Here is a 57,671-nt window from a genome sequence, read left to right as displayed (position 1 = left end):
CCTTGCTTGTCCACCAAGATCAAACGATACTCAGTAAAGACAATTAGGTCGCGAACCAAACTAAAGGCCATTTCAACCTGTTCCGCATCCAGAAGGATGTCTGCCAACTCCTGCTCTACCTTATCATTATTCATCTGCGAGGCATTGCCCATCAAACCTGAAAACAAACCCATGTGTTTACTCCTTTTTTGTTTTTCCTTATTTTACCGAAAAATGTGGAATAAAAAAAGCAAAAACCCCAGAAGAGTTTTTGCTACTGTCAAACTGATAGATGGACCTGCTCATCAAAGAGTGCTAAAAAACTTTCCTCCTGAGAGTGTGTCACAACAATCACCAGTTTGTCATTTATTTTCTCGAGACTATCTGCAATCAATTGTTCGCTTTGAGAATCTAAGCCTGTTGTAGGTTCATCAAATAAAAAGACCTCTGCATCACGGTAAAGGGCACGCGCCAAATCAAACCGCCGCTCCTCTCCTCCGGATAATTGCTGGGCAGAGGATAGCAGGGTGCCGAAACCATTTTCCTGCCGTTCAAACCAGTCCTCTAAACCAACTTGCCGCAAGCAAACCATTGCTTTATTCTCATCTAAAGGCGCAAACAAGGTCAAATTATCCCCGATACTAGCTGTAAATAGATTGGTTTTCTGCGGTAGGTAGTAGATTTTCCGAAAGAGGGCAAGCTGATCCAGTTCTGCCAGATTCCTCTTATTGACCAGGACTCTTCCAGCCTCTGGTTTCTGAATCCCCAGCAAGAGGCGGAGCAAGGTCGTCTTCCCACTCCCGCTCTTGCCCAAGATAGCGTATTTTTTATTGGCTTGGAAGCGATAGGAAAACCTATCAAACAGGCGGTGGTTATTTTGTTCAAAACTGATAGTATCCAAGCTGATGTTGTCAATGGTTTCAGTCAGTTTCTCTTTGGATTCATTTTCCTTGGATGTTCCCTGTAGAATTGTGGTCAAATCTGCCACAACCGTCCGACTAGAAAGATAATCCGTCAGCAAGCTTGACATGGTCTGGATAGGACCTGCTACAGTTCCCATCAGGGTTGTCATAGCAATCAAATCCGAAATGTTCAGCAGACCTTGGAAGACAAAGATCCCTCCAATAATCCAGGAACCTGAATAGACTACGCTGCTCAAACTGTAGGAAACCGCATAAGTCTGGGATTGTTTTTGGGCAAAACGGTTAGCACGCCTAGTGTATTCCTGACTGGATACCGCCAGCTTTTCTTGAAAAACTGGCGTGATGGTGCTGATGCGGATAAAAGGGAGAGCTTCTACAAACTCACTAAACAAGGCGAGATAGGCATTCTTCTCCTCCTGACTGTCCTTTGTCACACGAGCTAAAATCCCCTTATTAATCACCGGAGCCAAAAATGGAATAAAGCAGAGCGCCAACATGATCATAGCCATGGTTCCTTGAAGGTAGAGAGCCCCAATCAAGGAAAAACTAAAGACTAATATGCTTGTCACCATGGATAGAAGCGGTGTTAGATAGGTAGTTTCTAAGATGTTCAGATGATGAACCAAGACATGGACCTTATCTGCCTGACTGTCTTTTGTTGCCTCTCCTAAGTCCTCACTCGCATAGACAGTCACTAATTGATTGCGCGTCTCTTCCATTATCTGATTGATCAACTTAAATTTTAGATAGCGCGGCAGATAGTCAAAATAGCCGTCACATAAAAAGAATACCACTGCAATCACCGAACTAGTCATAAATGCCTTTTGGTCACCAGATAAGGCCGCTTCCGAAACTCGCGCATAAATAAAACCCGTTGCCGCTAAAATCAGAGCATAGACCACCGACACAGCAATATAAGTAACTATTGCCAACTTGCATTTTCTAAGGTAGTAAAACAAAGTTCAGACCTCCAATCCATTTCCATTTATATAATTACAGCATACTATAATAATACTTTTTTTGCAACGATAACAAAATTAAAAAAAGCCAGGGCTTGCCTGACTTATTATAGGATTGATTGGATTGGCTGAGGAAGAGGCTGGGCAAAAAGTCCAACCTCGCTTCTCAGGGTTCGTGTCAACATCTCAGCGCAGTGGTTGATTGGCTTTAACAGTCTGGGAGACTGTTAAAGGTAGGAGATAAGATTTGCAAAGCAAATCTCAGCAGTTCGTATTTCACACTCCAAATCTGACCATTACGACTGTTGCGAACAAAGTTCGCTCTATTTCCAACTAGAAAAAATTCACTAAACCTTAGTCAACTGTGCGGAGGTAGTGCGACGAAATCGAGTTTGCAAAGCAAACTACCGATTTCTGCACTACTCTCACATCTTCTCTTCCAACTCCACATCTGGATATTTGTCCGCAAACCAGCGGAGGGCGAAGTCGTTTTCAAAGAGGAAGACAGGTTGGTCAAAGCGGTCTTTGGCTAGGATGTTGCGGCTTGATGACATGCGTTCATCCAGGTCTTCTGGCTTGATCCAGCGGACTGTCTTTTTACCCATTGGGGCCATAACTACCTCAGCATTATACTCGCCTTCCATGCGGTGTTTAAAAACTTCAAACTGGAGCTGACCGACAGCACCCAGCATGTATTCGCCTGTCTGGTAGTTTTTGTAAAGCTGGATAGCCCCTTCCTGCACCAATTGTTCAATGCCCTTGTGGAAGGATTTTTGTTTCATGACGTTTTTAGCTGAAACTTTCATGAAAATCTCAGGCGTAAAGGTTGGCAATGGTTCAAATTCAAACTTGTTCTTGCCTACGGTCAGGGTATCTCCTACCTGGTAGGTTCCTGTATCATAAACCCCGATAATATCCCCCGCAACTGCATTTTCCACATTCTCACGGCTTTCTGCCATGAACTGGGTCACGTTGGACAACTTAGCCCCCTTGCCTGTACGAGGCAGGTTAACCGCCATACCGCGTTCAAATTCGCCCGAAACCACACGGACAAAGGCAATGCGGTCGCGGTGACGAGGGTCCATATTGGCTTGGATTTTGAAAACAAAACCTGAAAAATCTTTGTTGAGCGGGTCAATAACATCCCCTGTCGTTGTCTTGTGACCATGTGGCTCTGGAGCAAATTCCAAGAAGGTGTCAAGGAAGGTCTGCACACCAAAGTTGGTCAGGGCTGAACCGAAGAAAACAGGTGTCAAATCGCCGTCCAAAATCGCCTGCTCTGAAAATTCATTCCCAGCTTCCGCCAAAAGCTCAATATCATCCAGAACTTGAGCATAAAATGGGTTAGAGCCAAATAACTTATCACCCTCATCCAAGCTTGCAAAACGCTCATCGCTACGGTAGAGTTCCAAGCGTTTGTTATGGAGGTCATAAAGTCCCTCAAAAGATTTCCCCATACCGATGGGCCAGTTCATGGGGTAGCTGGCAATGCCCAAGACTTCTTCCAATTCCTGCAACAAATCAAGCGGCTCACGACCATCACGGTCCAACTTGTTGATAAAGGTAAAAACAGGAATGTTGCGGTGCTTAACAACCTCAAAGAGTTTTTTGGTTTGGGCCTCGATACCTTTGGCAGAGTCCACCACCATGACAGCCGCATCCACCGCCATCAAGGTCCGATAGGTATCCTCAGAGAAGTCCTCGTGTCCTGGCGTATCCAAAATGTTAACACGCTTGCCCGCATAGTCAAACTGCATAACAGACGATGTAACAGAGATACCACGCTGTTTCTCGATATCCATCCAGTCAGACTTGGCAAAGTTACCAGTCTTTTTCCCCTTGACCGTCCCTGCCTCACGAATTTCACCACCAAAGTAGAGCAACTGCTCGGTAATGGTGGTCTTACCCGCGTCCGGGTGAGAGATAATCGCAAAGGTGCGGCGTTTCTTGATTTCTTCTTGTAGTGACATGATTGTTATTCCTTTTTTCTTTGGTCCATAGCAGAGCTGACTTCTTCTTTTGCCCACCAAATCAAAAGAGTACAAAAAAAGAGAGCCACTACTGCAACTCTCTCATTATACCGAAATTCAAGGGAATTTTCAAACTATCTGAAAATCAATGTCTAACCCAGTTCCAATCCGTTTTTTTTAGAAGATTCTGAACCAAACTATTAACTAGCAGAACAGCAAATACAAAGAGCCCGGTCTCCAATAAGAAGTTGAAGGCAACATTTTCACTGTTAATCAAGGGCGTTTTTGATAAAAATCCATAATTGCCCTTCAAAAAGAGATTGGCTAGCAACATCAAACTATGGGTCAACAGTGTCACCCGAATCACAAAGGTCCTGTCCAAATCATCCTCCTTCTGCTCAGACAGCAGATAGATAAGGCTGTTAACCGCCAAAGCGTAATGGCCGATAATAAAGCTCAAAATGGTGACGTGAGGGAAAGCAAAGGGGTCAAAAACTGGATAGACAAAGGCCACAAGAGAGCCAAAGAGTCCCAGGCAGGCAAAATACCGCTTGAGCGGACCAGGCTTGGCAAAAAGCATAAAGAGCATAGACAATCGACAATGATAGAGGGGGAGACTCTCGGACAAGGTCCAGTCTACGGCCATGTACCAGGAATAAAGGGCAATGACCTGAAGGCATTGCAAGCCCCAAAAGAATCGTCTGATCTTAGGCGAACGATGATAAACAACTGCTAAGTAAAGCAGGCCAACATAGATGAGCAAGAGCGACAGATAGGTCAAAATATCCAGCTGGGGAGCTTGACTGCGATGACTGGTAAAAAACACTTCAAACACTGGAGCCTCCTTGACAAGTATTTTAATTAGTATATCAAATATCGACAGAAGTAACAAGAGCTAATTGAATAAATAAGTCTTTCTTTACTTTTCTAATTCCTCAACCAGCTTGGCCAAATTCATAGAATTAGAGCCCTTGAGAAGGATTTGGTCGTTTGGACCTAAAACTGACTGAACCTGTTTAACCAAGTCATCAAACTGATCCTGCTCTGCATTTTTCCTAAAGAAATAGACTTTTCCAATCGGGAACATCTGACTAGCCAACTGGGCCAGACCTTCAATATCCTGACCGTAGAAAATGACGGTGTCTAGCACATCAGGCGACAGGCTCAAAATCATCTGATTGTGGAGATCAACGGACTGGCTACCCAGTTCTTTCATATCTGCTAAAACTGCGATTTTCTTGCCGCCTTCATTTGCTGGAATGCTAGAGAAGGTTTCCAAAATTAATCGCATGGCCGTTGGATTGGCATTATAGACATCGCTGAGAATGTCTGCTCCGTTTGTTGCCTTCTTCCATTCGGTACGATTGCGGGTCAAGTTCAGACTGGCTAGGGCTGACTTGATTGCCTCATCAGGCACACCTAAGGTCTTGCCCACATAGCTTGCTACCATGGCATTGGTGGCATTGTACTTACCCGTTACTGGGAGGAAAATGTCGCCGTCCATAAAATTGACGGTGAAGGTCAGGCTATCCTTTGACTCGACTAGACTGGTCACCTGCAAATCAGCCTGCTCGCCGAAGCAAACGAGGTCTACATGGCTCGGCAAGAGCTTATCCGCAATCGGATCTGCAGGGATCAAGAGTTTACTTCCTGGCTCCATTCCATCTGCAATCTGCAATTTTCCTTTAGCAATCTCTTCTCGTGAGCCGAAAAATTCCAAATGGGCTTCACCAAAAAGGGTAATGACAGACAGGCTTGGCTTGGCAATTTCAGATAGGAGATGAATGTCACCCAAGTGGTCTTGACCCATTTCCAAGACCAATTTTTCCGTATCATCGGGCATGTGAAGAACTGTGTAAGGCAGACCAATTTCGTTGTTGTAGTTGCCTTGGGTCTTATAGGTTTTATAGGTGGTGGCAAGGATGTCGTGGATCATGTCTTTGGTCGTGGTTTTTCCATTTGAACCAGTGACCGCAATGAGGTCAACACCTGTTTTTTCTAAATAGTAGGCAGCTAATTGTTGAAGCGCAGCCAAGCAGTCATCTACTAGGATGTGGGGAACATCAAGGCTGACTTCAGACAGGGTTACTGCGCAGCCATTTTCAAAAGCCACAGGAATAAAGTCATGACCGTCACGCGCACCCTTAAGGGGAACAAAGAGGTCGCCCGCTTCAATCTTGCGGCTGTCAAATTCGACTTGACGGAGCGGTGTGTCGGGGTAGTTCGTTACATCATTTTTTGCGCCCACAACTTGAGCGACTTCGTGTAAAGTTAATTTCATTTGATTTCTCCATGTATCGTCATTTAGTTTTTCTTTTATTACTTCGACGAATGAGGAAACTTTTTTTCCTTATTTCCAACCTCAAACAAGGTCATTGTTTAAGCTTATCTTGCCGTACTCTAGTACAGCCTACGACTCGTTGCCTAGTACTAAAAGCAAACTAAAAGACTATAAAAAGAGCCGATGGGCTCTTTCCATTATATCACTTTTGCCTTTATTTAGCGAACCTGGGTAAGAACGCCGTCCTTCATCTCGTAGACATTATCGCATTTTTCAATCATACGCTGGTCATGGGTCACCATGATGATAGACTTTTTCCGCTCCTTGCTCTCTTTGGCCAAAAGATTCACCACTTCAAAGGCCCGGTCACTATCTAGGCTGGCTGTCGGCTCATCTGCCAAAATCAGGGCTGGATCATTGTAGAGAGCCCGTGCGATGGCAACCCGCTGACGCTCACCGCCAGACAAATCCTTGGGAAACTTATTTTTCAAATGGTCCACACCCAATTCTACCAAGAGCTCATGGCGCTTGCTTGGATAGGCTGATTTATTGACCTTGTCCACCAATATCAACTGCTTCTCAACGGTTAAAAAAGGAATGAGATTGGAGGCCTGGAGGACAAAACCGATGTCACGGTAGCGGAGCTTGGCCCGTTTTTTCTCTGGCAAATCAGAATAATCTTCTTGGTTAATGAGAACACGGCCAGCTGTCGGTGTTTGCAGGCCACCTGCCAGGGTTAGAAAGGTAGATTTTCCCGAACCAGACGGCCCGATAATAGCCACAAATTTCCCCTCTTCAATAGAGAAATTGGTCGGCTTGAGGGCGGTGATAGTCTGACTTCCGTCCTGGAAGGTTTTACTTATATTTTCAAAAATCAATGTTTTCATATCAACCTCCTAGGATAGATTTTTCAACGGGTCGACCTTGAAGATCGAGCGAATAGAGAAACTTGCCCCCAGTAAAGCAAAGACAATCAGAGCAGCCCCAATAGTCAGATAGAAGGTCCAATTGTTTTCAAATGGCACAGCGCTTGGCAAACCTAAGGAAGACAAGTAGGTTCCAGCCAGACCAATGACTGTCCCAAAACCTGCCAGCAGGAAGGTTTGAGCTAACACAGATCTTGAAATATAGGCATTTGACAGACCTTGGATTTTCATAAGCCCGAAAATCGGAGACTTTTGGGTTGTCAACACAAAGATGAAAATACCAATGACAATGGCTGAAATCACAATCAAAAAGCCAATCATAAAGCCGAAGGTCATATTTTGCGCCTTATAGCCTGGCAAATTCTCAATAAAATCAGCGGTGGCAACATTTTCCAAATCTGCTGGAAACTTATCTGCTGCACCTCGAACAATGATCGCACTGGCCAGCTTACTAGAGACCTGCTGATCGTCTCCCTGCATGAGATCACCAAAGGCTTCCAAGTCCATATAGACCACCGGAGCTACACCGAAGTAAGCCTTGTCCGTATAGCCAACAATGGTCACTTTTTCATCCGTACCAGATAGATAAATCTCATCTCCTAGACCAAATCCCTCAACCTGAGTTAGATTTTGCTCGACAACAATCTCTCCAGCTTTTTCATAGAGACGGCCTTGGACAATATTGGGCTCTAAGAAACTATCAGCCTCAACCGCAAAGATATTGACTTTTTCCTTGTCATCCGAACTGGCATCTTCCTTGACATAGGCGACACCAGCCTGTTGGCGGATGAGAGCCTTCTGGTCTGCCTCCACTTGGTCAATCAACTGAGCATCAATTTTTGAGGCTGTTATCAGACGATTGGCTTCCGAGGATACCAAGACATAATCTGCCTGCCACTTGTCCACCGCAGTACGGTTTTCCTGCATGAGACCATAGGCCAGGCCTGTCAGGAAAAAGACCAGATAAGAAATCAAGATTAAGAGTCCTAAAATCAGGCCGTAGCGCAGCTTGTTTTGCCGCATTTCTTCAATCGCTAAAAACACTTTTATTCCACACTTTCTAAGACCACAAAGGTTGTGTTGATGGTCAAGTCCTCTCTCAAAAGAACCTTGACATTGCACTTCTTATCCACGTAGGCTAGGATAGCCGCCTGCTTTTCACTTGAGACCGCCTCAGCAATGGCGATAGTCAAGTCAAAACGGTCATTTTCTAACTGACTTTCCACCTGGACAGGCATGGTTTTATTATTTTCTTGGCTGGCATAATAACCTTGTACACACATGGTCACGCAGGCCGCCAGGGCAATATTGACCAGACTGACAGGTGTCTCGCCTTTCTCAGTCACCCCAAAGCTTGTAATAGGATTTCCGTATCCAGCCGACGTCGCTTGAAAAAGAGCATCCCCCTTGACTTTCGTTTGATACATAACTTTCCTCCATACATATACATATCATTGTAGACCATTCTGAAAGCCATTGCAAGAAAAAAGATTGGAGCATTCCAACCTTTCTCACTGCCTTAAATCAAATGGCTTTCTCGTTTGTCAAACATTTCCTTGGCTAGGCTAACCAGCTCTTCAATCAAGTCTGGATAAGCCAAGCCCATATTGTCCCAAAGCAGGGGATACATGGACCACTGGGTAAATCCTGGCATGGTATTGAGCTCATTGAGGAAAATGTCGCCTTCTTCTGTCAAGAAGAAATCACAACGGGACAGTCCGCAACCACCGATGGCACGGAAGGCCTTGGCGGCATTGTCACGCATGACATCCATGATAGCTTCGTCAATCTTAGCTGGAATTTCCATGGTAATCTTGTTATCAATGTACTTGGCATCGTAGTCGTAAAAAGCAACGTCCTTGACCACTTCACCGGGCAGGGTCGTTTTCACGTCAGCATTTCCCAAAAGACCAACCTCAATCTCACGAGCAGTCACCCCTTGCTCGATGAGAATACGGCTGTCATATTTGATTGCAAGCGCAATAGCCGAGCGGAGTTCAGCCTCGTTCTCAGCCTTGCTGATGCCGACTGAAGAGCCCATGTTGGCTGGCTTGATAAAGACCGGGAAATGCAGTTTTGTCAGGGTTTCAGCGATGGCCTCCTCCAAATCCTCACCTTCAAAGTAGGTCGTGTAGGCTACCTGGGCAATCCCTGCTGACTCCAGCACGCGCTTTGTCGTAATCTTGTCCATGGCAACGCTTGACGCCAAGATATTGGTCCCCACATAAGGCATTTTCAGAACTTCTAGGAATCCTTGAATAGAACCGTCTTCACCCATAGGGCCGTGAAGAACTGGGAAGACAACCGCATTTTCTTCATAAATGTCGCTTGGACGGATTTTTTGTTCTGCTACAATCGTGTCATTGGTCATCAATTTTTCATCCGCTGACGGCCTTGATGAAAATTCTTGAGTTTTGATAAAGTCACCTGCCTGTGTGATAAAGTAGGTCTTAACGAAAAACTTATCATAATTGATGGCCCGCATCACACTCTCAGCAGACAAAACAGACACTTCACGCTCAGCCGAACGACCACCGTAAAGCAAAACTAGCATTTCTTTTGACATAAATATTCCTTTTCTAAAACTTGATAATCCTCTACTTATTATAACATATATAAGTTGAGAAGATGATGATTCAAGGTTCCACAAGACTTTCCGTTAACCAACTTAACAATTTTTCCAGATGACAGTCTGCGACGGTTTAAGAAGAAAAACGATTTATTTTTCTTCTTAAACCTACTAGTGCAGAGCTTAGGTAGACCGCCGTAAAGCGGCTACCGTTGATTGACTAGAAACTTTAGTTTCAGTCAATTATAGCTCTGTCCTATTCTCAATAGCCCGTAGTAGGGTCACTTCATCCGCATATTCGATGTCACTACCGACTGCTAGTCCACGCGCTAAACGGGTGACTTTGATACCCGCTGGTTTGAGAACGCGCGAGATATACATGGACGTCGCCTCCCCATCTGCTGTCGCATTGGTCGCTACAATCACCTCTGTCACCTCATTTTCCATCAGGCGGGTCAGTAGAGTTTTCAAGTTAATATCGTCTGGTCCAATGCCATTCATAGGGGAAATCAATCCTTGCAAGACATGGTAGAGACCGTGGTATTCTTGGATATTTTCCAAGGCTGTCACATCTCGACTGTCTTCTACAATTAAAATGGTCGACTGGTCACGACTGGTATCTTGACAAATGCCACAAGGATCCTGGTCTGTCAAATTACCGCAAATGGAACAATAAGCTAAATCCCTCTTGGCCGCCAGGAGATTTTTAGCAAATTCGTTAACCACATCATCTTCCATACCGATGGTATAAAAGGCTAGACGTGTAGCTGTTTTAATACCGATTCCTGGTAGTTTCGAATAACTGTCAATCAATTTAGCTATGGGAGTTGGGTAGAGCATAAGCCTCCTTAATTCATTGGGTAAAGTGAATTGTATAAATTAATAATTTCTGTCACAATAGTCATGCTAGCTGTGGAATTAAAATCTGTCAGATTTGGTAGAACAACTGCTACAGCAATTTTAGGATTAGCACTTGGGGCATAAGCTACGATATTGGTATTTACAGCACTTATAACCTGACCATTTCTATCCGTCGTAAATGTCTCTGCAGTACCTGTTTTGGCACTGATAGACACAGCAGCACCATTACTGATTTGACGCCCGGTATTAAAGCTACCACTTCCATTTGCTACCTGATAAAATCCCTGTTGCAAAATTGCTAATTCCTGTTCTGAGATGGCAACTTTATTGAGTTCTGTACTTGTCTTCTTCTCAATTAACTCACCTAAACCACCTTCTGCGCTATTCCCGTAAATCCCCTCCACCAAGTGAGGAGCTACTCTAGTTCCATTATTTGCTACTGTCGCTACATATTGAGCCATCTGCATCGGTGTATAGTTATCAAACTGTCCAAATGCATTCGTAATAAAGTTTGCGGTGGAATATTCTTCTGGTAAGAAACCTGTTGATTCAAGTGGTAAGTCAATTCCTGTTGGAGCACCTAATCCATATTCCGCAAAAGTAGAACGAAGTTTTGTCATCGCATTTGTCAATGCATCTCCATCGTTCAAAAACATATTTGGCGAATAGGTTTGACCTAATAACCCCAAAGCAATTTTTACCATGTAAGCGTTTGAAGAATATTCTAACGCCTGTGTAACATCCAGATTACTACCATAAGCACCATACCAAGACGTTATTGGAGCAGAACCTGCAAAATAAATCGGTTCATCTAATAATACCTGATTTCCTGAGATAATGCCATTCTCCCAACCAGATGAAATAGTTGCACCTTTGACAATAGAACCTGGTGTAAAGACGCTTGTGATAGTTCCAAGAGCATCCTCGGTAATACTACTTGTCCCCTTTTCATGTTTATAACCCGACATGGCTAGCACTGCACCAGTAGTCGGTTCTAAAGCTACAGCATATACACCATCTGAATAGAGTGCGCTTCCGGTTGATAACTCACTTTCAAAGAATTTCTTCAATATGGCATTGACACCATCTTGGAAAGCCAAATCAATAGTCAACTTGATATTATTTCCTTTTTGACCTTCTTGGATTGTATCGATAGACTCGACATTTCCATTTCGATTGAGCTTGACTTCCTTGAGCTCTCGTTGCCCTTGTAAGACGCCTTCGTACTGCTTTTCAAGGTAGGCAGTTCCCACACGGTCGTTCAGATAGTAGCCCTTGGCCAGATAATCTTCAGCATCTTCTGCAGGGAGACCAACCTGCTCCGTCGTCACCGTTCCAATAATCGAGGAAAGCGAGGTATCTTTGACAAGACGGTCCCAATTGGTCACTGTTGTAACCCCAGGCATGTCCTGCTCATGAGAAGCAATCAAGGCAATCTGTTCTGCATTGAGGGGCTGGGTTGCTAGGCGGACGGTCTCAAAAAAGCCAGCCTTGTTCATTTGGGTAAAGAGGTAGACAACCTTCTCTTCAGCCTCCGTCAATTGTAAATCTTTGGGGTCCAAGCTTTCTACGGCATTGGCATAAATTGTTCCTTCGCTCAGGCGGTTTCCATCGATACCGAACCGCTTCTCTCTTGGGAGCTCCGCGACAATCTTTTCATAGACATCTGTATCCGCCAAGAGGTAATCTGCCTTGTCCCGCTCCGACACACGAATATCCTTAGGCAAGGACACCCAGGCTACCAATTTTTCCGCAATATCCCGAATTCCTTTGGCAGTGATTTTATTTGACCGAGTAAAGGACACCACCTGGCTTAACTTATTTTCAACTAGCGGAAGCCCTTTGGCATCATAAATCTGACCGCGGACCGAACTTCTTGACACCACTTTTTGACTGGCAGTCTCTAATTTTTGGACATAAAAATCTTTATTGATTAGCTGCATATCCACTAAACGAGCAATCAGGACGGAAAACAGGAAGACGACAATGGCAAACAGCATGTTCAACCGCCTTGGAATAATCCTATCCTCTCGCCCCACTCGCGAAAGCAATTTATTCGACACATCGGACCTCATTCTAGAAAGTTTCTACTTATTATACCACATCAGGTTTCATTTTTTCCGACGGAAGATGAATTTCAGAGCGCTTACATTTTGCGCAGATTATTATCGGAAATTTTCTATAACATCATTTCCTTTCTCTATTACATTTGCACTTTAATTCCATAATTTAAAAGAGCATTTGTAAACATTTGCCACTACTATCCCACCTTATTTCGTCAAAAAGAAAAGCAACCAGATTTACTGATTGCTCTAGATTCATACCGTCTATCGAATAATAATGATAAAGAGAACCGCCTGCCAGCGATTCTCCTCTATGTAATTGTTGACGCTATGATTGTCAAATGGAGACCAGCGGTGTCGCCGTATCGGGCGATGTATCGTAGACTTGGAAATCCACTCCTACTCCCAAATCAGCCTGGGCCAGCTGATTGACCATGGTCATGTGGGCCAGTTCTTTAATATTGTTTTCCTTGGACAAGTGACCAAGATAGATTTTCTTAGTCCGATTACCCAGGGTCCGAATCATGGCATCTGCTCCATCTTCATTGCAGAGATGCCCCTTATCCGACAAAATCCGCTGTTTCAAATTCCACGAATAAGAACCTGCACGCAGGATTTCAATATCATGATTGGACTCAATCAAATAGCCATCTGCATTGGCCACAATCCCAGCCATCCGGTCGCTGACATAACCCGTATCCGTCAGTATAACAAAGGATTTATCATCCTTCATAAAACGGTAAAACTGCGGACAGGCCGCATCGTGGCTAACACCGAAGGACTCAATATCCAGGTCACCAAAGGTCTTGGTTACCCCCAGCTCAAAAATATGCTTTTGTGCTATAGCAATCTTGCCCAACTTGCTGTCCATGGCCTGCCAGGTCTGCTCATTGGCATAAATGTCCATACCGTATTTGCGGGCCAGAACACCGATTCCATGGATATGGTCACTGTGCTCATGGGTCACCAAAATGGCATCAATATCATCTGGCTTGCGGTCGATTTCCGCCAAGAGACTGGTAATTTTCTTACCAGAGAGCCCCGCATCCACCAAAATTCGTTTCTTAGGCGTCTCCAAATAAAAACAATTGCCGCTGGAGCCAGACGCCAAAATACTATATTTAAAACTTACTTCCGTCATAACTCCTATTCTTCCTCAAGAGTGTCATCCCACTCATCCATAGCAATTTCCTTACTGTATGGCAAGACAATAGTAAAGGTCGAACCATGTCCATATTCTGACTTGGCCCAAATAAAACCTTTATGCTGTTTCACAATTTCCTTGGCAATGGCCAAGCCCAGACCTGTACCCCCTTGGGACCGCGAACGTGCCTTGTCCACCCGGTAAAATCGGTCAAAAATCTTAGGCAAATCAGCCTTGGGAATTCCCAGCCCTTGGTCAGAGATGGAGACAATCAGCTGACTGTCCGTGGTCTTCATACTGAAAGTGATTTTGCCCCCATCCGGCGAATACTTGATTGCATTATTCAGGATATTGTCCAAAACCTGGGTCATCTTGTCCGTATCAATTTCTATCCAAATCGGACTAATCTGATAGTCTCGCACAATCGAATAAATCTTCTCAGAATCTGAATTCTTCATCTGATCAAAACGGTTGAGAATAAAGGTGACAAAGGCCGTGAAGTTAATCAATTCTAGATTCAACTCACCGACTTGATTGTCAAAACGTGACAGGCTCAGGAGATCCGTAATCATCCTCATCATGCGGTTGGTCTCATCTAGAGAAACCTTGACAAAGCTTGGAGCCACCGTTTCTGTAATAGCACCCTCGTCCAAGGCTTCTAGATAAGACTTGACAGATGTTAGAGGTGTCCGCAACTCGTGGCTAACATTAGATACAAAGAGCCGCCGCTCCCGCTCTTCCTTGGCCTGCTCAGTCATATCATGCAGGACAATAACCAGACCAGAAATCAAGCCACTTTCGCTCCGAATGGTCGCAAAATTTGCCCGAAGTGTCAGAAATTCCTGGTTTTCATTGGTGTGCTCAAGCACAATTTCCGGTGTCTGAGCCAGCAATTCACGAAAACTGTATTCCTCCTGGAGGTCCAAAACATCCAAGATATCTGATTGCGTCGCCTCCTGTACGCTCAGACCTAATTGTTTCTGGGCCATGTCGTTAATCATAATGATGCGCCCCATTCGATCGGTTGCCACAACACCATCACTCATATAAGACAAAATGGAACTGAGGCGTGTTTTTTCCTGTTCCAAATTATCATGCGTCAGGCGAATCATTTCAGACAAATCGTTCAAGGAGTTGGTCATATCCGTAATTTCCGGACTACCTCTTAGATCCAGAACATCCGCATAATCTCCTTCCATGAGCGACTTAACACGTTCATTTAATTGTTTAATCTGCTTATTGTCCCGGTAATTCTCAATCAAGAGAACAGTAATGGCAATCACAAAGCCAATACTGATGACAATAAACCAGAATTCCGAGGTCGTTATCAGGTAACGCAGTTGATTAATCATTGGATTTTATAAAGTACCCGACGCCACGGCGGGTCAAGATGTATTCAGGGCGGCTTGGAATGTCTTCGATTTTCTCACGCAAACGACGAACCGTCACGTCGACCGTCCGGACATCACCAAAGTAATCATAGCCCCAAACTGTTTCCAGCAAGTGCTCGCGGGTCATGACTTGACCAATGTGTTGGGCCAGATGATAGAGCAGCTCGAACTCCCGGTGGGTCAATTCCAATTCCTTACCATGTTTTTTGGCAACAAAGGCATCGGGCAAAATCACCAGGTCTCCGATGACCAATTCCGCCTTGCCAGCCACAACAGGAATGGACTGGGTCTCTGTCAACTCGCTCCGGCGAAGCAGAGCCTTGACGCGGGCCTGCAATTCACGGTTAGAGAAAGGCTTGGTCACATAATCGTCCGCTCCAATTTCCAAGCCAATAACCTTGTCAAATTCGCTATCCTTGGCAGACAACATAATAATGGGCACATTGCTGGTTTTGCGAATGTTACGGGCCACTTCCAAACCATCCAACTCTGGCAACATCAAATCCAGAATGACAATGTCCGGAAACTCCGCTTCAAATACTTCTAAGGCCTCGCGACCATCAAAAGCTGTCACGACCTCATAGCCCTCACGGGTCATGTTAAATTTAATAATATCCGAGATGGGTCTCTCATCATCTACAACTAGAATTTTTTTCATATTACTTATACCTTTTATTTATTTCTTCTATTATATCATAACTTATCTGGAAAATTCATGTTTAAAATCTATCTCGCTATTTTATGTTACATTTTCTAACATATCAAAATCTTAAATTGTCAGAATATACTTGACATTTAATCTTTGCAATGATATGATGCTTAGTATCGCATTAGATAAAGGAGATTCTCATGTCATTAGTATCGTTTAAGAATGTTAATAAATATTACGGCGACTACCATGCCCTACGCAATATCAACTTAGAATTTGAACCTGGTCAGGTTGTTGTACTCCTCGGCCCTTCTGGTTCTGGAAAATCCACATTGATTCGTACCATCAATGGACTGGAGTCTGTAGAAGACGGTGAATTGGTGGTACACGGCCACACCGTATCTGGTTCATCTACCAAGGAACTAGTTGCTCTCCGCAAAGAGGTCGGCATGGTTTTCCAACATTTCAACCTCTATCCTCATAAGACAGTCCTAGAAAATGTTACCCTAGCCCCTATCAAGGTTTTGGGCATTGACAAGGCAGAAGCAGAGAAGACTGCGCAAAAATACCTAGAATTTGTAAACCTCTGGGACCGCAAGAACTCTTATCCAGCCATGCTTTCTGGCGGACAGAAGCAGCGTGTTGCTATCGCCCGTGGACTGGCTATGCACCCCGAACTCCTGCTCTTTGATGAGCCAACTTCTGCCCTTGACCCTGAAACCATCGGTGATGTTCTTGCAGTTATGCAAAAATTGGCCCGCGACGGCATGAACATGATTGTTGTAACCCATGAAATGGGCTTTGCCCGTGAGGTGGCTGATCGTATCATCTTCATGGCAGAGGGCGAGGTTTTGGTGGATACGACCGACGTCAATGGCTTCTTCGACAATCCAACAGAACCACGCGCCAAGCAGTTCCTCAGTAAGATTATCAACCACGAATCAGATAAGGTTAAGATCTAGGAGGTGCCTATGGATACAAAGAAAATCAATTTATTTTTCGCCATTCGGATGCTCTTGATTGGTGTGGTCCTCCTCTTTGCTTTCAGTCAAACCAAGGTGCAGACTGAAACTCCTGCTCAAGCTATCAGCAGCGACCAGGTCCAGGCTATCATTGACCGTGGTGTTCTCCGTGTCGGCGTCAAACAAGACGTACCAAACTTTGGTTTTAAAAATCCAGACACTGGCGAATTTGAAGGAATGGAAATTGACATTGCCCGCAAAATTGCACAAGAACTGGGCGTAGATATCGAATTTACACCAGTTACAGCACAGACCCGTGGTCCTCTTCTAGACAACGAGCAGGTCGACATGGTCATCGCGACTTTCACCATCACGGAAGAACGCAAACTCCTCTATAACTTTACCAGCCCTTACTATACAGACGCTGTCGGCTTCCTGGTTAATAAGGATTCTGGTATCAAGACCTTCAAGGATTTGGACGGTAAGAACATCGGGGTTGCCCAAGGCTCTATCACACGAAAACTAATTTCTGATTTAGCTGATAAGCACGGCATTTCCGTAACCTTCGCAGAATTGGGTTCTTATCCTGAACTCTCTGTTTCTCTCCGTGCCCATCGCACAGATGCCTTCTCAGTAGACCAGTCTATCCTGTCAGGCTATATCGGTTCCCAGTCTGAGCTCGTGGACTTCAGCTTCTCAGCGTCAGACTACGGCATTGTGACTAAATTATCCAATAAAGACCTTAATGATTACTTAAACGGTCTCATCGAAACATGGACAGCGGATGGCAGTCTACAGGCTATCTACGATGCCAACGGACTCAAACCTGTCACAGAAACAGATGAATAGGAAGCGGGAAAGAACTCGGCTAAGGAAAAGAGAGTTCGTCTGAACTCTCGAGTTTCTGGGTTCAGGCTAAAACGGTCTATTCCCAGACCGTTTTACTCCCTCCCCCGCACAGCTCCAAGGTTCGGGGAACCTTTGGAGGTTGGAAATTGAACGAACACAGTTCGTATCATTCGTTAGGGCTGGTTCGGAGCGTAAAACGCGAACGAAACCGCCAATCAACCACTGCGCTGAGATGTTGACTCGAACCACAGTAAGTGAGCCGAGACTCACATCCAACCACCTACTACTACACACTAGAAAGGAACGGTTATGTTTGTTTTTGCAACTAACCCCTATGCTTGGGAAAACTGGCTGAGCTACTTCAATGATTTTCCAGTCTTTTTCCAAGGCTTCCTCTTTACCCTAGCTATTTCTATCGGTGCCTTTATCACGGCCATGCTGCTAGGAATTCTCTTCGGTAGCCTATCATCCAGCAAGAAAAAATCACTCAAATTGTTGGCCCGTATTTATGTTGAATACTACCAAAACACACCACTCTTGGTGCAATTCATGATTGTCTATTACGGTCTGCCCTTGATTTCCAACTATGTGCTCATGCCATCTATCTATTGGACAGCGGTTATCTGTGTCGGGCTTTACCACGGTGCCTATATTGCCGAAGTTATCCGTGCAGGTATCGAGGCGGTACCGACTGGTCAGACTGAGGCTGCCCTATCTCAAGGCTTTACTGCCAGCGAGACTATGCGCATCATCATCTTGCCACAGGCTATCCCAACCATTCTTCCACCATTAACCAACCAAGTGGTTAACTTGATTAAAAATACGGCCACGGTCGCTATTATCTCTGGTGCAGATATCATGTTCATGACCAAGTCCTGGTCTGCCATGAATGCCAACTACATTCCAGCCTTTGCAGGCGCGGCCTTTCTCTACTTTATCATGTGTTTCCCAGTTGCTAGCTGGGGACGCCGGATTGAAGAGAAAAACAAGGCTGCCTTCAGTCATTAAGGAGGTCTATGATGAATACTATTTCAGAACTTCTCAAACCATCGACCTTCCAATTGCTCTGGTCTGGTTTGCAGCTCACTCTCTACATTTCAAGCATCTCTGTGGTCCTATCTGTCCTCTTCGGAATGATTTTGGCCATCATGCGAAATGGAAAAAATCCACTCTTCAAGTGGATTGCAACAATCTATATCGAATTTGTCCGTAACGTACCCAACCTGCTCTGGATTTTCACTGTTTTCTTGGTATTTCAGATGAAGTCAACGCCAGCTGGTATTACAGCTTTTACCATTTTCACGACCGCTGCTATGGCAGAAATCATTCGCGGTGGTCTTAATGCCATTGGTCCAGGTCAAACAGAGGCTGGTCTGGCGCAAGGATTCACACCTGTCCAGATTATGATTTATATCATCATGCCACAGGCTATTCGCAAGATGTTGCCAGCCATCATTTCACAAATCGTAACAGTCATCAAGGACACCAGTTTCCTCTATTCCGTTATTGCCCTCCAGGAACTCTTTGGCTCCAGCCAAATCCTCATGGGACGCTACTTTGAGGCCGAGCAGGTCTTTGCTCTCTATCTCATGGTTGCCCTCATCTACTTCCTCATCAACTTCGCCATTTCCAGCCTATCACGCTACGTAGCTAAGTCTTGGGCAAGCAGTATTGAATAAACGTTCCTCCCAGCCAGATGGTTGGGATTTTTTGTGTTTGTTACAACTATTTTAAGAATGAATGATGATGATCTTTTACCTTGATTGTTACGAAAAAACTTGTCGACTGCACTCCAGGTCTACGAAAACCAATTCTATAGGTTCCGTCTTCCACATTAGAATAGTCAAATGTTTCGACTTTCTGTTTTAAATCAGCTAGTAATTTATCTTCCTCTACTAAGTCGTTTTCTAAACCAAGGTCCTTCTTATTAAAAAATTCAACTTCGATTACCGCCATTTCTTCCTCCATGAGCCAGTCTAAATTAATATCATAAAAACCTGCAAAAGCCCGACCATTATAGCGATTTTCCTCTACCTTTTCATAAAACTTTATCAGTTTTTCATCCTGAGTTTCAAGCCTACCATCCACTTCAAACAAAGTGAAATCTTTTTCTTCCATCAATTTAAATATCTGCTGTGCCTGATTCAGTAAATATTTACCTCTCGGCTGATGCCACATAGCTTGGTCAACGATACCATCAAATTGATACAACATTCCACTTGGACTATCATCAAAATAGGCCGTCATATTTAGTAGTCCGTTTAATGCCTCCTGTCCTTCAATTCGGTTATTGACCAAAGTATCAGAGGATTGAAGTGTAATTGACTGACCATCTATAACCTCAGTATAATCATACTCTAAAACATCCCATGGGTTACCAATGGCAATAGGACGAAATTTTGTCAACTCCACCTTACCAGTGAAACCATATGACTCCATACCCTGTTCTAGCATCATCTGATACGATATCAATTCCTCTCGACTAGCCACTTTGGGACTAAAGAGCAGCAATAGACAAAGCAACAAAATGCCAAAGAAACCAATAATTCCTAATAAAAGACCTACAATAAACTTCATTATCCTTTTCATTTAAGCACCTCTTTCCTTGACTATTATACCAAAAAAGAAGTCCTTTCGGACTTCGCTGATTTACAAAATCATTCTGCTAGTTGATAGAAAGTGACTATGTTAAAGGACAAAATAGTGCTGATAATATTCCAGATTTCTGAGCGAATGAATTTATGAGATTACGGTTACTCAGAAACAATCAACATAGATTTAATCACTTTACGGTCCGCCATATCTTGATAGGCTTGGTTAATTTCACTGAAATCATAGGTATTTGTGAAAACTTTACCAGGGTTAATCCTTCCATCCAAGACGGCTTCGAGTAATTCATTTTTGACATAGGTAGTGACCGATGCTGAACCACCGCCGAAGGAAATATTCTGTGCAAACGTCGAGCCAATCGGACGGTTATTGTAGTGAGGGATACCAACATAGCCGATACGACCGCCATTATGAAGGACCCCCAGTGCCTGTTCAATAGAAGATTCTGTACCAACGCACTCAAGGGCAGCATCCGCTCCTCCACCTAAAATTTCACGCACCTTTGCAATACCTTCCTCACCACGTTCAGCAACAACAGCAGTTGCACCCAGTTGAAGGGCTAATTTCTGACGTTCTTCATGACGGCTCATCATAATAATTTGAGACGCACCTCGCATTTTAGCAGCAATAACGGCACATTGACCGACAGCACCATCTCCAATCACAACGACCTTGTCGCCTTGTTTCACTTGTGCTACCCTCACAGCATGATATCCTGTAGGCATGACATCTGCCAAGGCCAGTAAAGACTTCAGCAGATCTTCTGAGTAATCAGATGGCTGACCAGGTACTTTAATCAGTGCCCAGTTCGCATAGTGGAAACGTAGGCATTCTGCCTGGTAACCGTTTCCCCAGTTGTTCGGAGCTACATGATTATCACAAGTGCCGTCAAATCCAGCACGGCAGGCATCGCATTCACCACAACCATGCGTAAAGGGTACAATGACAAAATCTCCAGGATGAATATCTGTCACTTCGGGACCAACTTCTTCAACTATACCAAGTGCCTCGTGTCCAGAATTGACAGAATGACCTTCTTTACCATCCCCATGTGAGTATGACCAGAGGTCCGAGCCACAAACACAGGCACGGACAATTTTTATAATGGCGTCATCCGGTGCTTGAATCGTTGGTTTATTAACCTCTTCGATAATCATTGACCCAGCTTTTTCAAAAATAGCAGTTTTCATTTTTATATTTCCTTCCAAAAATTAATGATTGGTATTTATAATTTTAGCAGGTACACCTGCGACAGTTGTATTATCAGGTACATCCTTTGTCACAACACTTCCAGCACCTACTATAGCATTTTCACCAACCGTCACACCTGGTAATATAGTTGCTCCCGCACCAATCCAAGCATTGTTCTTAATATGGACGGATTTCAAAATTAAGCCCCGTCGCTGTGATGATTCTTGAGGGTGATTAACTGAGATAATCATAGCACGAGGACCAATCAAGACCTTATCCTCAATAACAATCCCACCTAAATCTGTCATCATCACATCCGTATTGATAAAAACTTCCTTACCGATGGAAAGATGGCGTCCGAAATCCGTTCGGAAAGGCAATGCAATTGACGTTGTATCATCCAACTTCTTACACATGATTTTTTCCAGCAAGTCACGCTTACTCGCTTCGCTTTGGACTTCTGTATTCAATTTTTCTATAAGCGGTAAGGTTTCAGCAGTAATTTCGTGAATAAGTTCGTAAACAATGTCTCCTTTTTTAATGATTTCTCCTGTTTCAATGAAAGATTTAATTTCTTGATGCATACTTCATACCTTATTTTAGTTACTATTTCCTTTCTGTTTTTTTTTAGATATTTTATTACAAACACAACCCATAATCAAATACTTGTTTTATGTTCTATGTATGCCTATAAGGCATGTGTTGTGGTATAATAATTCTAAAAAAACACTAGGAGCTAGTAATGGATATCCGTGTTCTTAATTACTTTGTCACAATCGTACAAACCAAATCTATATCTAATGCCGCCAAGGCCTTGCATATCACACAGCCAACCCTTTCTCGACAAATTCGAGACTTGGAAACAGAATTAGAAACTCAGCTTTTCGATCGTGGTAGCCGAGAAATTCAGATAACTGAAGACGGGCGCTAACTTTACAATCGTGCCATAGAAATTCTATCCTTAGTCAATAAAACAGAAAATAACATCCGTAGAAACGATGGTATTTCGGGTGAACTTAGTATTGGAGCCGCGGAAAGCCAATCTCTGGATATCATGGCACGAGCCGTTAAAAAATTGACCACTACCTATCCAGAAGTTAAAGTACACATTCTTAGTGGTAACTCTGACTATGTACAAGAATATTTAGACCAAGGCAATATTGATATCGGTATAACCTTTGGTTCTTTTGATGAAAGTAAATATAATCACTTACCTCTTCCAAATAGAGATTCTTGGGGGATACTTGTTCCAAAAAATCATCCCTTAGCCACTCTTCAGACCCCAAAACTTCATGATATCATCAAATATCCACTGATAGTATCTGCTCAAGCCAATATCACCTTTGAAGAACTAGATAAAGTTGGTGATTATCGTATTGTTGCAACTTATAATCTTCTATATAATGCTGCCCTTCTTGTCAAAGCAGGTGTTGGTGTTGCACTTTGCTTGAACGGCATTGTCCTGACTGATGAATATAGCCAACTAAAATTTATAAAATTACAAGAAGGTAACCATGACCCTCTACAAGTTCTCTGGAAAAAACAAAACAATCAATCCAGGGTCGCCAATAAGTTTTTAAAAATTTTAAAAGAAATTTCTGAAACGAATGTCCAGTAAAATGACAATCAGCTTTCTAAAGAAATCTAGTCTATTCTATTTTGAAAACTTGGGAGTTTTTGCTGTCAAAAAAGAAGCCCTTTCGGACTTCTCCTTATAATTATTATTCAGCTGTTTCAGCTGGACGTGACTTGCGGGCAATATCTGCTAGGATATGGTCCACAAATTCTGATACAGACTGAGTTTGTGTTGCCTTACTTCCGTAGCGACGAACGTTGACAGCATTGTCTTCCATTTCCTTGTCACCAACGATGAGCTGGTAAGGAATCTTGCTGGTCTGGCTCTGACGGATCTTGTATTGCATCTTCTCGTTCCGCTCATCCACGTGTACGCGAACGCCACGGTCTTGCAATTCTTTTGCAACTTTCCAAGCGTAATCCAAGTGAGCTTCTACAGAGATTGGAATCATAGTTACTTGGGTTGGCGCCAACCAAGTTGGGAAGGCACCCTTGTAGGTTTCAATCAAAATGGCTGTGAAGCGTTCCATAGTTGAGATAACACCACGGTGAATCATGACTGGGCGGTGTTCTTCACCATCAGCACCAATATAGGTCAAACCAAAACGTTCTGGCAAGAGGAAATCCAACTGAATGGTTGACAGTGTCTCCTCATTACCTAAGGCAGTTCTCACCTGGATATCCAATTTTGGACCGTAAAAGGCTGCTTCTCCCTCTGCCTCGAAGTAGTCCACGCCCATTTCATCCATGGCACCTTTCAGCATACGTTGGGCATTTTCCCACATCTCATCATTGTCATAGTACTTTTCTTTATCCTCTGGGTCACGATAAGAGAGGCGGAAACGGTAGTCGTTTAGGTTGAAATCTGCGTACACATCGATAATCAACTGGAGAGCTTTTTTGAACTCTTCTTGGATTTGTTCAGGTGTGACGAAAATATGACCGTCGTTAAGAGTCATCTCACGTACCCGTTGCAAACCAGTCAATGCCCCAGATTTTTCATAGCGGTGCATCATACCAAGCTCAGCGATACGCACTGGCAACTCACGGTATGAACGCACATGGTTTTTGTAAACTTGAATGTGGTGCGGACAGTTCATCGGACGAAGAACGAACTCTTCACCGTCACCCATGTCCATAGTTGGGAACATATCTTCTGAGTAATGCTCCCAGTGACCTGAAGTCTTATAGAGTTCAACAGAAGCCAATGGTGGCGTATAAACGTGCTGGTAACCTGAAGCCAATTCCTTGTCTGTGATGTAACGCTCCAAGGTACGACGGATAGTCGCTCCATTTGGCAACCAGAATGGCAAACCTTGACCAACTTCTTGGCTAATCATGAAAAGATCCAATTCCTTACCAAGTTTACGGTGGTCACACTCTTTGGCCTCTTCACGCATTTGCAGGTATGCTTTGAGATCTTTTTTGTCAAACCAAGCTGTACCATAAACCCGTTGCATCATTGGATTTTCACTCTTACCACGCCAGTAAGCACCTGCCACATTGAGCAATTCAAAAATCTGGATACGGCCTGTTGACGGAACGTGTGGGCCACGGCAGAGGTCAACGTATTCACCCTGAGTATAGATAGTCAAACCACCCTCATCATCCGAGTGTTCTTGAATCAACTCCAACTTGTAAGGATCGTTTTTGAAAATCTCAAGAGCCTCTTCCTTGGTCACCTCACGGCGTTCTGAAGGGAAGTTTTCCTTGACAATCTTCATCATTTCTTCCTGAATGCGTGGCAAATCTTCATTTGAAATCTGACCAGCCGCATTGTCCGTATCATAGTAGAAACCGTCCTGAATAGCTGGACCAACGCCCAACTTAATGTCTGGGAAAAGGCGACGAGCCGCTTGGGCAAATAAGTGAGCTGCTGAGTGACGCAAGATGTCCAAAGCATCCTCATGATCAGGCGTTACGATTTCAAGCGTGCCGTCCTCTTCAATAGCACGAGTGGTGTCAATCAATTTACCATTGAACTTACCTGCAAGAGCCTTTTTCGCCAAAGACTTGCTGATGCTCTCAGCAATTTCAAAAGTAGTCACGCCAGCCTGGTACTCACGAACAGCACCATCTGGGAAAGTGATTTTAATCATGTTTATCTCCTTTTTATTTATTTTTTAATCCCCAATAACTCTTCTTTTTGAGCTAAAAAGTTTTCCATTTCTTCTTGAATATCAATATCTAGGCGGTCTGCTAATTCAATCAACCACCAGATATTTTCAGCCATTTTATGCTCCAAGGTATAGAGCGTTTCATCATAGTAACGACCCTGCTTGGTCATAATCAGGCGGTTCATGTTGCCAATATCATTGGTCAGAGCCAAAAGGTCCTCCTCGATGGACCACTCTTTGTCGTAGTGCTTGAGTTCCAACTCTCTATAGGCTCTTCGCACATCTTGACACCGTTTTAATAAGTCATCAGGTAGCATAACTACTCCTCCAAAAGGAAAATACGACATCCTCGCTAAAGGACGTCGTAACGTGGTTCCACCTTCATTCATCACCAGCTCAAAAAAGCTGATGACCTCAGAATGGCGATAAGGGAACCACCCTTTTATGTTTGCATAAAATCATACCGAGTAGTGTCCATCCTATCCTCTATGCGCTCGCAGCAACCGCGCACTCTCTCAAAGATTTCCTAGAATGGATAAGTCTCTAACAGCTATTATAGCAGGATTTTCGGATTTTTCAAGGATTTTTGCGAGAATTTCTAGATTTTCCAATTCCAAGCATCTTCCTCATCAAAACCCCTACTCCTACTCCGAGAAAGCCCATGAGAATGTAAGGGATAACGTAGATTTCTGAGCCCTCTGCATTTGGAAAAATCAGGGTATCGACTGGCAGATAAAGCAAGCCTTGTAGCAGTGGAAACCACCAGGAAAAGCCATGTTTGACAGTATAAATGATTGAAATCAGCAAAATCAAGATTGGTTGATAGACTAAAATCAAGTTAATCAACACTCCCTTGATGGTCAAGTCATCCATCGGAGAATACATAATCAGCACCGGCACCAGATAATAAACCAGTAAAATAGGCAAGATGTACCAAAAGATTTTTCCTGAATTCTTCATTTTCATCCCTCCTAATCAAAGAAATTACGAACGGATTTGACCTGGGCAACTGATTTTCTGAGAATGCGGGCTGTGGTGTCGGTTGATTTGACAACGGCCTTGGCTGGTAAGGTGACCGCTCCCTTGAGCAATACTTCTGCCACACTGTCTTGATTGGTGTGTTCCTTCTGGAAATCATGGGAAATTTTCAAATCTAGGTAATACTCAAAAACTCGGTGACCGAAATTCTTGGCGGAAATTTCATAGAGCTTTTTCTCCAGCAAGTAGGCATTCATGCTTGGCGTCGCCAAAATCGCATCAATGACCACATCTGCTATGTCCTTTTCCCTCTTAAAGAGGGTTCCAAACATCTTGTCCGTCACCAAATTATCCAAATAAGGATTCGAATGGGCTAGGATTGGAGTACCAGATGCCAGGCTTTCCAAGAAGGTCAGACCCTGAGTTTCACTGGTCGATGCCGAAATAAAGAAATCAGCCGCCTTATAGTATAGAGCAGTATCACTCGGCGCAATCATGCCCGTCATCTGAATATGGCTGGCCAGCTGCATGCGGTCAATCATCTCCTGCAACTCTCCCGCATAAGGACCACCACCAACGATAACCAGCTTGACCTTGGGATTTTCAGCCAAAATAGCCGGCATGGCCTTGACAAGGGACTGAATATTTTTTTCATTGGAGATACGAGACAGGCTGAGCAGCATGGTTTCATCCTTAGCAATCCCCAGTTGCTGCCTCAGTTCATCAATATCCTCTTGGCAAATCTCAGGTCGGTCAAACTTGGCCAAATCAATTCCTGTCGGTATGACCCTTTTGGAAATAGGAACCTGATACTTATTCAGCAAATCTTCTACAATCTCGCTGGGACAGATAATCCCATCAAGGTCACGGAAGAAGGGTTTGAGGATATACTTGACCATGCTAGGGCGGATAATTTTCCCCTTAGCAATATAGTGGACGTAGTCCTCATACTGGGTATGGTAGGTATGAATAACTGGAATCCCCAATTCCTTGGCAATCAATTTCCCCAAAATCCCCAGAGAAAACTCCGTATGGGTATGAATAATATCCAGCTTGTAACGGCTGGCAATTTTCAAGGCATCCACAAAGCCAGCATAGGCCACTCGACGGTCCTTAAAGGCAAAGAAGGGCACGCTAGGAATGCGGATAATATCCCAATCCTCATAACGGTTGACACCCTCATCAGTGGTCGTAAAAATAAATACTGCATGACCTAGTTTTTCCAGCTCCGTTTTCAGAGTCCGAATAGAAGTCGCAACCCCCGAAACCTGTGGAAAATAGGTATCTGTAAACAATCCAATACGCATTTACAACTCCATGACTTGGCGATAGGCTTCTACTAGTTGGTGGGCTACATTGTCAATCGAGCGACTGACTGCCACCTGATAACCTGCCTCGCGCTTGTCTACTTTTTTATCTAAGATATTTTGAATGGATTGGACAAAATCATCGACGGTCTTGCCCAATTCGGCACTTGTGTCATCAATCCAGCCTTCATAAACTGGAATATCTCTCAGCACAACATGCTGGTGGCTGGCTAGAGCTTCCAAGACGACAATCCCTTCCGTCTCTTCATAGGATGGGAAGAAAAAGGCATCCGCTCCGCTCATTGCCCCCTGAAAAACAGCACCCTTGAAGTAACCAGGAAACTCGACATTAGGCGGATGAGCTCCTTCTACAATTTTCCGGATATAGGATGGAATCATCCATTTATTGATAGAGCCCAGCCAAATGAAGCGCACATGGGGCAGCTTTTCAGCCACCTTGACAAAATCCTCTATGCCCTTGCGGCGGAAATAAAGCCCGGCACAGACCACGACTGGTTGTCCCTCTTTAATACCGAAATAATCCCGAAAAACAGCCTCTTTGCTAGCATCTTTCTTGTACTTGTCCAAATCAATCCCATTGGACACGGCAACGATTGGAGTTGTCACCCCATAGGATTGGATGAGCTGCTTAGAATACTCTGACGGGGTAATGATAAAATCTGCTTTTCGGTACATGCTGGCCAGATATTTTCCCACAAATGGCGCCAGGCGATTGGATCCGATAAAGGAATTTTGAAAATCTTCCTTGGTCGAATGCCCGTGCAAGATGACCTTCTTTCCATGGCGTTTGGCAGCGTGCAAAAGCAACCAGGAACGTGGCCCATAGGTATTGATATGAATGACATCATAATCCCCTAAAAGGTCCGTCGTATAGGGAATTCCAGCCATGTCCAGGGCTTCCATTTGATGGTGGAGGGCCCGACCAATTCCTGATTTTTCCAGAACCGTCTTGCCTTCCAAATAGAGTAAAACTTTCATGATTCTATTATAGTTGATTTAAAAGAAAAAATATAGCGGAAACATGAAAAATTCGAGAAGACAAGGCTTAGCTTTATCCAACCTTCTACACTGTTAATGAATCGAAGAGCAGAAAACCAAAAAGAAGCTGATACAAGGTCAACTTCCCATCATAATGGATATAGATTTTAGTCAAGTTCAGCTTTTTTTCTTTTCACTAAACCAAATCCAAGCATTCCCACTACAAGTCCAAGAGATGTCAAAGCATCTTCTTGTCCAGTATTCAGCAATGTTTTAGCAGTTTGTCCTGAGGATTGATTGCTAGCAGATTGTTCAGTGTTACCAGTTCCTTGGGATAAGATGCTGGTTGCCTCTGCTGAACCGCCAGCTGCAGCACAACTAACTAAATGCGAAACTGTTAGAGTAACTGTTGTTTCTGGCAAGATTTCAGTAGGTAAAAAATGACCCTGACTTAGAAAGGCTGTAATGTCAAGCTCTGGTGATTCATGTGTAACGCTGTCGCCTTTTGCTGTGATAATTGAATCCTCAACTAATGTATCTACCTGTGGTTCGTCAACTGGAGCTACAACTATTGGCTCGTCAACCGAAGTTGTAACCTGTGGCTCATCAATTGGCGCTACAACAACTGGCTCGTCGGCTGGTGTTATTACGACTGGTTCGTCAACTGGAGCTACAACTATTGGCTCGTCAACCGAAGTTGTAACCTGTGGCTCATCAATTGGCGCTACAACAACTGGCTCGTCGGCTGGTGTTATTACGACTGGTTCGTCAACTGGCGTGTCTACCTGAGGTTCCTCAACCGGAGCTTCTACCTGTGGTTCGTCGACTGGGGTGACAACTGCTGGTTCATCAACCGGGGTCTCTTCAACTGGCGCAGGTTGACTGCCGATAATGATAACTTTGGCAATTGGTTCGATAATTGTAGTTGTACTTGTCGCCTCACTGCCGTCAACACCACCAGTCTAACTATTTTCTATTACTGCAGGTGCTGCTACCTCAGCCTGCACATCCTTGTTGCTCACCGCAACTGTTGCTGGATTTTCAGTTGGCAAACTATCGGCGTTAACAATCTGACCACCTAAAATAGACCCACACAGACTGATGCAGCTCCTACTGAAAATTTACGAATACTAAATCGTTGTTTACGAAACAAATCTGTTTCCCCCTACATTCATCTTAAAAACTTAATGAAAGCAAGTCAGACTATTATATCTGGAAAAGGCCAAAGCAAAGACTAATTTGAATCAAAAATCGAAAGAATTTTTCAGCATGAGCTTGTAGACACTACTTCCTGTAATAATATAGAAAAAAGAGCATCTGATCGATACCCCTTGATCTGATTTTCTATTACTTTTCTACTTATTCTTGAGTTCAATGACCATATCCCGAATCTGGGCAGCCAGTTCAAAGTCAAGCAACTCTGCAGCCTCCTGCATCTGAGCCTCCAGCTTCTTAATCATGGCCTTGCGTTCGTCACGGTTAAGACTGTCAAAGTCAACTACTTCTTCTGTCTCCTTGGCAACGGCCTTAGTCACACTGATGAGGTCACGAATTTCTTTCTTAATGGTCTGAGGCACAATGCCATGCTCTTCATTGTAAGCCATTTGTAGCTGACGGCGGCGGGCTGTTTCTTCCATAGCCTTGCGCATAGACTCGGTGACCTTGTCCGCATACATAATCACATGACCTTCCGAGTTTCGGGCCGCCCGACCGATGGTCTGGATAAGGCCGCGCTCATTGCGCAAGAAACCTTCCTTGTCGGCATCCAAAATAGCGACCAAACTCACCTCTGGAACGTCAATTCCCTCACGGAGCAGGTTAATTCCGATCAAGACATCAAAGACACCTAGTCGCAGGTCACGAATAATCTCCGTCCGCTCCAAGGTCTTAATGTCCGAGTGCATGTACTTGACCTTGATGCCCATTTCCTTGAGGTAGTCAGTCAAATCCTCTGCCATTTTCTTGGTCAGGGTCGTAATAAAGGTCCGCTCGCCTTTCTCGACACGCGCATGGATTTCGCCCAAGAGGTCATCCATCTGCCCCATGGTTGGACGAACCTCAACTTCAGGGTCCAAGAGCCCGGTCGGACGGATAATCTGCTCGACAACGGTCTCTGTCTGCTCCATCTCATAGTCACCCGGCGTCGCTGAGACATAGACAATCTGATGAACATGACTCTCAAATTCTTCCCTGCGCAGCGGACGGTTGTCCAGTGCACTTGGGAGGCGGAAACCGTAGTTAACCAGCATTTCTTTCCGTGAGCGGTCACCATTATACATCCCCTTAATCTGCCCCATAGTCATGTGGCTCTCGTCAATCATAATCAGGAAATCCTCTGGGAAAAAGTCTAGCAAGGTATAAGGTGGTTCACCCTCGCTACGGCCATCCATGTGGCGCGAGTAGTTCTCGACGCCGTTGGTATAACCCATTTCCCGTAGCATTTCAATATCATACTCGGTTCTCTGTTTCAATCGCTGAGCTTCTAAGAGTTTTCCTTCTGCCTCAAAGACCTTGAGCTGCTCTTCCAGCTCCGCCTGAATCTTGGCAATTGCCGTTTCCATATGGTCATCGTTGGTCACGAAGTGGGTGGCAGGGAAAATCGCCAAGTGGTCCACGTCGCCCAAAACCTTACCTGTCAGGCTTTCAATCTCACGAATGCGGTCAATTTCATCCCCGAAAAACTCCACACGGAAGGCGTGTTCATCACGAGAAGCGGGGAAAATCTCCACCACATCGCCACGTACACGGAAACGCCCCCGTTGGAAGTCGATGTCGTTGCGCTCAAACTGGATATCTACCAAGGAATTGAGCAACTGGTCTCGGGAAATCTCCTGGCCGGGTCGCAGACTAACCACGCTATCTGAATATTCCTTGGGCGATCCGAGACCGTAGATACAGGAAACTGAGGCAACAACGATGACATCGTTGCGTTCGAGAAGAGCCGATGTCGCTGAGTGACGAAGTTTATCAATTTCATCGTTGACCGAGCTATCTTTTTCAATATAGGTATCGGATGAAGGTACGTAAGCCTCTGGTTGATAGTAATCGTAGTAAGACACGAAATACTCAACGGCATTTTCTGGGAAGAATTCCTTGAACTCGCTGTAGAGCTGACCGGCCAGAGTCTTGTTGTGGGCGATAACTAGAGTGGGCTTATTGACACGGGCAATGACCTGACTCATGGTGTAGGTCTTACCGGTCCCAGTCGCCCCCATGAGAATCTGGGCTTTTTCGCCCCCCTCGATGTTATCAACCAAGGTTTCAATAGCTTGGGGCTGGTCACCAGACGGTGAGTATTTAGATACAAGTTTAAATTGGTTTTCAGTATTTCGGTTAATCATGGTTCTATTTTATCACAAGTCCGACATTTCCTTGAAAAAATAGTTTTTTCGGGGGTGAAAGATTAAATTTTCTCACAATTTAATAATTAATAACTTGAAATGTTATATTTTCTGACATGTTCTTTTCATTACTTTTGCATAAATTTTCATAATGTGTTACAATGGGAAAGTTATTTTATATTATAGAAGGAGTATGAAAATGAAGAAAAAATTATTCATGCTATTGGCAAGCATTTTGCCGGTCTTCTTTATTTTTACAGGTGTTCAGGCAGATGATACGATTGATATCGTCTTTGACAATGCCTATGCACCATTTGAATTTAAAGATTCTGACCAAACTTATAAAGGATTAGATGTTGATATTATCAACGAAGTTGCAAAACGTTCAAATTGGAAAATGAATCAATCCTTCCCAGGATTTGATGCAGCGGTCAATGCGGTCCAGTCTGGTTCTGCCGATGCTCTTATGGCTGGTACGACCATTACCGAAGCCCGCAAAAAGGTCTTTACCTTCTCAGACCCCTACTTTGATACGAAGATTATCATTGCAACAACCAAGTCTAACAAGATTTCTTCCTATGAAGACCTCAAAGGCAAGACAGTTGGTGTTAAAAACGGTACTGCTTCTCAAACCTTCCTCGAAGAAAACAAGGACAAGTACGGTTTTACTATCAAAACCTTCGACACGGGGGACACGATGTACAACAGTCTTTCCACTGGCGCTATTGACGCTGCTATGGACGATGAGGCGGTTATCCAATACGCTATCCAACAAGGGCAAGACCTGAGCTTGGACATCCCTGGCGAACCAATTGGATCATTTGGTTTCTCTGTTAAAAAAGGAAGCCAATATGAGTACCTCGTTGATGATTTCAACAAGGCTCTTGCAGCTATGAAAGAAGACGGTACTTATGAAGCAATCATGAATAAATGGTTTGGCTCATCTGATTCTTCTGAAAGTACAGATTACTCTTCTCGATTAAACCTTACAGGAAGTGTCACTGCTAAAGCTACACCTGTAAAATCAAGCTATACCATTGTTGCTGATTCATCATTTGCACCTTTTGAATATCAAGATGAATCCGGCAAATATGTTGGGATTGATATGGAATTGATCAAAGCCATTGCGGAGCAACAAGGATTTACTATTACCATTCAAAACCCAGGTTTCGATGCTGCCTTGAATGCTGTTCAAGCTGGGCAAGCAGATGCTGTTATCGCAGGTATGTCTATTACAGATGCTCGTAAAGAAATCTTTGATTTCTCTGATGCCTACTATTCTTCAAATATCCTGCTGGCTGTTAAAAACGGCAGTGACATTGTATCCTATGAAGACCTCAAAGGCAAGACAGTCGGTGCCAAAAACGGTACAGCGTCTTACACTTTCTTGGAAAACAACAAAGACAAGTATGGTTATACTTTGAAGGCCTTCGACGAGGCTTCTGGCATGTACGACAGTCTCAACTCTGGCTCAATTGACGCCCTTATGGATGATGAAGCGGTCCTCCTCTACGCTATCCAACAAGGTCGTGACTTCGCTACTCCAATCCCAGGTGAAAAATCTGGCGAATACGGATTTGCTGTGAAAAAAGGCAGCAATCCTGAACTGATTGAAATGTTCAACAATGGCTTGGCTGCATTGGTAGAATCAGGCAAGTACGATGAGATTTTCAACAAATACTTCAATGCCAAAGAAGAGACAACACCAAGCACAGCCACTGAAACAGTTGATGAAACAACCATCGTTGGACTTTTGAAAAATAACTATGGTCAACTCTTGTCTGGTCTTGGTATTACTGTTGGTTTGGCTCTCTTGTCGTTTGCCATTGCTATCGTAATCGGTATTATCTTTGGTATGTTTGCGGTGAGCCCAATCAAGGCCCTTCGTGTTATCTCATCCGTCTTCGTTGATGTGGTTCGTGGCATTCCGTTGATGATTGTTGCAGCCTTCATCTTCTGGGGTATTCCAAACTTGATTGAATCCATCACTGGTCAACAATCACCAATCAACGACTTCGTAGCCGGTACCATTGCCCTATCGCTTAACTCCGGTGCCTATATCGCAGAAATTGTCCGCGGTGGTATTCAAGCCGTTCCTGCGGGACAAATGGAGGCATCACGCAGTTTGGGTATTTCCTACGGGACAACCATGCGCAAGATTATCCTGCCACAGGCTGGTAAAATCATGCTGCCAAACTTCATCAACCAATTCGTTATCACATTGAAAGATACGACCATCATCTCTGCAATTGGTCTTGTCGAACTCTTCCAAGCTGGTAAGATTATCATTGCCCGTAACTACCAGTCCTTCCGTATGTATGCAATCCTTGCCATCATATACTTGGTGGTTATCACCCTCTTGACTCGCTTGGCACGTAAACTTGAAAAAGGAGGTAAATGATGGCACAATTAAAAATCAATGTACACGATCTTCATAAGTCTTATGGATCTAATGAGGTGTTAAAAGGAATAACCACAAAATTCTATGAAGGTGACGTTGTGTGTATTATCGGACCTTCTGGTTCTGGTAAATCTACTTTCCTTCGAACAATGAACTTACTTGAAAGCATTACAAGTGGACAAGTAACTGTTGATGGTTATGATTTAACAGATCCTAAGACAGATGTTGATGCCTTTCGTTCAAATGTCGGAATGGTATTCCAACATTTCAACCTCTTCCCACATATGTCTGTTCTGGATAATATCACTTTCGCTCCCATCGAACACAAGCTTTTGGATAAAACAGAAGCTGAAAAAGTTGGAATGGAATTATTGGAAAAAGTCGGACTTTCAGACAAACGTGACGCTATGCCAGATAGCCTGTCCGGTGGTCAGAAACAGCGTGTAGCTATTGCCCGTTCCCTCGCTATGAACCCAGACATCATGCTCTTCGACGAACCAACTTCTGCCCTTGACCCAGAAATGGTCGGAGACGTACTCAACGTTATGAAAGACCTAGCTGAGCAAGGTATGACCATGTTAATCGTTACACATGAGATGGGCTTTGCCCGCAAGGTTGCTAACCGCGTCATCTTTACAGACGGCGGTGAATTCCTTGAAGACGGCACACCCGAACAAATCTTCGACAACCCACAACACCCACGTCTCAAAGACTTCCTGGATAAGGTCCTGAACGTATAAAGATTAGAAAAAACCTTGCTTTGTCAAGGTTTTTTGAGTTTCTTCAAATTATTATTAGCGTCTTTTCTGGATGTAATATAAAGCCCATCTTGCCCTGATACAAGGAAAGTAGAGTGAAAAGGTCGATTTCCTAGCACCAGGACTACTAATCATCATTATACTGTCACCTTGTAAGACCAGCCCTTCTCTGTTTTTTCGAGCCTGCTAAATCCCATCTTCTCAAACAGACGCCGGGAACCAATATTCCAATCATAAATTTCTCCTACTCGAATTTCTGTGAAGCCTAGCTCTTTCGCACGTTCTATCATCCGTTTTAAGACCTTGCCACCAATGCCCCTTGCCCAGTAACGGCCATCGCCGATGGAAATCGCAAAGTCATCTGCCAGCAGGGTCACGTCTCCAATTGGTCTCCAACCACACTTTTCCCGAATTTCTATCCAGTAGCACTCGCCATTTTCCGATAAAAAACGGTACATCCTAGCTAATTTTTCCAAGTTGTAGGCTTCTTTCACACCGTCAACCAACCAGACTAGCTCCTTATTTTGATGCCAGTCAAAAGCAAGCTCATATTGACCATCATAGGCACGAAGGCGTACGGTAGCATCAATTTCTAGTTGCTCTGCTTGTCTTATATTCCTTATTGGCATTGCGAATTCTCCTTTTTCCCTTTCATTATAGCATAAGGATGTTTTATATGTGACAAATGCTCAAAATAAGTATATAATTACTACATAGTGATATTCTAAGGAGGAATTCTTATGTCAAATGTACTTTTATTCGGAGCAAGTGGCTTTTTAGGTCAAGAAGTGATGGAAAAATTGATTGCGAGCGGTCATCAGCTAACTGCTATTACACGGTCATTTGATTCCGAAAATAACAAAAAATTCCGTCCAGACGTCAACTGGGTAGAGGCCGACCTCTATCAAGCAGGTCAGTGGAAGAAATTACTTAATGACCATACTGTTGTCATTAACTTGGTCGGCATGGTCAAAGAAGAGCCCAAAAAAGGCTTAACCTATGATAAGGTCGTTCTCGGTGCTGCCAAGGTGATTGCGGATGTTATGGCAGATAAAAGTGACCACCACTACATTTACGTATCCACCCACCTCGAAGGGCTTGCGACGCCAGAAGGCTACCGCAAGGCTAAAAAAGAGGCGGAAGATTATCTCTTGGCGCAATCCTTCAAAACGAGCATCGTCCGTCCTAGCATGATGTACGGTCCAGGCAAGGCAGGAACAAGTGAAAGAGCCCAGGCTATTCTGGAAAAAATGGATCCTGCAAGTCCAGCTTGGGCCGGTCGACCAATTGCCGTGGAAAAGGTTGCCCAGACCATTGCTAACATTGTCAACGGAAAAACTGACCAAACCATATTCGAAAATGATGATATGGCTTGACAAATTATTCCCAATCAGATATAGTGATACTATCAAAAGAATACGAGGTAAAGGACCATGGACACAGACAAGTAATCTCTATTAAGTTTATACTTAGAGGTAGCTTGCCTGTGTCTATTTTTCCTGTTCTCCTATTCCCAAAATAGGTCTTTTTTGAGCAGGCACGCTACTGAGTAAGTAGTGTGTTTTTTCTTATAAAAGGAGGCCTTATGCTCATCACAACACAAAATCTCTCAATCCACCACCAAAAAGACCTGCGTCCACTCGTAACCGACCTCACCCTCACCATCAATAGTGGCGATAAGGTGGCTATCATTGGCGAAGAAGGCAATGGCAAGTCCAGCCTTCTCAAGACCTTGCTCAATCCAGACATGGTAGCAGACTATCTCCTGATAAGTGGCACGATTCAGCGCCACTTCACCGCACCGATCTACATCCCACAGTCTCTTCCTTTGGAAATGGCAGAGCTGACACTCAATGACTACTTCTTTTCTCAAGTAGATTTGGATATTGATTTCGGACTGCTCTATCGCTACGCCGACCAACTGGCTTTTGACAATGACCGATTGAGCAGTGACCAATTGATTTCTAGCCTGTCCGGTGGAGAAAAACTCAAAATCCAACTCATCAAATCGCTCGCTAAGCATTCTGATATTATTTTTCTAGACGAACCGTCAAACGACCTAGACCTAGAAACGCTCTCATGGTTGGAAAACTATATTGGCACTAGCTCCAAAACGATTGTCTACGTCTCACACGATGAGGATTTTCTTGCTAAAACTGCCACAAAAATTGTGCATTTACAATCTGTAAAGAAAAAAATGCTGGCCAAAACAAGCGTTCAGACCATAGATTATCAAGCCTACCGTGACCAGCGCGAGGCAGCCTACTATAAACAGGTCCAGCAAGCGCAAAACGACCGCAAGGAATTTGAAAAAGCCATGGAAAAACACCGTCGCCAAAAATCTCAGGTCCGGAATACCTTACTTAATACCCATGATGCAACAGCTGGACGGCTAGTAGCCAAAAAGATGAAATCTGTTCTAGCTAGGGAAAAGCGCTATGAAAAACAGGCAGAAAGCATAACCAAAATGCCCTACCATGAAGATGCCATTCACCTGTTCTTTTCTGACATTCAGCCGTTACCAGCGCACAAACAGATTATCGACGTACAGTGGGAAGAACTGTGGTGCCATGAGCGCCTGTTGGTCAAAAATCTCTTCATGAAGGTCAAAGCTGGTGAGAAAGTCGGCATTATAGGAGCCAATGGTATCGGAAAATCCAGCCTCATCAAGTTCCTCTATCAGCATCTGCAAACCAGATCTGACCTACAGCTAGGCTACATGCCTCAGCACTACGCAGATTTATTGCCATTAAGTAAAACTCCTCTCGCATTTTTAGCAGGAGAAAAGGATAAAGAGGAACAAGAGGCTGCTCTCACCTACCTGGCCAGTCTCCAATTCACCCGCGAAGAGGTTCACCATGCTATTTCCGATTTATCAGGGGGGCAACAAGCAAAATTGCTGCTCTTAAAAATGGTATTGGACAAGGCCAATGTTTTACTACTCGATGAGCCCAGTCGCAATTTTTCACCCATTTCACAGCCCAACATTCGTAAATTATTCTCGGATTATCAGGGGACACTTATCTGCGTCTCGCACGATCGACGATTTTTGAGGGAGGTCTGTCATCAAGTTTACAAACTAAGCAAGCAAGGATTATACAGGCTAGACAGCATCTAAAAAAAGTCTCACAGCGAGACTTTTTCATAATGCAGACAAACTAAATTCTGGATAAATAAACTGAGTAGTTCTGCTAAGAAAAAATAAAAATTTAGTTTATTTTACGAGCGGAGCGAGCCCTAAGCCAGGACTTTCCGCTGTGATGAAAATGCCTGAAACGTTGTCGTTTCAGGCATTCGGAGTATTTGAGACCTTAGGCTCAAATACTAGGTATAGAATTTCGTAGGTAGATCAAACAGTCTGGGGGACTGTTTGAGGAGTAAACCTAGAAACAAGAAAGTTTACTACCGTCCGATATCACCTCAGGAAAGTCTGAAAAGAGATTTGTCTACAAACTCAAAAAGTCTCATAGCGAGACTTTTTTGTATTTTTATTCAATTAGGCTAGTTCTAATCATAAACGTATTTCTAAAACAAGCCCAGGGCTGAACCATCTGCTGCCACGTCCATGTTGAGAGCCGCAGGTGCTTTTGGCAAACCAGGCATGGTCATGACATCACCGGTCAAAGCCACGATAAAGCCAGCACCTAATTTTGGTACAAATTCACGGACAGTAATATCGAAATCAGTCGGTGCCCCCAGCGCAAATGGATCATCTGAAAAACTGTACTGGGTCTTGGCCATACAAACAGGCAATTTATCCCAGCCATTCTTGGCAAATTCGGCCAATTGATTGCGGGCTTTCTTTTCAAAAACGACACCCGTTCCACCGTAAATCTGCGTCACAATCTTACTGACCTTGGTTGCCAAATCATCGTCAGACTGATAAATGGCTTGGTAGTTGACCTGCTGTTTTTCAATGGTTGCGACTACCGTTTCAGCCAAAGCAACTCCACCGTCCGCACCGTCTGCCCAGACACTGGCAAGTTCGACAGGAACACCGATTTGACCACACAGTTCTTTGAGTGCAGCGATTTCGTCAGCTGTATCAGATACAAATTCATTGATGGCAACGACAGCTGGAACACCGTATTTCTGGATATTTTCGACATGGCGCTTGAGATTGGCAAAGCCAGCTTTAACAGCCTCGACATTCTCAGTCGCAAGGTCTGATTTTGCGACACCACCGTGCATCTTCAGAGCTCTCAGCGTGGCAACAATCACCACGGCATCAGGCGATTTTGGCAAATTCGGTGTCTTGATATCCAAGAATTTCTCTGCACCCAAATCTGCTCCAAAACCAGCCTCTGTGACCGTATAATCTGCCAAACGTAGAGCCGTCGTAGTCGCAAGGACTGAGTTACAACCATGGGCAATATTGGCAAAGGGACCACCATGAACCAAAGCGGGCGTACCATAAATGGTTTGAACCAAATTTGGCTTAATCGCATCTTTGAGAATGAGAGTCAGCGCTCCTTCCACCTGCAAATCCCGAACAAAAACAGGTGTACGGTCATAGCGATAACCAATGACAATGCTTGCCAAGCGTTCTTTGAGGTCGTCTAGGTCCGTCGCCAAGCAGAGAATGGCCATAATTTCAGAGGCAACCGTAATATCAAAGCCATCTTCACGCGGTACACCGTTCAGCGGTCCACCCAGACCAACTGTGACCTTACGAAGGGCGCGATCATTTAGGTCTACCACCCGTTTCCAAATAATCCGGCGCGGATCTAAGCCCAACTCGTTTCCTTGGTGCAAATGATTATCAATCAGAGCAGACAGGGCATTGTTAGCTGTTGTAATGGCGTGCATATCCCCTGTGAAATGCAAATTGATATCTTCCATCGGTAGAACCTGCGCATAGCCACCACCAGCAGCTCCGCCCTTGACACCCATTACAGGTCCAAGCGATGGTTCCCGCAAGGCAATCATGGTTTTCTTGCCAATTTTTGCCAGAGCATCTGCCAATCCAATAGTCACAGTGGACTTGCCTTCTCCAGCTGGAGTTGGGTTGATGGCTGTTACCAAAATTAACTTGCCAAGCTCATTGTCCTTGACTGCATTAATTTTATCAAAAGACAATTTAGCCTTATATTTTCCGTATAATTCGAGGTCATCAAATCCAATTCCGACCTGCTCAACAATCTCTGTAATCGGCTTGAGTGAAACACTCTGTGCAATTTCAATGTCTGTTTTCATGCTGGCTCCCCTTAGCGAAATATTTTTTTCCAGTATATCACATCCCCTTAGAAAATCGGAAACATTTTTATGAAAAATAGTAAGAGTATTCGGATTTTGTGGCGGACTATCATTCAATAACAGTTATAGTTTGATTCCATTTTAGTAATAGTATATTGGTCGCGAAAACTTTACGGAAAATGGAAAATTTAGTACAATATGGACATGAAAATCATCATTACATCAGGTGGAACCAGTGAGGTTATTGACAAGGTCAGGGCTATCACCAACCACGCAACAGGTACCTTAGGAAAAATCATTGCCGAACAGGCTCTGGCAAGAGGGCACGAGGTAACTTTGGTGACAACCAAGCAAGCTGTCAAGCCAACATCTCATCCTCATCTGACAATTGTAGAAATAACCAATGTAGAGAGCCTGAAAGAAACTCTTGAACCTCTTGTCAAGACCCACCAAGTCCTCATCCACAGCATGGCCGTTTCCGACTACACACCGGTCTATATGACTGGCTTGGACGAGGTTAGGGAAACAGAGGACATCACCAGCCTTCTGGAGAAGAAAAATACGGAAACCAAGATTTCATCCAAGGCTGACTACCAGGTGCTCTTCTTGAAAAAAACACCCAAAGTTATCTCCCATGTCAAACAATGGAATCCAGGCATCCAGTTGATTGGCTTTAAGTTACTGGTCGACGTGCCCAAGGAAGAACTATTTGCCGTGGCACGAGATAGCATCCAGCGCAACAAGGCAGACTACATCCTGGCCAACGACCTAGTGGACATTACTGCCGACAAACATCTGGGCTACCTGGTGTCTCAGACCGAGGCTATTCCTGCGGAGACCAAGCAGGACATCGCCCAACTCATTTTAAATACCGTAGAAAAGGGGTGAGACTATGGCAAGAATTACGCTTGCGGTGACAGGATCTATTTCCGCCTACAAGGCAGCTGACATCACCAGCCAGCTGACAAAACTCGGTCACTCTGTGACAGTCCTCATGAGCCGCTCTGCTATGGACTTTATCACGCCCTTGACCCTTCAAGCCCTGTCTAAAAATCTGGTCCATACCGACCTCATGCTGGAGGAAAATCCTGCCTCTATCAAGCATATCGATATTGCCAAGGAAACGGACCTTTTCCTGGTGGCTCCTGCCTCGGCCAATACTATCGCCAAGCTGGCAAACGGTATGGCAGACAATATGGTGACGGCGACGGCTCTGGCCATCCCTATCGGGGTGCCAAAATTGGTCGCTCCTGCCATGAATACTAATATGTACCTCCACCCAGCCACACAACACAATCTGAAGACCTTGACAAGCTATGGCTATGAAGAAATCAAGCCTCGGGAGGCCCTGCTTGCCTGCGGTGATTTTGGAACTGGGGCCCTGGCTGAGGTTGACATCATCATAGAGAAAGTGAGTAGAATTTTAAGTGAGAAATAAACAGTCCAATCAGGTGGCCATGACAGCCATTTTTATCGCCATTATGGTCATTATCGAGGTCATCAGCCAGGCTATTTTTGCCAGCTTCGTACTTCCTGTCAAGCCAACCATTACCCACATCCCTGTCATCATTGCCAGCATCCTCTACGGACCAAAGCTGGGAGCCAAGCTAGGCGGCTTCATGGGCGTCATGTCCATTATCCGAAATTCCATTATCCTATCGCCTATGAGCTATGTCTTTAGCCCATTGGTGGAAAATGGGAACTTCTACTCTATTCTCATTGCCCTTGTCCCACGAATTTTGATTGGGGTCACGCCTTATTATATCTACAAATGGCTGAGCAATAAGCCTGGGCTGGCTCTGGCGGGTCTGACTGGTACCCTGACCAATACCATTTTTGTCCTGTCTGGTATTTTCATCTTCTTTGGCTCTGTCTACAAGGGCGACATTAAACTGGTCCTAGCAGGCATCGTTTCCATCAACTCCATCACGGAATTAATTGTCTCAGCCCTGTTGACTGTGGCTATTGTTCCGATTTTGCAGAAAGTTGTAAAATAAATCTCAGAAAATCATGTGAAAGCATGATTTTTTTTTTTGAAAATGGTATAATGAAAGCGTTTAATAGAAAAAATTTTTAAGGAGATATCCTATGTCTTATCAAGAAACCTATCAAACCTGGCTAGATGTTGCTGACCTGCCTGACTACCTTCGTCAGGATTTATTGGCCATGGATGAGAAAACCAAGGAAGATGCCTTTTATACAAATCTTGAATTTGGTACAGCAGGTATGCGTGGCTATATCGGTGCTGGTACCAACCGCATCAATATCTACGTGGTGCGTCAAGCAACCGAAGGCTTGGCAAAATTGGTCGAGTCTAAAGGTGAAGAAGCTAAAAAACGTGGAGTAGCAATTGCTTACGACACTCGCCACTTCTCTCCAGAGTTTGCCTTTGAATCCGCACAGGTCTTGGCAGCCCATGGTATCAAATCTTACGTCTTTGAAAGCCTACGTCCAACGCCAGAATTGTCCTTTGCTGTCCGCCACTACAATGCCGTTGCAGGTATCATGGTGACTGCCAGCCACAACCCTAAAGAATTCAATGGTTACAAGGTTTACGGCGAAGATGGTGGACAAATGCCACCAGCAGATGCGTCTGCTTTGACAGACTACATCCGTGCCATTGACAATCCTTTTGTAGTGGAATTGGCTGACTTGGAAGAAAGCAAGGCTAATGGTCTGATTACGGTTCTCGGTGAAGAGACAGACCGCCTCTACCTGGATGAGCTCAAGTCTATCAATATCAACAAAGACTTGATTGCTGAGCATGGTAAGGACATGAAGATTGTCTATACCCCACTTCACGGTACTGGTGAGATGTTGGCACGTCGTGCCTTGGCTGAAGCTGGTTTTGAATCTGTGGCAGTTGTTGAAGCTCAAGCAACAGCTGATCCAGACTTCTCCACTGTTGCCTCGCCAAACCCTGAAAGTCAAGCTGCTTTTGCACTTGCCGAAGAACTTGGCCGCGAAGTTGGTGCAGATGTATTGCTGGCAACAGACCCAGATGCTGACCGCGTTGGTGTTGAAGTTCGTCAAGCAGACGGTTCATACTGGAACCTGTCTGGTAACCAAATCGGTGCTATCATTGCCAAATACATTCTCGAAGCCCACAAACAAGCTGGTACTCTACCAGAAAATGCTGCCCTTGCAAAATCTATTGTGTCAACTGAATTGGTAACCAAGATTGCCGAAAGCTATGGCGCAACCATGTTCAACGTCTTGACAGGTTTCAAATTCATCGCTGAAAAAATCCAAGAATTTGAAGAAAAACACAACCATACTTACATGTTTGGTTTTGAGGAAAGCTTCGGCTACCTCATCAAGCCATTTGTACGTGACAAGGATGCCATTCAAGCTGTTCTCATGGTCGCAGAAATTGCTGCCTACTACCGCTCTCGTGGCATGACCTTGGCAGATGGTATCGACGAAATCTTCAAGGAATACGGCTACTTCGCTGAGAAAACCATCTCTGTTACTCTTTCTGGTAAAGACGGTGCTGAGCAAATCAAGGCTATCATGGCCAAGTTCCGTGACAATGCCCCTGAGCAGTTTAACAGCACAGACATTGCCCTCTTTGAAGACTTTGCTCTGCAAAAAGCTGTCGCTCTTAACGGAACGACAACTGAACTGACTACTCCTCCGTCTGATGTGCTTAAGTACACCTTGACAGATGATAGCTGGTTTGCCGTCCGCCCATCAGGTACCGAGCCTAAAATCAAATTCTACATCGCAACAGTCGGTGAAACCCTGGCTGAAGCTGAAGAAAAAATCGCCAACATCGAAAAAGAAATTACAGAATTTGTAGGATAGAAATAAGGTCACAGCTGAGCTGTGGCTTTTTCTGGCTCTTTGTCAACTGTAGTGGGTAGATGAAAAGCTAACACCTAGAGAGGACGAACTTCGTTCTCTCTTTCTTTATGTTCAAAGCAATCAAAATTCGTTTTTTAAAGTTTTCAAAGTTCCTGAAACCAAAGGCATTTCTCTTAATGACTTTGATGAGATTATTGGTAGCTTCCAGTTTGGCGTTGGAATAAGGCAATTCTAGGGCATTCAAAACCTTGTCTTTATCCTTTAGAAATGTCTTAAATACCGTCTGGAAAATAGGATTAACAGTGGCTATTTCCTGTTCGATGAGACTGAAGAAATGATCTGAGTTTTTCTCTTGGAAATGGAACAAGAGAAATTGATAGAGTTGATAGTGTTGTCGTAGTTCCTCTGAAAAAGACAGTAGTTTTTCTAGGATTTCCTTATTAGTCAAATGCATGCGAAACATAGGGCGATAAAATCGTTTATCATTGATTTTACGGCTATCTTGTTGTATCAATTTCCAGTAGCGTTTCAAAGCACGGTATTCGTGCGATTTTCTGTCGAATTGATTCATAATTTGAATACGGACACGGTTCATAGCACGGCTAAGGTGTTGTACGATATGAAAGCGATCAAGGACGATTTTGGCATGCGGAAAAAGCTGTTTAGCCAATTGGTAGTATGGGCTATACATGTCCATAGTGATGACTTTAACGCGGTTTCTAACCTTTCTAGGATAGCGTAGAAAGTGGTTTCGGATGGTTGCTTGAGTTCTTCCGTCAAGGATAGTAATGACGTTTAGGGAGTTGAAATCTTGTGCGATAAAGCTCATCTTCCCCTTCTTAAAGCCATATTCATCCCAGCTCATCACCTCAGGTAAGATATTCCAATCTGTTTCAAACTTGAACTCATTAAGCTTTCGACTAACTGATGATGTTGAGATAGATAGCCTGTGTGCAATATGTGTCATTGCTTGATTTTCGATGAGTAACTGGGCGATTTTCTGGTTAACAGCGACAGAGATTTGGTGGTTCTTCTTGACAAGAGGAGTTTCAGCGACAGCCATTTTTCCGCAATCTTTACACTTGAACCGACGCTTTTTAAGGCGGATGAGGAGTGGATAACCAGCAGTTTCTAGGTAGGGGATTTTGGAGGCTTTTTGGAAATCGTATTTAGCCATTTGTCCCTTACAAGAAGGACATTTAGGGGCTGTGTAATCCAAGTGACCATGTAGTTCTAAGTGAGTTCCCATATCATATTCATCAGTGATAAGGATATTTTTGTCTTTAATTCTGAGAAAATTTGTGATAAAATTTAGTTGTTCCATATGAGCCTTTCTAATGTGAGTTTGGTTGCTTTTCATTATAGGTCATATGGGACTTTTTGTATATACTTAAAAAGCTCCATAATCTCCACGGTGGTTTTACCCACTACAGAAATTATAGAGCCCTTTTTCTATGGTTATATTTTAGCAACTAATAAAATCAGTTATGCCGCTTCATCCGCTCGATGATTGACCAAATCAATAACTTGTGGTTGGAAGAACCGAAAAACTAAAAAAACGAATCTATAAGACTGTAGTGGGTAAATCCCCTATAGAGATTATGGAGCCTTTTTGAGTATCAAAAAAGTCCCTTATGACCTATAATGAAAAGCGACTAAACCATCATTAGAAAGGAATCATATGGAATAGATAAACAGTCAGGGAAGTGACTGTTTATCCCCGAGCCAAGAAATAATAAAGCGAGGATAGTATCACAAACTTACTGGGAACGAAAGACCCCAACATCACTATTTTGGATTATGTATAGCACAATGAAACAAAAACAGTACATTTGTGGTATAATGTACTTATGGCATATTCATTAGATTTTCGTAAAAAAGTTCTCGCATACTGTCAGAAAACCGGCAGTATTACTGAAGCATCTGTTGTTTTCGATATTTCACGCAACACCATCTATCAATGGCTAAAATTAATGGAGACTACTGGCGAGCTTCATCACCAAGTTAAGGGAACCAAACCAAGAAAAGTTGATAGAGAAAAATTAAAGAACTATCTTGAAGCTCATCCAGATGCTTTTTTGACTGAAATAGCTTCTGAATTTGGCTGTCATCCAACAGCTATTCATTACGCTCTCAAAGCTATGGGATATACTCGAAAAAAAAGAGCTGTACCTACTATGAACAAGACCCTGAGAAAGTAAATCAGTTCCTTAAAGAATTTAATAACTTAAGTCACTTGACACCTGTTTATATTGACGAGACAGGGTTTGAGACATATTTTCATCGAGAATATGGTCGATCTTTGAAAGGTCAGTTGATCACAGGTCAGGTCTCTGGAAGAAGATTCCAGCGGCTATCTTTAGTCGCAGGTCTTATAAACGGTGAGATTATAGCCCCAATGACCTACAGAGAAACCATGACGAGTGACTTTTTCGAAGCTTGGTTTAAAACATTCTTACTACCCACTTTAGATAGACCATCTGTTATCATTATGGACAATGCAAGGTTTCATCGGATGAGTAAGCTAAAAGAGTTATGCAAGGAGCAGGGTCATAGACTTTTACCACTTCCTCCTTACTCACCTGAGTATAATCCCATTGAGAAAACATGGGCTCAAATGAAAAAACACCTCAGAAAAGTATTGCCAAATTGTGATACTTTTCTTGAGGCACTTTTGTCCTGCTCTTGTTTCAATTGACTATAGACTGCACTTCTCACAAAGAAATTCTTGCCAAGCTGGATTATTCAGCTATTTTTACAATCATCAACGTTTTCAAGAGCGCAACAACGGCCCTGCCCCTCTTGAAATGAGGAACAAGGCCGTCGCCTAATCTTTTATTATTTCATTGTCCACTTGACAGGGAGCTGTTCAAATACTTTAGCGAGTTTAACGGTTATTTCTTTAACCAAATAACTTTGATACAGTCTTAAACGGATTTACGCAGGAGTTAGTTAGCGCTAACTCCTTTATATTTTTATTATAAACCACTGAACTTGATTTTTTAAGTAAAATACCTGGGAACTTATATGAATGCTAAGAATTGTGTCCTGGGATATGTAGAGGATTCGTGACCTATATTATACAATCCTAGCTACTTATCACCCATTTTTTCCTGCTCATAAAACGCCTGCAAGGCCTCTTGCCATGTCGGGATGACAAAGCCAGTCGCTTTCGCCTTGTCCAAGCTCATAGTCGAGTTGAAAGGACGTTTTGCCTTGGCTGGGAATTGGCTAGAATCAACTGGCAAGACTTTTGTATCAGTATCTTTGAGGATTTCCGTCGCAAAATCAAACCAAGTTGTATCCTCTGTCGCATCATTGGACAAATGGTAATAACCAAATGCTTGCTTGGTTTCCACCAAATGTACCATAAATTCTGCCAAGGTTCGTGTCCAAGTTGGACGACCATGCTGATCATTGACAACTGTCAAGGTATCGCGGGTCTGTGCAAGGTTTTGCATGGTAAAGACAAAGTTCTTACCGTAATTTCCAAATACCCAAGCCGTGCGAACAGTGTAGAACTTATCTGCGTATTTCTCAACGGCCTCTTCGCCCAAACGCTTGGTACGGCCGTATTCTGACTGAGGATCTGGCTGGTCATCCACCTGCCACTCCTGACCGATTGGTAAATCGCCGTTAAAGACGTAGTCAGTTGAGATATAGACCAATGTTGCGCCATATTTAGCCGCAGCTTTGGCTACATTTTCAGATCCAGTAACGTTGATTTTGTAGTTGAGCTCCTTGCCCTCGTCCTCTGCCATGTCCACCGCTGTGTAGGCCGCACAGTGGTAAACGACGGTCGGCTGGACTTTTTCAAAGAAAGCGTCTACTTTTTCTGCATCGGTAATGTCCATCTCTGCCACGTCGGCAGCCACATAATCCACACCACGCTCATCCAAAAGATAGCGCAACTCCGTTCCCAATTGGCCATTGGCACCTGTGATTAAAATCATAATGTACTCCTTATTTCAAGAAGAGGCTGGGCAAAAAGCCTAGCACCACTCTTCAGAGTTCGTGTCAACATCTCAGCGCAGTGGTTGATTGGCATATTTGTTCGTGTTTTACACTCCAAATCTGACCTAATCAACTGTGCGGGGGTGGGAAGACGAACTCTTTTTTAACTAGTCGAGTTCTTTCCCACTCCCAAGATTTTATTTAATAACTTCCTGCGTCTTGGCATACTTGGCTTCAACAGCCTCTTTCTCAGCCTTCCACCAGTCTTGATGGGTAGTATACCAATCGATGGTATCCTGCAACCCTTGCTCAAAGTTGGTAAATTCTGGTTTCCAACCAAGCTCATCGCGAAGTTTGCTTGCGTCAATAGCATAGCGCAAATCGTGTCCCGCACGGTCTGTCACATGGTCGTAGGCATCTTTTGGCTGCCCCATTTTCTCAAGAATGAGCTCCAAGACTTCCTTGTTGTTCTTCTCGCCATCGGCACCGATCAAGTAAGTTTCGCCCATCCGACCCTTGGTCAAGATAGCCCAAACACCTGTTGAATGATCATTAGTGTGGATCCAGTCGCGAACGTTCTTACCTTCACCGTAGAGTTTTGGCTTGATACCTGCCAAGATATTGGTAATCTGGCGCGGAATGAATTTCTCGATATGTTGGTAAGGACCGTAGTTGTTTGAACAGTTGGAAATGGTCGCTTTGACACCAAAAGAACGAACCCAGGCCTTCACAATCAAATCTGAGGCAGCCTTAGTTGATGAATAAGGTGATGATGGGTTGTAGTTGGTTTCCGCTGTGAATTTTTCACCCGGACCTTCACCATGACCCGGCAAGTCTTCACGAAGTGGCAAATCACCATAAACTTCATCAGTTGACACATGGTGGAAACGGATGTCGTATTTACGAGCCGCTTCAAGCAAAGTGTAAGTTCCAATAAAGTTTGTATGGATGAAGGGGCTTGGGTCATTGAGCGAGTTATCGTTGTGGCTTTCCGCTGCGTAGTGAACGATCGCATCCGCTTTAGCAGCCAACTTATCCACCAATTCGGCATCTGCGATATCGCCGACAACCAACTCCACACGGTCACCCAGAATTTCTTCCAAGTTAGCCTTGTTTCCAGCATAAGTCAATTTATCCAAGACGGTCACATGGACGTCTGGGTGGTTATTGTAAACGTAGTGCACGAAGTTTGAGCCGATGAAACCAGCTCCACCTGTAACGATGATATTTTTATACATTTTTTTCTCCGAAAATGTTTTTTATTTTTTTGAGCTGCTTAAGGTAGCGTGGACGCAAGCAACCGCCTTAGGCGTTTTATTGCTTATTTTCGAGCCAAAAGTCTCGAAAATCCCCTGTATCGAACTTCCAAAGCAGTTCGGGTACTATCTCTACAGCAGTAACTCCCCTTTATAGGCTCGCTTTGCTCGCCGTATATTCTAATGCGTTATTCCCAAAACTTCCTGTAAGTATTCAATCTTGACCAAATCTTTACGATTATTATTTTCTGCCCGATAGGAATCTTTGGAGGAGGCTTGATAGATATGTAGGTATTGCTCAAGAGTTGGGAGATAGAAATGAACTCCTTGATCAACCATTTCTTCCAAATCCTCCAATGCTACTCCGGCAAAGTCTGGTAAGGAATTAAGACCGCCAAACTCAACTGACAAATCATCCTTTTGAAATTCATGCTCATGGCGGTCAACTAAGTGAAAACCAAGTTTTTCCATGATAGCATTAAGCTCTTCAAATTGGTAAATCCGTCCTTCATCCGGCGCATACCAACCTCTGGGGTCACTCGGGATATGAATATCCAAATCACCTGCTTGCCAATCACGACCGGTCCGCTGTTCCCAACCAACGGAACCCATCAACAAAGGTGTGATGTCGATTTGATTGAGTTCTTGGGCTATTTCTAAAAACAACTGATACATCTTACAACTCTTCCGCTTTCAAGGGCTTCACGTCTTTGAGCATTGGATGGTTTTTATCTGCTTCTGAGACTTCTGCTTCTTCCAGGTTTTCCCATTCAATGTTAAGGCTTGGATCAGCGTAGTTGACAAAAGCGTACTTAGGCTTGAGTTCCAATGCCCAGTAGTCGTTGACCAAGTAACTGTATGACACAAAGTCAGATAAGACTTGGAAACCATTGGCTACACCACGTGGAACAAAAATCCCTTTTGAAGCATCGATAACGGTTTGATAGGTATTACCAAAGGTTTCGCCTTCGCGAAGATCCACCCAGGTTCCCAAAACCTTACCAGCGTCTGCTACTGAGATGTACTTGTCCCAAGGCTCCGCGTGCAATCCACGAAGGACATGCTTGCGCGAAAAGCTGACGTTATTCTGCAACTTCCCTTCCGCGAAAAAGCTTTCTGGGAAACCAAGTGGCAACATTTTTTCCTTTTGGAAGTTCTCCTTGAACCAGCCACGGTTGTCGCCATGAACTGGAATGTCAAATTCTAACATCCCTGGAATACCTTCAACTGGACGGGCTGCGAGTGTTTTACCGAAAAAGTTTTCTGTCATTAAGCCTCTCCAATCAAACGGAGCAAGTATTGTCCGTATTCATTTTTCTTAAGCGGTTGTGCCAATTCATGCACTTGTTCTTTTGTAATGTAGCCCATGCGGTAAGCAATTTCTTCCAAGTTAGCCACTTGAACATTCTGCAAGCGCTGAACTGTTTCGATGTATTGAGCTGCTTCCAAGAGACTTTCATGTGTACCAGTGTCCAACCATGCAAAACCACGTCCCATCAACTCTACAGACAAATCGCCACGTTCCAAGTAAGCCTTATTGACATCCGTAATTTCCAACTCACCACGTGGTGAAGGTTTGATGTTTTTCGCAATTTCCACCACGTCATTGTCATAGAAATAAAGACCTGTGACAGCGAAATTTGATTTTGGCACTTCTGGCTTTTCTTCAATGGAAATAGCGTTCATGTTTTCATCAAACTCAACGACACCAAAACGTTCTGGATCCTTGACGTGATATCCAAAGACTGTCGCACCTTTTTCCTTGTTGGCTGCCCGTTGGAGCATCTTGGTCAGGCCATTTCCGTGATAAATGTTGTCACCGAGAATCAGGGCAACATTGTCATTGCCGATAAATTCTTCACCGATGATAAAGGCTTGCGCAAGTCCATCTGGACTTGGCTGCTCTGCATATTCCAAAGAAATACCCAGCTCAGAACCGTCACCCAACATATCCTTGAAGCGTGGAAGATCCTGCGGCGTGGAAATGACTAAAATCTCCTTAATCCCAGCCAACATCAAGGTTGACAACGGGTAGTAAATCATGGGTTTGTCGTAAATGGGCATGAGCTGTTTGGAAGCTGCACGCGTCAGCGGATAGAGGCGAGTGCCTGAACCACCGGCTAAAATAATACCTTTCATAGTCTTACCTTCCTGCATATAATATCAGTCCATTATACCATATTTTCAGCGTTTTTGTCATAAGGAAAAAGCCTCCGAAGAGACTTTCAAGTTTATCCAAGAGCCACGTCCAGAATCATCATGATGATGAAACCAGCCATGAGGCCCAGCGTTGCAATATCCGTATTTCCATTGGTCTGGGACTCCGGAATGAGCTCCTCGACCACGACGAAAATCATAGCACCGGCCGCAAAAGATAGGGCATAGGGTAAAATCGGTGTCATGTAGGTCACCGCCACCGCCCCAATCACAGCAGCAATAGGCTCAACAATCGCCGACATGGACCCCCAGAAAAAGGCCTTACTTCGAGTCGCACCGTCTGTCCGAATGGGGATGGCCAGGGCTGCTCCCTCAGGAATATTTTGCAGACCGATACCGACTGCTAACCCAATAGCACCTGCAAGGGCAGCAGGACTAAAGTTCGACGCCAGAGCACCAAAGGTTACCCCGACCGCCAGCCCTTCGGGGATATTGTGGATGGTTATGGCCAAAAATAGCAGAGCTGTTTTAGACAGATTTTTCCTGTCCTCCTCACCCCCACCTTCGGCCTGAGATTTGTCGTGCCCCAGGTGCAAATGTGGCACCAGAGCATCGACCAAGCGTAAAAAGATGCCTCCAAATGCAAAACCAAGAGCTGCAGGCACCCAAGCCCAGGCGCCATAGGTCTCCTCCGCATAGCTAATCGAAGGAGCCAAGAGAGACCAAAACGAGGCCGCAATCATCACTCCAGCTGCAAAGCCCAACATGGTATCTAAGAGCCTCCGACTAATCGTTTTAAAGAAAAAAACAACCGCTGACCCTAAAATAGTACAGGACCAGGTAAAGAGCCCTCCCAACAAGGCCTGTACAACAACTGATTGTTCCATAAACCAGGTCATAGAAGAACCAACTTTCTAAATCAATATCTTAAGTTCCTCTAGCATACCCCAAATTCAGAAGAATTGCAAGCTCAAATAGTTTGGATAAGTTTTGGAACCGAAAATAGAGCAAAGGTTGTTGCCACTGCCTTCAACCTGGCCCTTGCTCACTGGTATCTTTCTATTTTGGTTAAGAAAAGCACCACTAGGGTGCCAAGCATAATTTTTAGGCTCTATAATTTCTGTAGTGGGTAAAACCACCATGGAAATTATGGAGCCTTTTTGAGTATATACAAAAAGTCCCATATGACCTATAATGAAAAGTGCTCAAACTATCATTTTAGAAAGACTCATATGGAACAACTAAATCTTATCACTAATTTTCTCAGAATTAAAGACAAAAATATTACTATCACTGATGAATATGATATGGGAACTCACTTAGAACTCCACGGTTACTTGGATTACATGGCTCCTAAATGTCCAGAATGCAAGGGACAAATGGCTAAGTACGACTACCAGAAAGCATCAAAAATCCCTTACCTAGAAACTGCTGGTTACCCACTCCTTATCCGCCTTAAAAAGCGTCGTTTCAAGTGTAAAGAATGTGGGAAAATGGCTGTCGCTGAAACTCCTCTTGTTAAGAAAAACCATCAAATATCTGTCGCTGTTAGTCAGAAGATCGCCCAGTTACTCATCGAAAATCAAGCAATGACACATATTGCACACAGGCTAGCTATCTCAACATCATCAGTTATGAGAAAGCTCAATGAGTTCAAGTTTGAAACGGATTGGAATACCCTACCTGAGGTGATGAGTTGGGACGAGTATGCCTTCAAGAAGGGGAAAATGAGCTTCATCGCTCAAGATTTCGACTCCCTAAATGTCATCACCATTCTCGACGGAAGAACTCAAGCAACCATCCGAAACCACTTTCTACGCTATCCTAGAAAGGTTAGAAATCGAGTCAAAGTGATTACCATGGATATGTTTAGTCCCTATTATCAACTTGCTAAACAGCTTTTTCCGAATGCAAAAATTGTACTCGACCGCTTTCATATTGTTCAACACCTTAGCCGTGCTATGAACCGTGTCCGTATTCAAATCATGAATCAATTCGACAGAAAATCGCAGGAATACCGTGCTTTGAAACGCTACTGGAAATTGATACAACAAGATAGCCGTAAAATCAATGATAAACGATTTTATCGCCCTATGTTTCGAATGCATTTGACTAACAAGGAAATCCTGGAAAAACTCTTGTCTTTCTCTGAGGAACTACGACAGCACTATGAACTCTATCAGCTTCTCTTATTCCATTTCCAAGAGAAGAACTCAGACCATTTCTTTGACCTAATTGAACAAGAAATAACCACTGTTAATCCTATTTTCCAGACGGTATTTAAGACATTTCTAAAGGATAAAGACAAGGTTTTGAATGCCCTAGAATTGCCTTATTCCAACGCCAAACTGGAAGCTACCAATAATCTCATCAAAGTCATTAAAAGAAATGCCTTTGGTTTCAGGAACTTTGAGAACTTTAAAAAACGCATTTTGATTGCTTTGAACATAAAGAAAGAGAGAACGAAGTTCGTCCTCTCTAGGTGTTAGCTTTTCATCTACCCACTACAGTTGACAAAGAGCCAATTTTTACAAATGTCGAAAGGGATTGGTCGACACGGTTGAAGGCAAGATTTCCACATCCCAGCCGTTTTCAGCCTTCCAGTTCTCTAGCAAATCAGCGATTTTCTTAATAAAGAGCACCTCAATGTGATGACCTGGGTCAATGGCCAAGAGGCCCTGGGTCAGCATGTCCTGACCAGTATGATAGTAAATATCACCAGTGATATAGACATCCGCATCCTTCGCAATCGCATCCTGATAGAAGGAACCGCCACTACCGCCACAAATAGCCACTCGACTAACATATTGCTGGGCTTGATGACCATAGGTAACCAGGCGAACCACATCCAGACCAAAGACGGACTTAACCTTCACTGCCAGCTCCTCCAAGGTCTGCTCTGCTATGGTACCCACACGACCAATACCGTGACCTTCAATAGTCTCATGAAGAACGGTCGTCTCCTCTATCCCCAAGAGTTCACAGAACCAGTCGTTCAGACCACCCTCGACCACATCAATGTCCGTGTGGCTGACATAGACCGCAATATCGTACTTAATCAAATTCAGATAAATCTGATTTTCCAGCTTATCCGCCACCAAATCCTTAATCGGACGGAAAATAGGGGCATGCTTGACAATAATCAAATCCACCTGCTTGTCAATGGCCTCTGCCACTGTCGTTTCACGAATATCCAGGGCCACCATGACCCGCTTGATATCCTTTTTCAGCGTCCCGATTTGCAGACCGCTGACATCCCCTTCCATGGCTAGATAGGGCGGACAAAAAGCTTGATAACGCGCGATGAGTTGACTAGCTAACATGCAAAACCTCCTTGATGTGATTGATTTTTTGGGAAATGGCAGAGCGGTCATCCTGTCTTTCCAGGGGCACTTGTTCCAGGGCATAAGTGAGCTTATCCAGCTCCTTCAACCACTTATTAACAAAGACAGCTGAATGCTGCTCCAACAAATAAGGTCCAAATCGCTCTTCTGTTGCAGACAAGCTCATCTTTCCTGGCTCCGCTACTAGGATTTCATAGAGTTTGTCATTTTCTTCCAGGATTTCCTCGGCAATCAGACGGTATCCACTTGCCTGGAGCCAGCGCCGCACATCGTCCTCTCGGTTATTTGGCTGGAGAACCAAGCGCTCAACGGCTGCTAACTTATCCTGACCGGCCTCCAAGATATCGGCGATGAGCCTACCGCCCATGCCTGCGATGGTCACAGCAGTAATATGGTCAACAGCTTCTACGGCCGCCAGCCCATTGGCCAAACGAACCAAAATCCTGTCCGTCTGTCCCGCCTGCTCGACGTTTTGAAGGGCAGACTGATAGGGGCCCTGGACCACTTCACCTGCCACGGCGAAGTCAATCCTGCCCTGCTCCACCAAAAAAAGAGGGAGATAAGCATGGTCACTCCCTACATCAACTAAGCGTGCTCCGGTTGGCACGAAAGATGCGACTGTTTCCAGCCGTTTTGATAATGTTGTTTCCATTTTACTCTTTCCAGAGATCCATGGCCGCCAGAAAATCGCTGGATGCAGTGACATTCTTGGGCGATGGTAAATCTCTTTCTGCATTTTTTGCCTCTACTTGAGCGACGGTGGTAATGCCCTCCCGACGCCAGTTGCGCAGAATAGCTTGAATATATTTCCAGTTGGTCTTATTGTTGAATACGGCCTCTTTGAGGGCTGCTCGAATGAGCTCAACGGAGGTCCTGTCCTCTTCAATCGTCTTCTGCAAATCCTCAATCTCAAAAGGCGACAGGAGACGGCCAAGTTCTCGCTCAAAATCACCCACAATGGTCTTCAAATCATTAGCAGGAGCAAGAATCTCCACAGCAGATTCCTTAGGCGCAGCAAACAAACCATCCAGCTTTTCCAGGGCTGGGGCTGCATCAAAAATCATCTCAATCTCACCATCTAAGATAATGGTTTTCATCTCCAGCAAGCCTGAATCCTGCAGCTGTTCAATGGCCCGATTCACCTCGGCCACCGTAGCTCCAATGGCCTGAGCGATGTCGCTTGGGGCAAGGGTTTCTAATTTACTGGTATTTTGAAAATAGAAAAACTGCCAAACCAAAAAAGTCTGTGATGAGGGAAATATATCCTTAAAATGAAATAGTAAGGCAGAAGACAGGACCAAGTGGCCCTGCTGAAATTGCTGTGAATAATTCATACTTCCTCTTTATAAACTCGCTGAAAGAGCTGATAATTCTGCGTGATTCCAGTCGTAAGGTGTTTCTTGATAGACCGCATAGTTGACCCAGTTTGTAAAAAATTGTGCTGCTGGCAAATTCCAAGACAGAGCTGGTCTGCTGGTCGGATCATCGTTTTTGAAATAATTCTCTGGCACATGGGGATTTTTCCCAGCCAGGCAATCTCGCTCATATTCCTTAGCCAGGGTGTCACGGTCGTACTCCAAATGACCAAAACTATAGACTTCTCGCAAGTCCTTGCTGGCTAGGATAGACAGGCCGACATCTGCTCCTTGGGATAGAATTTCCAGCTGTCCCAAATGAGCAATATCTTCCGCCTTGACCTCCGTATAGCGGGAATGAGGTGAACGAAACTCATCATCAAATCCACGCATGAGGGGATTGTTTGCCCCTACTACTTCTTGGCAATAGACGCCGGACAATTTGCGATCCATCTGGTATTTTTCGACACCGTAGCGGGCGTACAGTCCAGCCTGTGCCCCCCAACAAATATGCAAGGTTGAGTAGACATTAGTCCTGGACCAGTCGAAAACCTGGACCAGTTCCTGCCAATAGTCCACTTCCTCAAATGGTAAATTTTCCACTGGAGCACCAGTGACGATGAGCCCGTCAAAATAGCTATCCTTGACCTCTTCAAAGGTCTTGTAAAATTGGTCCAAGTGGTCAGCGTGAGTATTCTTGGATTCATGACTGACCATGTGCAGAAATTCCACTTCAAGCTGCAGGGGCGTATTGGCCAAAAGACGGAGCAACTGGGTCTCCGTCACAATTTTTTGGGGCATAAGATTAAGAATTAAAATCTTTATCGGACGGATGTCCTGATGGCTAGCTCGGTCGCTATCCATGACAAAGATATTCTCTTGTCTCAAAATATCTACTGCTGGTAAGGATTTTTCAATCTTGATTGGCATGGACAACCTCCTAATTATCTTATTATCTATTATAAAGCAGGTGTCCAGACAAATCAAATAGCTTAAAATTAGTACCAGTTATAGATTATAACTATACCCTTGATAGATAATCTTAATAATGCATCAAAACCTTGTAGTCGTAGTCGCCGATAGCTTCACGGCCTTTGAGGTCATCTAACTCAATCAAGAAGGCACATCCAGCAACAATTCCACCCAATTTTTCAATCATTTCGATTGTTGCTTTGACCGTACCACCAGTAGCCAACAGGTCGTCTACAATCAGGACACGTTGACCAGGTTTGATAGCATCTGCGTGCATAGTCAAGGTATCCACACCGTATTCTTTTTCATAGTCAGCCGAAATCACTTCGCGTGGCAATTTCCCTGGCTTACGAACTGGTGCAAATCCGATACCCAATTCAAAAGCAACAGGACAACCTACGATAAATCCACGCGCCTCAGGACCAACAATCATATCAATATCCTTGCTAACAGCATACTGCACAATCTCACGAACAGCATAGCTGTAGGCATTTCCATCAGCCATCAAGGGGCTAATATCACGGAACTCGATACCCTCTTTTGGATAGTCAGGAATAGTTGCGATGTAATCTTTTAAGTTCATGTTTTTCTCACTTTTTAAAAATAATTTTACTCTCTATTATACCATGATTTTATCTTTTGGCATAATCTAAATCCTATATCTCTGGAAAATTCCTTTCGCAGTTTAGCTACCTGGGATACTCTGCTATTTCCCCCAGAGGAAAATATTCCCTGCCGGTTGAAATAGGAATGGTCCCAGCCCACCTTGGACTTGCGCAGTTGGAACCAGTAAATTCGAACCGGAGACAGATAAGCCCCTGCCTTGG

The 57,671-nt window shown here is 44.0% G+C and carries 57 protein-coding genes (2 of these 57 only partly in view); 17 read left to right on the top strand and 40 right to left on the bottom strand.

The genetic code is table 11. The features are described from left to right. From AB1F57_RS06415 to yycF, 14 genes are all read right to left on the bottom strand, one after another. A protein-coding gene (locus AB1F57_RS06415; RefSeq protein WP_105137020.1) for a PH domain-containing protein crosses the window boundary here: on the bottom strand, positions 1-173 show its beginning. Its footprint begins 211 nt before the window's first position; the window shows 173 of its 384 coding nt (coding positions 1-173); the start codon lies at positions 171-173; its stop codon lies beyond the left edge, outside the window. Between the two features lie 86 nt (positions 174-259). Next, positions 260-1,834, bottom strand: a complete 1,575-nt coding sequence (locus tag AB1F57_RS06410; RefSeq protein ID WP_367986304.1) for an ATP-binding cassette domain-containing protein — start codon at positions 1,832-1,834, stop codon at positions 260-262. Between the two features lie 452 nt (positions 1,835-2,286). Then, positions 2,287-3,831: a peptide chain release factor 3 gene (locus tag AB1F57_RS06405; protein ID WP_105137018.1), complete on the bottom strand. Its 1,545-nt coding sequence runs from the start codon at positions 3,829-3,831 to the stop codon at positions 2,287-2,289. A 145-nt stretch (positions 3,832-3,976) separates the two neighbouring features. Continuing rightward, positions 3,977-4,666, bottom strand: coding sequence for a TIGR02206 family membrane protein (locus AB1F57_RS06400; RefSeq protein WP_238140724.1), 690 nt, complete (start codon positions 4,664-4,666; stop codon positions 3,977-3,979). 84 nt (positions 4,667-4,750) lie between these two features. Further along, complete coding sequence (gene murF / locus AB1F57_RS06395) at positions 4,751-6,112, bottom strand: UDP-N-acetylmuramoyl-tripeptide--D-alanyl-D-alanine ligase (protein WP_367986303.1); 1,362 nt, start codon at positions 6,110-6,112, stop codon at positions 4,751-4,753. Between the two features lie 218 nt (positions 6,113-6,330). Next, positions 6,331-6,999 (bottom strand): ABC transporter ATP-binding protein, encoded by a 669-nt coding sequence (locus tag AB1F57_RS06390; protein WP_105110801.1) that lies wholly within the window; start codon positions 6,997-6,999, stop codon positions 6,331-6,333. A 9-nt stretch (positions 7,000-7,008) separates the two neighbouring features. Next, the gene (locus AB1F57_RS06385; RefSeq protein WP_174852641.1) at positions 7,009-8,082 is read right to left on the bottom strand and encodes an ABC transporter permease; all 1,074 of its coding nucleotides are present in this window, start codon (positions 8,080-8,082) and stop codon (positions 7,009-7,011) included. A 2-nt stretch (positions 8,083-8,084) separates the two neighbouring features. Beyond that, a complete protein-coding gene (locus AB1F57_RS06380; RefSeq protein ID WP_174852642.1) occupies positions 8,085-8,465 on the bottom strand; it encodes an OsmC family protein in 381 nt (126 codons plus the stop codon). 92 nt (positions 8,466-8,557) lie between these two features. Further along, positions 8,558-9,604: a D-alanine--D-alanine ligase gene (locus AB1F57_RS06375; protein ID WP_172068144.1), complete on the bottom strand. Its 1,047-nt coding sequence runs from the start codon at positions 9,602-9,604 to the stop codon at positions 8,558-8,560. A gap of 246 nt (positions 9,605-9,850) precedes the next feature. Further along, complete coding sequence (recR, locus tag AB1F57_RS06370; RefSeq protein ID WP_105110797.1) at positions 9,851-10,447, bottom strand: recombination mediator RecR; 597 nt, start codon at positions 10,445-10,447, stop codon at positions 9,851-9,853. Positions 10,448-10,455: 8 nt separating this feature from the next. Beyond that, on the bottom strand, positions 10,456-12,531 hold the full coding sequence (gene pbp2b / locus AB1F57_RS06365) for a penicillin-binding protein PBP2B (protein ID WP_367986301.1): 2,076 nt from the start codon (positions 12,529-12,531) through the stop codon (positions 10,456-10,458). A 337-nt stretch (positions 12,532-12,868) separates the two neighbouring features. Continuing rightward, entirely contained in the window at positions 12,869-13,672 is an 804-nt protein-coding gene (locus tag AB1F57_RS06360) for an MBL fold metallo-hydrolase (RefSeq protein ID WP_170238891.1), read from the bottom strand. Positions 13,673-13,677: 5 nt separating this feature from the next. After that, on the bottom strand, positions 13,678-15,027 hold the full coding sequence (gene vicK, locus AB1F57_RS06355) for a cell wall metabolism sensor histidine kinase VicK (RefSeq protein ID WP_105110794.1): 1,350 nt from the start codon (positions 15,025-15,027) through the stop codon (positions 13,678-13,680). After that, complete coding sequence (gene yycF / locus AB1F57_RS06350; protein WP_105110793.1) at positions 15,020-15,724, bottom strand: response regulator YycF; 705 nt, start codon at positions 15,722-15,724, stop codon at positions 15,020-15,022. Before yycF ends, vicK begins: the two co-directional genes overlap by 8 nt. A 191-nt stretch (positions 15,725-15,915) precedes the next feature. On the opposite strand from yycF, the gene AB1F57_RS06345 reads away from it, so the two are divergent. From AB1F57_RS06345 to AB1F57_RS06330, 4 genes are all read left to right on the top strand, one after another. After that, a complete protein-coding gene (locus AB1F57_RS06345) occupies positions 15,916-16,677 on the top strand; it encodes an amino acid ABC transporter ATP-binding protein (protein WP_105110792.1) in 762 nt (253 codons plus the stop codon). 9 nt (positions 16,678-16,686) lie between these two features. Next, positions 16,687-17,526, top strand: a complete 840-nt coding sequence (locus AB1F57_RS06340; protein ID WP_167785294.1) for a transporter substrate-binding domain-containing protein — start codon at positions 16,687-16,689, stop codon at positions 17,524-17,526. Positions 17,527-17,835: 309 nt separating this feature from the next. Beyond that, the gene (locus AB1F57_RS06335; protein ID WP_167785293.1) at positions 17,836-18,534 is read left to right on the top strand and encodes an amino acid ABC transporter permease; all 699 of its coding nucleotides are present in this window, start codon (positions 17,836-17,838) and stop codon (positions 18,532-18,534) included. 11 nt (positions 18,535-18,545) lie between these two features. Next, positions 18,546-19,205, top strand: a complete 660-nt coding sequence (locus AB1F57_RS06330) for an amino acid ABC transporter permease (protein WP_105110789.1) — start codon at positions 18,546-18,548, stop codon at positions 19,203-19,205. Positions 19,206-19,251: 46 nt separating this feature from the next. On the opposite strand, the gene AB1F57_RS06325 is transcribed toward AB1F57_RS06330, so the two are convergent. The 3 genes from AB1F57_RS06325 to AB1F57_RS06315 all read right to left on the bottom strand — a co-directional run bounded on the left by AB1F57_RS06325 (position 19,252) and on the right by AB1F57_RS06315 (position 21,911). After that, positions 19,252-20,103: a hypothetical protein gene (locus AB1F57_RS06325; protein WP_153056039.1), complete on the bottom strand. Its 852-nt coding sequence runs from the start codon at positions 20,101-20,103 to the stop codon at positions 19,252-19,254. Positions 20,104-20,279: 176 nt separating this feature from the next. Next, entirely contained in the window at positions 20,280-21,326 is a 1,047-nt protein-coding gene (locus AB1F57_RS06320) for a zinc-binding dehydrogenase (protein ID WP_367986299.1), read from the bottom strand. A gap of 21 nt (positions 21,327-21,347) precedes the next feature. Further along, positions 21,348-21,911 carry a DapH/DapD/GlmU-related protein gene (locus AB1F57_RS06315; RefSeq protein ID WP_105137005.1) on the bottom strand — a complete coding sequence of 188 codons (564 nt, stop codon included), beginning with the start codon at positions 21,909-21,911 and terminating at the stop codon, positions 21,348-21,350. 158 nt (positions 21,912-22,069) lie between these two features. Here AB1F57_RS06315 and AB1F57_RS06310 point away from each other — a divergent pair, with 158 nt between their 5' ends. Both AB1F57_RS06310 and AB1F57_RS06305 read left to right on the top strand, forming a co-directional pair. Further along, complete coding sequence (locus AB1F57_RS06310) at positions 22,070-22,258, top strand: LysR family transcriptional regulator (protein ID WP_367986298.1); 189 nt, start codon at positions 22,070-22,072, stop codon at positions 22,256-22,258. Positions 22,259-22,273: 15 nt separating this feature from the next. After that, the gene (locus tag AB1F57_RS06305) at positions 22,274-22,945 is read left to right on the top strand and encodes a substrate-binding domain-containing protein (protein ID WP_367986336.1); all 672 of its coding nucleotides are present in this window, start codon (positions 22,274-22,276) and stop codon (positions 22,943-22,945) included. A gap of 103 nt (positions 22,946-23,048) precedes the next feature. Here the strand turns inward: AB1F57_RS06305 and thrS are convergent, their stop codons facing one another. From thrS to AB1F57_RS06275, 6 genes are all read right to left on the bottom strand, one after another. Continuing rightward, a complete protein-coding gene (gene thrS / locus AB1F57_RS06300) occupies positions 23,049-25,001 on the bottom strand; it encodes a threonine--tRNA ligase (protein WP_367986297.1) in 1,953 nt (650 codons plus the stop codon). Positions 25,002-25,018: 17 nt separating this feature from the next. After that, positions 25,019-25,336 (bottom strand): MazG-like protein, encoded by a 318-nt coding sequence (locus tag AB1F57_RS06295; RefSeq protein ID WP_105137002.1) that lies wholly within the window; start codon positions 25,334-25,336, stop codon positions 25,019-25,021. Between the two features lie 259 nt (positions 25,337-25,595). After that, entirely contained in the window at positions 25,596-25,979 is a 384-nt protein-coding gene (locus tag AB1F57_RS06290) for a hypothetical protein (RefSeq protein WP_105137001.1), read from the bottom strand. Positions 25,980-25,990: 11 nt separating this feature from the next. Continuing rightward, the gene (locus AB1F57_RS06285; RefSeq protein ID WP_105137000.1) at positions 25,991-27,304 is read right to left on the bottom strand and encodes a glycosyltransferase family 4 protein; all 1,314 of its coding nucleotides are present in this window, start codon (positions 27,302-27,304) and stop codon (positions 25,991-25,993) included. Further along, complete coding sequence (locus AB1F57_RS06280) at positions 27,305-28,303, bottom strand: glycosyltransferase family 4 protein (RefSeq protein ID WP_367986296.1); 999 nt, start codon at positions 28,301-28,303, stop codon at positions 27,305-27,307. 167 nt (positions 28,304-28,470) lie between these two features. Next, the gene (locus AB1F57_RS06275) at positions 28,471-28,725 is read right to left on the bottom strand and encodes a hypothetical protein (RefSeq protein WP_167785287.1); all 255 of its coding nucleotides are present in this window, start codon (positions 28,723-28,725) and stop codon (positions 28,471-28,473) included. A gap of 88 nt (positions 28,726-28,813) precedes the next feature. Between AB1F57_RS06275 and AB1F57_RS06270 the strand changes: the two genes are divergently transcribed. After that, complete coding sequence (locus AB1F57_RS06270) at positions 28,814-29,092, top strand: hypothetical protein (RefSeq protein ID WP_367986295.1); 279 nt, start codon at positions 28,814-28,816, stop codon at positions 29,090-29,092. Between the two features lie 289 nt (positions 29,093-29,381). On the opposite strand, the gene AB1F57_RS06265 is transcribed toward AB1F57_RS06270, so the two are convergent. After that, a complete protein-coding gene (locus AB1F57_RS06265; protein WP_105137031.1) occupies positions 29,382-29,456 on the bottom strand; it encodes a YSIRK-type signal peptide-containing protein in 75 nt (24 codons plus the stop codon). 202 nt (positions 29,457-29,658) lie between these two features. Next, positions 29,659-31,644: an excinuclease ABC subunit UvrB gene (uvrB, locus tag AB1F57_RS06260; RefSeq protein ID WP_105136998.1), complete on the bottom strand. Its 1,986-nt coding sequence runs from the start codon at positions 31,642-31,644 to the stop codon at positions 29,659-29,661. Between the two features lie 199 nt (positions 31,645-31,843). Between uvrB and AB1F57_RS06255 the strand changes: the two genes are divergently transcribed. Next, positions 31,844-34,045, top strand: coding sequence for an ABC transporter substrate-binding protein/permease (locus tag AB1F57_RS06255; RefSeq protein ID WP_367986294.1), 2,202 nt, complete (start codon positions 31,844-31,846; stop codon positions 34,043-34,045). Beyond that, positions 34,045-34,785: an amino acid ABC transporter ATP-binding protein gene (locus AB1F57_RS06250; protein ID WP_367986293.1), complete on the top strand. Its 741-nt coding sequence runs from the start codon at positions 34,045-34,047 to the stop codon at positions 34,783-34,785. The genes AB1F57_RS06255 and AB1F57_RS06250 overlap by 1 nt, the downstream gene beginning before the upstream one ends. Before the next feature lie 155 nt (positions 34,786-34,940). Here AB1F57_RS06250 and AB1F57_RS06245 read toward each other — a convergent pair whose 3' ends face one another. Next, positions 34,941-35,432: a GNAT family N-acetyltransferase gene (locus tag AB1F57_RS06245; RefSeq protein WP_105136995.1), complete on the bottom strand. Its 492-nt coding sequence runs from the start codon at positions 35,430-35,432 to the stop codon at positions 34,941-34,943. A gap of 111 nt (positions 35,433-35,543) precedes the next feature. Between AB1F57_RS06245 and AB1F57_RS06240 the strand changes: the two genes are divergently transcribed. After that, complete coding sequence (locus AB1F57_RS06240) at positions 35,544-36,179, top strand: NAD(P)H-binding protein (protein WP_367986292.1); 636 nt, start codon at positions 35,544-35,546, stop codon at positions 36,177-36,179. 209 nt (positions 36,180-36,388) lie between these two features. After that, positions 36,389-37,921 carry an ATP-binding cassette domain-containing protein gene (locus tag AB1F57_RS06235; RefSeq protein ID WP_367986290.1) on the top strand — a complete coding sequence of 511 codons (1,533 nt, stop codon included), beginning with the start codon at positions 36,389-36,391 and terminating at the stop codon, positions 37,919-37,921. A 407-nt stretch (positions 37,922-38,328) separates the two neighbouring features. On the opposite strand, the gene AB1F57_RS06230 is transcribed toward AB1F57_RS06235, so the two are convergent. After that, positions 38,329-39,999: a formate--tetrahydrofolate ligase gene (locus AB1F57_RS06230; protein WP_170238881.1), complete on the bottom strand. Its 1,671-nt coding sequence runs from the start codon at positions 39,997-39,999 to the stop codon at positions 38,329-38,331. Positions 40,000-40,203: 204 nt separating this feature from the next. Here AB1F57_RS06230 and AB1F57_RS06225 point away from each other — a divergent pair, with 204 nt between their 5' ends. The 4 genes from AB1F57_RS06225 to AB1F57_RS06210 all read left to right on the top strand — a co-directional run bounded on the left by AB1F57_RS06225 (position 40,204) and on the right by AB1F57_RS06210 (position 43,806). Next, complete coding sequence (locus AB1F57_RS06225; RefSeq protein ID WP_367986288.1) at positions 40,204-40,887, top strand: phosphopantothenate--cysteine ligase; 684 nt, start codon at positions 40,204-40,206, stop codon at positions 40,885-40,887. 4 nt (positions 40,888-40,891) lie between these two features. Further along, positions 40,892-41,437, top strand: a complete 546-nt coding sequence (gene coaC, locus AB1F57_RS06220) for a phosphopantothenoylcysteine decarboxylase (protein WP_105138666.1) — start codon at positions 40,892-40,894, stop codon at positions 41,435-41,437. A gap of 19 nt (positions 41,438-41,456) precedes the next feature. Next, positions 41,457-41,996 (top strand): ECF transporter S component, encoded by a 540-nt coding sequence (locus tag AB1F57_RS06215; RefSeq protein WP_170242174.1) that lies wholly within the window; start codon positions 41,457-41,459, stop codon positions 41,994-41,996. Between the two features lie 91 nt (positions 41,997-42,087). Beyond that, the gene (locus AB1F57_RS06210) at positions 42,088-43,806 is read left to right on the top strand and encodes a phospho-sugar mutase (RefSeq protein WP_367986287.1); all 1,719 of its coding nucleotides are present in this window, start codon (positions 42,088-42,090) and stop codon (positions 43,804-43,806) included. Between the two features lie 67 nt (positions 43,807-43,873). Here AB1F57_RS06210 and AB1F57_RS06205 read toward each other — a convergent pair whose 3' ends face one another. Continuing rightward, a complete protein-coding gene (locus AB1F57_RS06205; RefSeq protein ID WP_167785830.1) occupies positions 43,874-45,130 on the bottom strand; it encodes an ISL3 family transposase in 1,257 nt (418 codons plus the stop codon). 526 nt (positions 45,131-45,656) lie between these two features. Between AB1F57_RS06205 and AB1F57_RS06200 the strand changes: the two genes are divergently transcribed. Further along, positions 45,657-46,504, top strand: a protein-coding gene (locus AB1F57_RS06200; protein ID WP_367985866.1) for an IS630 family transposase whose coding sequence is annotated in 2 segments (ribosomal slippage) — positions 45,657-45,960 and positions 45,960-46,504 — 849 coding nt in all. Because the reading frame shifts where the segments join, the coding sequence is not laid out codon by codon here. 394 nt (positions 46,505-46,898) lie between these two features. Here the strand turns inward: AB1F57_RS06200 and rfbD are convergent. From rfbD to AB1F57_RS06170, 6 genes are all read right to left on the bottom strand, one after another. Then, on the bottom strand, positions 46,899-47,759 hold the full coding sequence (rfbD, locus tag AB1F57_RS06195) for a dTDP-4-dehydrorhamnose reductase (RefSeq protein WP_167785277.1): 861 nt from the start codon (positions 47,757-47,759) through the stop codon (positions 46,899-46,901). A gap of 198 nt (positions 47,760-47,957) precedes the next feature. Further along, on the bottom strand, positions 47,958-48,998 hold the full coding sequence (gene rfbB / locus AB1F57_RS06190) for a dTDP-glucose 4,6-dehydratase (RefSeq protein WP_174853053.1): 1,041 nt from the start codon (positions 48,996-48,998) through the stop codon (positions 47,958-47,960). A 198-nt stretch (positions 48,999-49,196) separates the two neighbouring features. After that, on the bottom strand, positions 49,197-49,691 hold the full coding sequence (locus AB1F57_RS06185) for a phosphoribosylanthranilate isomerase (RefSeq protein ID WP_367986286.1): 495 nt from the start codon (positions 49,689-49,691) through the stop codon (positions 49,197-49,199). Position 49,692: 1 nt separating this feature from the next. Further along, a complete protein-coding gene (locus AB1F57_RS06180; protein WP_105138672.1) occupies positions 49,693-50,286 on the bottom strand; it encodes a dTDP-4-dehydrorhamnose 3,5-epimerase family protein in 594 nt (197 codons plus the stop codon). Further along, a complete protein-coding gene (gene rfbA, locus AB1F57_RS06175; RefSeq protein WP_105138680.1) occupies positions 50,286-51,155 on the bottom strand; it encodes a glucose-1-phosphate thymidylyltransferase RfbA in 870 nt (289 codons plus the stop codon). The genes AB1F57_RS06180 and rfbA overlap by 1 nt, the downstream gene beginning before the upstream one ends. Positions 51,156-51,247: 92 nt before the next feature. Then, positions 51,248-52,072: a ZIP family metal transporter gene (locus AB1F57_RS06170; protein ID WP_105122675.1), complete on the bottom strand. Its 825-nt coding sequence runs from the start codon at positions 52,070-52,072 to the stop codon at positions 51,248-51,250. A 333-nt stretch (positions 52,073-52,405) separates the two neighbouring features. Between AB1F57_RS06170 and AB1F57_RS06165 the strand changes: the two genes are divergently transcribed. Then, positions 52,406-53,662 (top strand): ISL3 family transposase, encoded by a 1,257-nt coding sequence (locus AB1F57_RS06165; RefSeq protein ID WP_174853283.1) that lies wholly within the window; start codon positions 52,406-52,408, stop codon positions 53,660-53,662. Between the two features lie 39 nt (positions 53,663-53,701). Here AB1F57_RS06165 and AB1F57_RS06160 read toward each other — a convergent pair whose 3' ends face one another. From AB1F57_RS06160 to AB1F57_RS06135, 6 genes are all read right to left on the bottom strand, one after another. Continuing rightward, positions 53,702-54,496, bottom strand: coding sequence for a Nif3-like dinuclear metal center hexameric protein (locus tag AB1F57_RS06160; protein ID WP_105138673.1), 795 nt, complete (start codon positions 54,494-54,496; stop codon positions 53,702-53,704). After that, complete coding sequence (locus AB1F57_RS06155; RefSeq protein ID WP_105138674.1) at positions 54,486-55,169, bottom strand: tRNA (adenine(22)-N(1))-methyltransferase TrmK; 684 nt, start codon at positions 55,167-55,169, stop codon at positions 54,486-54,488. The genes AB1F57_RS06160 and AB1F57_RS06155 overlap by 11 nt, the downstream gene beginning before the upstream one ends. Position 55,170: 1 nt before the next feature. Next, positions 55,171-55,851 carry a DnaD domain protein gene (locus AB1F57_RS06150; protein ID WP_367986284.1) on the bottom strand — a complete coding sequence of 227 codons (681 nt, stop codon included), beginning with the start codon at positions 55,849-55,851 and terminating at the stop codon, positions 55,171-55,173. Positions 55,852-55,860: 9 nt separating this feature from the next. Further along, on the bottom strand, positions 55,861-56,802 hold the full coding sequence (gene metA / locus AB1F57_RS06145; protein ID WP_105138676.1) for a homoserine O-succinyltransferase: 942 nt from the start codon (positions 56,800-56,802) through the stop codon (positions 55,861-55,863). A 112-nt stretch (positions 56,803-56,914) separates the two neighbouring features. Then, entirely contained in the window at positions 56,915-57,427 is a 513-nt protein-coding gene (locus AB1F57_RS06140) for an adenine phosphoribosyltransferase (RefSeq protein WP_105110758.1), read from the bottom strand. Between the two features lie 26 nt (positions 57,428-57,453). After that, positions 57,454-57,671: the 3' portion of a DUF3114 domain-containing protein gene (locus AB1F57_RS06135; RefSeq protein ID WP_367986282.1), read on the bottom strand. It continues 781 nt past the right edge of the window; 218 of the gene's 999 nt are visible here — the last part of the coding sequence; the start codon falls outside the window, past its right edge — the gene reads right to left on this strand; the stop codon is at positions 57,454-57,456.

The organism is Streptococcus nasisuis, assembly GCF_040836615.1.
Taxonomy (GTDB): Bacteria; Bacillota; Bacilli; order Lactobacillales; family Streptococcaceae; genus Streptococcus; species Streptococcus suis_V.
Note: the sequence above shows the minus strand (reverse complement) of the source record. Positions and strands in the feature narration are given on the sequence as shown.

Excerpts from the sequence above, each read along its gene's own strand:
- AB1F57_RS06405 (WP_105137018.1), bottom strand. The coding sequence starts at position 3,831 with ATGTCACTACAAGAAGAAATCAAGAAACGCCGCACCTTTGCGATTATC.
- murF (WP_367986303.1), bottom strand. The coding sequence starts at position 6,112 with ATGAAATTAACTTTACACGAAGTCGCTCAAGTTGTGGGCGCAAAAAAT.
- AB1F57_RS06390 (WP_105110801.1), bottom strand. The coding sequence starts at position 6,999 with ATGAAAACATTGATTTTTGAAAATATAAGTAAAACCTTCCAGGACGGA.
- AB1F57_RS06380 (WP_174852642.1), bottom strand. The coding sequence starts at position 8,465 with ATGTATCAAACGAAAGTCAAGGGGGATGCTCTTTTTCAAGCGACGTCG.
- AB1F57_RS06375 (WP_172068144.1), bottom strand. The coding sequence starts at position 9,604 with ATGTCAAAAGAAATGCTAGTTTTGCTTTACGGTGGTCGTTCGGCTGAG.
- recR (WP_105110797.1), bottom strand. The coding sequence starts at position 10,447 with ATGCTCTACCCAACTCCCATAGCTAAATTGATTGACAGTTATTCGAAA.
- AB1F57_RS06360 (WP_170238891.1), bottom strand. The coding sequence starts at position 13,672 with ATGACGGAAGTAAGTTTTAAATATAGTATTTTGGCGTCTGGCTCCAGC.
- vicK (WP_105110794.1), bottom strand. The coding sequence starts at position 15,027 with ATGATTAATCAACTGCGTTACCTGATAACGACCTCGGAATTCTGGTTT.
- yycF (WP_105110793.1), bottom strand. The coding sequence starts at position 15,724 with ATGAAAAAAATTCTAGTTGTAGATGATGAGAGACCCATCTCGGATATT.
- AB1F57_RS06345 (WP_105110792.1), top strand. The coding sequence starts at position 15,916 with ATGTCATTAGTATCGTTTAAGAATGTTAATAAATATTACGGCGACTAC.
- AB1F57_RS06340 (WP_167785294.1), top strand. The coding sequence starts at position 16,687 with ATGGATACAAAGAAAATCAATTTATTTTTCGCCATTCGGATGCTCTTG.
- AB1F57_RS06335 (WP_167785293.1), top strand. The coding sequence starts at position 17,836 with ATGTTTGTTTTTGCAACTAACCCCTATGCTTGGGAAAACTGGCTGAGC.
- AB1F57_RS06330 (WP_105110789.1), top strand. The coding sequence starts at position 18,546 with ATGAATACTATTTCAGAACTTCTCAAACCATCGACCTTCCAATTGCTC.
- AB1F57_RS06325 (WP_153056039.1), bottom strand. The coding sequence starts at position 20,103 with ATGAAGTTTATTGTAGGTCTTTTATTAGGAATTATTGGTTTCTTTGGC.
- AB1F57_RS06320 (WP_367986299.1), bottom strand. The coding sequence starts at position 21,326 with ATGAAAACTGCTATTTTTGAAAAAGCTGGGTCAATGATTATCGAAGAG.
- AB1F57_RS06315 (WP_105137005.1), bottom strand. The coding sequence starts at position 21,911 with ATGCATCAAGAAATTAAATCTTTCATTGAAACAGGAGAAATCATTAAA.
- AB1F57_RS06310 (WP_367986298.1), top strand. The coding sequence starts at position 22,070 with ATGGATATCCGTGTTCTTAATTACTTTGTCACAATCGTACAAACCAAA.
- thrS (WP_367986297.1), bottom strand. The coding sequence starts at position 25,001 with ATGATTAAAATCACTTTCCCAGATGGTGCTGTTCGTGAGTACCAGGCT.
- AB1F57_RS06295 (WP_105137002.1), bottom strand. The coding sequence starts at position 25,336 with ATGCTACCTGATGACTTATTAAAACGGTGTCAAGATGTGCGAAGAGCC.
- AB1F57_RS06290 (WP_105137001.1), bottom strand. The coding sequence starts at position 25,979 with ATGAAGAATTCAGGAAAAATCTTTTGGTACATCTTGCCTATTTTACTG.
- AB1F57_RS06285 (WP_105137000.1), bottom strand. The coding sequence starts at position 27,304 with ATGCGTATTGGATTGTTTACAGATACCTATTTTCCACAGGTTTCGGGG.
- AB1F57_RS06280 (WP_367986296.1), bottom strand. The coding sequence starts at position 28,303 with ATGAAAGTTTTACTCTATTTGGAAGGCAAGACGGTTCTGGAAAAATCA.
- uvrB (WP_105136998.1), bottom strand. The coding sequence starts at position 31,644 with ATGATTAACCGAAATACTGAAAACCAATTTAAACTTGTATCTAAATAC.
- AB1F57_RS06255 (WP_367986294.1), top strand. The coding sequence starts at position 31,844 with ATGAAGAAAAAATTATTCATGCTATTGGCAAGCATTTTGCCGGTCTTC.
- AB1F57_RS06250 (WP_367986293.1), top strand. The coding sequence starts at position 34,045 with ATGGCACAATTAAAAATCAATGTACACGATCTTCATAAGTCTTATGGA.
- AB1F57_RS06245 (WP_105136995.1), bottom strand. The coding sequence starts at position 35,432 with ATGCCAATAAGGAATATAAGACAAGCAGAGCAACTAGAAATTGATGCT.
- AB1F57_RS06240 (WP_367986292.1), top strand. The coding sequence starts at position 35,544 with ATGTCAAATGTACTTTTATTCGGAGCAAGTGGCTTTTTAGGTCAAGAA.
- AB1F57_RS06235 (WP_367986290.1), top strand. The coding sequence starts at position 36,389 with ATGCTCATCACAACACAAAATCTCTCAATCCACCACCAAAAAGACCTG.
- AB1F57_RS06230 (WP_170238881.1), bottom strand. The coding sequence starts at position 39,999 with ATGAAAACAGACATTGAAATTGCACAGAGTGTTTCACTCAAGCCGATT.
- AB1F57_RS06225 (WP_367986288.1), top strand. The coding sequence starts at position 40,204 with ATGAAAATCATCATTACATCAGGTGGAACCAGTGAGGTTATTGACAAG.
- coaC (WP_105138666.1), top strand. The coding sequence starts at position 40,892 with ATGGCAAGAATTACGCTTGCGGTGACAGGATCTATTTCCGCCTACAAG.
- AB1F57_RS06215 (WP_170242174.1), top strand. The coding sequence starts at position 41,457 with ATGACAGCCATTTTTATCGCCATTATGGTCATTATCGAGGTCATCAGC.
- AB1F57_RS06210 (WP_367986287.1), top strand. The coding sequence starts at position 42,088 with ATGTCTTATCAAGAAACCTATCAAACCTGGCTAGATGTTGCTGACCTG.
- AB1F57_RS06205 (WP_167785830.1), bottom strand. The coding sequence starts at position 45,130 with ATGGAACAACTAAATTTTATCACAAATTTTCTCAGAATTAAAGACAAA.
- rfbD (WP_167785277.1), bottom strand. The coding sequence starts at position 47,759 with ATGATTTTAATCACAGGTGCCAATGGCCAATTGGGAACGGAGTTGCGC.
- rfbB (WP_174853053.1), bottom strand. The coding sequence starts at position 48,998 with ATGTATAAAAATATCATCGTTACAGGTGGAGCTGGTTTCATCGGCTCA.
- AB1F57_RS06185 (WP_367986286.1), bottom strand. The coding sequence starts at position 49,691 with ATGTATCAGTTGTTTTTAGAAATAGCCCAAGAACTCAATCAAATCGAC.
- AB1F57_RS06180 (WP_105138672.1), bottom strand. The coding sequence starts at position 50,286 with ATGACAGAAAACTTTTTCGGTAAAACACTCGCAGCCCGTCCAGTTGAA.
- rfbA (WP_105138680.1), bottom strand. The coding sequence starts at position 51,155 with ATGAAAGGTATTATTTTAGCCGGTGGTTCAGGCACTCGCCTCTATCCG.
- AB1F57_RS06170 (WP_105122675.1), bottom strand. The coding sequence starts at position 52,072 with ATGACCTGGTTTATGGAACAATCAGTTGTTGTACAGGCCTTGTTGGGA.
- AB1F57_RS06165 (WP_174853283.1), top strand. The coding sequence starts at position 52,406 with ATGGAACAACTAAATCTTATCACTAATTTTCTCAGAATTAAAGACAAA.
- AB1F57_RS06160 (WP_105138673.1), bottom strand. The coding sequence starts at position 54,496 with ATGTTAGCTAGTCAACTCATCGCGCGTTATCAAGCTTTTTGTCCGCCC.
- AB1F57_RS06155 (WP_105138674.1), bottom strand. The coding sequence starts at position 55,169 with ATGGAAACAACATTATCAAAACGGCTGGAAACAGTCGCATCTTTCGTG.
- AB1F57_RS06150 (WP_367986284.1), bottom strand. The coding sequence starts at position 55,851 with ATGAATTATTCACAGCAATTTCAGCAGGGCCACTTGGTCCTGTCTTCT.
- metA (WP_105138676.1), bottom strand. The coding sequence starts at position 56,802 with ATGCCAATCAAGATTGAAAAATCCTTACCAGCAGTAGATATTTTGAGA.
- AB1F57_RS06140 (WP_105110758.1), bottom strand. The coding sequence starts at position 57,427 with ATGAACTTAAAAGATTACATCGCAACTATTCCTGACTATCCAAAAGAG.